At 66.8% G+C, this 41,653-nt stretch carries 35 protein-coding genes and 1 pseudogene; 27 read left to right on the forward strand and 9 right to left on the reverse strand.

Features of this window, described 5'->3' with window-relative positions:
- Positions 1-166: 166 nt before the first annotated feature.
- Together ubiM and HLH29_RS16950 are read right to left on the reverse strand one after the other, a co-directional pair.
- Positions 167-1,345 (reverse strand): 5-demethoxyubiquinol-8 5-hydroxylase UbiM, encoded by a 1,179-nt coding sequence (gene ubiM, locus HLH29_RS16945; RefSeq protein ID WP_182968563.1) that lies wholly within the window; start codon positions 1,343-1,345, stop codon positions 167-169.
- Between the two features lie 22 nt (positions 1,346-1,367).
- Positions 1,368-1,955, reverse strand: a complete 588-nt coding sequence (locus tag HLH29_RS16950; RefSeq protein WP_182968564.1) for a nitroreductase family protein — start codon at positions 1,953-1,955, stop codon at positions 1,368-1,370.
- Between the two features lie 185 nt (positions 1,956-2,140).
- Here HLH29_RS16950 and hisB point away from each other — a divergent pair, with 185 nt between their 5' ends.
- The 8 genes from hisB to HLH29_RS16990 all read left to right on the forward strand — a co-directional run bounded on the left by hisB (position 2,141) and on the right by HLH29_RS16990 (position 7,507).
- Positions 2,141-2,737, forward strand: coding sequence for an imidazoleglycerol-phosphate dehydratase HisB (gene hisB / locus HLH29_RS16955; RefSeq protein WP_182968565.1), 597 nt, complete (start codon positions 2,141-2,143; stop codon positions 2,735-2,737).
- Positions 2,734-3,120 carry a hypothetical protein gene (locus HLH29_RS16960; protein WP_182968566.1) on the forward strand — a complete coding sequence of 129 codons (387 nt, stop codon included), beginning with the start codon at positions 2,734-2,736 and terminating at the stop codon, positions 3,118-3,120. Before hisB ends, HLH29_RS16960 begins: the two co-directional genes overlap by 4 nt.
- Before the next feature lie 2 nt (positions 3,121-3,122).
- A complete protein-coding gene (hisH, locus tag HLH29_RS16965; protein WP_182968567.1) occupies positions 3,123-3,794 on the forward strand; it encodes an imidazole glycerol phosphate synthase subunit HisH in 672 nt (223 codons plus the stop codon).
- Complete coding sequence (gene hisA / locus HLH29_RS16970) at positions 3,791-5,146, forward strand: 1-(5-phosphoribosyl)-5-[(5-phosphoribosylamino)methylideneamino]imidazole-4-carboxamide isomerase (RefSeq protein ID WP_182968568.1); 1,356 nt, start codon at positions 3,791-3,793, stop codon at positions 5,144-5,146. Before hisH ends, hisA begins: the two co-directional genes overlap by 4 nt.
- Positions 5,146-5,919, forward strand: a complete 774-nt coding sequence (hisF, locus tag HLH29_RS16975; protein WP_182968569.1) for an imidazole glycerol phosphate synthase subunit HisF — start codon at positions 5,146-5,148, stop codon at positions 5,917-5,919. Before hisA ends, hisF begins: the two co-directional genes overlap by 1 nt.
- Before the next feature lie 28 nt (positions 5,920-5,947).
- Positions 5,948-6,430, forward strand: coding sequence for a phosphoribosyl-ATP diphosphatase (locus HLH29_RS16980; protein WP_182968570.1), 483 nt, complete (start codon positions 5,948-5,950; stop codon positions 6,428-6,430).
- Between the two features lie 17 nt (positions 6,431-6,447).
- Complete coding sequence (locus HLH29_RS16985; protein ID WP_182968571.1) at positions 6,448-6,828, forward strand: histidine triad nucleotide-binding protein; 381 nt, start codon at positions 6,448-6,450, stop codon at positions 6,826-6,828.
- Positions 6,829-7,021: 193 nt separating this feature from the next.
- Positions 7,022-7,507 (forward strand): hypothetical protein, encoded by a 486-nt coding sequence (locus HLH29_RS16990; RefSeq protein ID WP_182968572.1) that lies wholly within the window; start codon positions 7,022-7,024, stop codon positions 7,505-7,507.
- Positions 7,508-7,617: 110 nt separating this feature from the next.
- Here HLH29_RS16990 and HLH29_RS16995 read toward each other — a convergent pair whose 3' ends face one another.
- Positions 7,618-8,472, reverse strand: coding sequence for an oxidoreductase (locus tag HLH29_RS16995; protein ID WP_246374371.1), 855 nt, complete (start codon positions 8,470-8,472; stop codon positions 7,618-7,620).
- 68 nt (positions 8,473-8,540) lie between these two features.
- Here HLH29_RS16995 and HLH29_RS17000 point away from each other — a divergent pair, with 68 nt between their 5' ends.
- Together HLH29_RS17000 and HLH29_RS17005 are read left to right on the forward strand one after the other, a co-directional pair.
- Positions 8,541-9,446 carry an AraC family transcriptional regulator gene (locus HLH29_RS17000; protein WP_182968573.1) on the forward strand — a complete coding sequence of 302 codons (906 nt, stop codon included), beginning with the start codon at positions 8,541-8,543 and terminating at the stop codon, positions 9,444-9,446.
- Between the two features lie 147 nt (positions 9,447-9,593).
- Positions 9,594-9,881, forward strand: a complete 288-nt coding sequence (locus HLH29_RS17005) for a hypothetical protein (protein ID WP_246374372.1) — start codon at positions 9,594-9,596, stop codon at positions 9,879-9,881.
- 88 nt (positions 9,882-9,969) lie between these two features.
- Here HLH29_RS17005 and HLH29_RS17010 read toward each other — a convergent pair whose 3' ends face one another.
- Together HLH29_RS17010 and HLH29_RS17015 are read right to left on the reverse strand one after the other, a co-directional pair.
- Complete coding sequence (locus HLH29_RS17010; RefSeq protein ID WP_182968574.1) at positions 9,970-10,947, reverse strand: alpha/beta hydrolase; 978 nt, start codon at positions 10,945-10,947, stop codon at positions 9,970-9,972.
- Positions 10,948-11,158: 211 nt separating this feature from the next.
- The gene (locus HLH29_RS17015) at positions 11,159-12,991 is read right to left on the reverse strand and encodes an ABC transporter ATP-binding protein (protein ID WP_182968575.1); all 1,833 of its coding nucleotides are present in this window, start codon (positions 12,989-12,991) and stop codon (positions 11,159-11,161) included.
- 261 nt (positions 12,992-13,252) lie between these two features.
- On the opposite strand from HLH29_RS17015, the gene nth reads away from it, so the two are divergent.
- Entirely contained in the window at positions 13,253-13,939 is a 687-nt protein-coding gene (gene nth, locus HLH29_RS17020; protein WP_246374373.1) for an endonuclease III, read from the forward strand.
- A gap of 126 nt (positions 13,940-14,065) precedes the next feature.
- Here the strand turns inward: nth and HLH29_RS17025 are convergent, their stop codons facing one another.
- Entirely contained in the window at positions 14,066-16,108 is a 2,043-nt protein-coding gene (locus HLH29_RS17025; RefSeq protein WP_246374374.1) for a ComEC/Rec2 family competence protein, read from the reverse strand.
- Between the two features lie 211 nt (positions 16,109-16,319).
- Here HLH29_RS17025 and gltX point away from each other — a divergent pair, with 211 nt between their 5' ends.
- The 10 genes from gltX to HLH29_RS17075 all read left to right on the forward strand — a co-directional run bounded on the left by gltX (position 16,320) and on the right by HLH29_RS17075 (position 30,169).
- Positions 16,320-17,720, forward strand: coding sequence for a glutamate--tRNA ligase (gltX, locus tag HLH29_RS17030; protein ID WP_182968576.1), 1,401 nt, complete (start codon positions 16,320-16,322; stop codon positions 17,718-17,720).
- Positions 17,717-18,682, forward strand: coding sequence for an aspartate carbamoyltransferase catalytic subunit (locus HLH29_RS17035; RefSeq protein WP_182968577.1), 966 nt, complete (start codon positions 17,717-17,719; stop codon positions 18,680-18,682). Before gltX ends, HLH29_RS17035 begins: the two co-directional genes overlap by 4 nt.
- Positions 18,679-19,992, forward strand: coding sequence for a dihydroorotase (gene pyrC, locus HLH29_RS17040; protein ID WP_338030281.1), 1,314 nt, complete (start codon positions 18,679-18,681; stop codon positions 19,990-19,992). Before HLH29_RS17035 ends, pyrC begins: the two co-directional genes overlap by 4 nt.
- Positions 19,992-20,630: a glycerol-3-phosphate 1-O-acyltransferase PlsY gene (plsY, locus tag HLH29_RS17045; protein WP_182968595.1), complete on the forward strand. Its 639-nt coding sequence runs from the start codon at positions 19,992-19,994 to the stop codon at positions 20,628-20,630. The genes pyrC and plsY overlap by 1 nt, the downstream gene beginning before the upstream one ends.
- Positions 20,627-21,802, forward strand: a complete 1,176-nt coding sequence (gene dprA / locus HLH29_RS17050) for a DNA-processing protein DprA (protein ID WP_182968578.1) — start codon at positions 20,627-20,629, stop codon at positions 21,800-21,802. Before plsY ends, dprA begins: the two co-directional genes overlap by 4 nt.
- Positions 21,803-21,838: 36 nt before the next feature.
- On the forward strand, positions 21,839-24,568 hold the full coding sequence (gene topA, locus HLH29_RS17055) for a type I DNA topoisomerase (RefSeq protein WP_182968579.1): 2,730 nt from the start codon (positions 21,839-21,841) through the stop codon (positions 24,566-24,568).
- 2 nt (positions 24,569-24,570) lie between these two features.
- Positions 24,571-26,838: a ribonuclease R gene (gene rnr, locus HLH29_RS17060; protein ID WP_182968580.1), complete on the forward strand. Its 2,268-nt coding sequence runs from the start codon at positions 24,571-24,573 to the stop codon at positions 26,836-26,838.
- The gene (locus tag HLH29_RS17065) at positions 26,838-28,439 is read left to right on the forward strand and encodes a S41 family peptidase (RefSeq protein ID WP_182968581.1); all 1,602 of its coding nucleotides are present in this window, start codon (positions 26,838-26,840) and stop codon (positions 28,437-28,439) included. Before rnr ends, HLH29_RS17065 begins: the two co-directional genes overlap by 1 nt.
- A gap of 36 nt (positions 28,440-28,475) precedes the next feature.
- Positions 28,476-28,814, forward strand: a complete 339-nt coding sequence (locus tag HLH29_RS17070) for a DUF1491 family protein (protein ID WP_182968582.1) — start codon at positions 28,476-28,478, stop codon at positions 28,812-28,814.
- Between the two features lie 212 nt (positions 28,815-29,026).
- Complete coding sequence (locus HLH29_RS17075) at positions 29,027-30,169, forward strand: OmpA family protein (protein ID WP_182968583.1); 1,143 nt, start codon at positions 29,027-29,029, stop codon at positions 30,167-30,169.
- Between the two features lie 238 nt (positions 30,170-30,407).
- On the opposite strand, the gene cysK is transcribed toward HLH29_RS17075, so the two are convergent.
- A complete protein-coding gene (gene cysK, locus HLH29_RS17080) occupies positions 30,408-31,397 on the reverse strand; it encodes a cysteine synthase A (RefSeq protein ID WP_182968584.1) in 990 nt (329 codons plus the stop codon).
- A 167-nt stretch (positions 31,398-31,564) separates the two neighbouring features.
- On the opposite strand from cysK, the gene HLH29_RS17085 reads away from it, so the two are divergent.
- A complete protein-coding gene (locus tag HLH29_RS17085) occupies positions 31,565-32,014 on the forward strand; it encodes an RrF2 family transcriptional regulator (RefSeq protein ID WP_182968585.1) in 450 nt (149 codons plus the stop codon).
- A 54-nt stretch (positions 32,015-32,068) separates the two neighbouring features.
- Here HLH29_RS17085 and HLH29_RS17090 read toward each other — a convergent pair whose 3' ends face one another.
- Positions 32,069-32,608, reverse strand: a complete 540-nt coding sequence (locus HLH29_RS17090) for a hypothetical protein (RefSeq protein WP_408871989.1) — start codon at positions 32,606-32,608, stop codon at positions 32,069-32,071.
- A 317-nt stretch (positions 32,609-32,925) separates the two neighbouring features.
- Between HLH29_RS17090 and HLH29_RS17095 the strand changes: the two genes are divergently transcribed.
- The 5 genes from HLH29_RS17095 (at position 32,926) to HLH29_RS17115 (ending at position 41,208) form a co-directional block, all read left to right on the forward strand.
- Positions 32,926-33,468 carry a hypothetical protein gene (locus HLH29_RS17095; protein ID WP_182968587.1) on the forward strand — a complete coding sequence of 181 codons (543 nt, stop codon included), beginning with the start codon at positions 32,926-32,928 and terminating at the stop codon, positions 33,466-33,468.
- An 82-nt stretch (positions 33,469-33,550) separates the two neighbouring features.
- Positions 33,551-35,581: a DNA topoisomerase IV subunit B gene (gene parE, locus HLH29_RS17100; RefSeq protein WP_182968588.1), complete on the forward strand. Its 2,031-nt coding sequence runs from the start codon at positions 33,551-33,553 to the stop codon at positions 35,579-35,581.
- A 56-nt stretch (positions 35,582-35,637) separates the two neighbouring features.
- A complete protein-coding gene (locus tag HLH29_RS17105; protein WP_182968589.1) occupies positions 35,638-36,558 on the forward strand; it encodes an EamA family transporter in 921 nt (306 codons plus the stop codon).
- An 81-nt stretch (positions 36,559-36,639) separates the two neighbouring features.
- Complete coding sequence (locus HLH29_RS17110; protein WP_182968590.1) at positions 36,640-37,575, forward strand: 2-hydroxyacid dehydrogenase; 936 nt, start codon at positions 36,640-36,642, stop codon at positions 37,573-37,575.
- A 537-nt stretch (positions 37,576-38,112) separates the two neighbouring features.
- The gene (locus HLH29_RS17115) at positions 38,113-41,208 is read left to right on the forward strand and encodes a TonB-dependent receptor plug domain-containing protein (RefSeq protein WP_246374379.1); all 3,096 of its coding nucleotides are present in this window, start codon (positions 38,113-38,115) and stop codon (positions 41,206-41,208) included.
- Between the two features lie 335 nt (positions 41,209-41,543).
- Here HLH29_RS17115 and HLH29_RS17120 read toward each other — a convergent pair.
- A pseudogene (locus HLH29_RS17120) lies at positions 41,544-41,653 on the reverse strand (IS5/IS1182 family transposase); the annotation flags it as partial.

Genomic DNA, 41,653 nt, shown 5'->3' on the forward strand with positions numbered 1-41,653 from the left:
CTCAAACACCCCAGAAGGGCCAAAGAAACTAGCAGGTCATCCCCACCAGGTCAAGAACCTCAGCCCCGGCGGTGAAGAGCGATCTACACCCCACCCCTAACACCGTCAACAGCGAAAAATGCGCCGCGTCGCTTTTTTCTGACCCGCCAATCAGAAAATGGCGGTTTCAGGGCGTTTTTCCGCGATCGATCAGCATGTTGGTCACGGCTACCTTGAACGGAGCGAGAGAATCGGCAGCCCGCAGACCGGCACGGCGCAGGTACCGGAAGGGTGATTCGTCGCGCGTATAGAGGGTGGCGATGCCATTGGTGGCGGCAAACAGTGGCGCCGTGGCCAGGCGATGACGGGTGGAGAACCGCCGCAGCACCGCAGCCGACCCAGGATCGCCATCGCGGGCCATCCCGGCCGTGATCTCCTGGGCCAGGATATCCTGGCCCTTGAGGCCCAGATTGAAGCCGTGTGCGGTGATCGGATGCATGCCCACCGCCGCATCGCCGATCAATGCGAAGCGCCGCGCCGTGAAGCGATGCGCATAGACCGCCCGTAGCGGATAGACATGGCGCGTGCTGACCAGCCGCATCGCGCCCAGCCGATTGCCGACCCTGGCCATGATCTCCTCGTTGAAGCGGTCGCGCTCCATCGTCCGCAGCGCCTCGATCTGCTCCGGCGGCAGGGTCAGGACCAGCGAGGACGCCCCGCCATTGACGGGCAGCAGCGCGATCGTCTGCCCGTCATCGAACCATTGGGTCGCCACATGATGATGGGGCGATTCATGCGCCATGCGGCAGACCAGCATGGATCGATGGAAATCATGAATGATCGCGCCGATGCCCTGCAGGCGCCGGATGTCGGAAAACCGGCCATCGGCCGCGATCGCCAGGCGCGACGTCACGTCGCCCCCCTCGGCCAGCACGGTCACGCCGTCACCATCGTCCCGCACACGCCGCGTCGCGACGCCCGCGCGCACCACGATACCGGGGCGCGTCACGGCCTCTTCATACAAGGCCTGCCGGATCATGTGATTGGAGACCAGATACCCGAGGGCTTCGACACCCTGGCCGTTCGTATCGAAGGTCAGCGGATGGTTGTGCCGCCCGGTTTCCACCCTTGCCTCGCGCAAGGGGGAAATGCCCACCGGGGGGATGCGCGCCCATGCTCCGGCATTCCGCAGCAGCGTGACCGAATGATGGGTCAGGGCGATCTCCCGCCCGTCGAACGCGGGTTCGGCCAGCGCGGCCTGTGGCGCGCGTTCCAGCACGGTGACGGACAGGCCGGCGCTTTCCAGCGACAGGGCCGTGGCTAGGCCGGCGGGACCACCGCCGATGATCGTGACGTCGCTGCGCATCTCGCTCTTCCGCATTCGCTCTCTACTTGTCCGCCCCGAACGTGACCGGCGCGCCGTGCCATTCCGCCACGTAATCTTCCACCGGCCGACGCGGCGGCACGGCCCGGTTCGGGTCCGGCGTGCCGACGAACAGGAAGCCCGCCAGCCCGTGCGGCGCATCGAACCCCAGCGCCGAAGCCAGCGCGGGGTCAACCGCCATGTCGCCCGTCACCCACACCCCGCCGAAGCCGGTGGCATGCAGGGCATTGAGAATGTTCATCGCCGCCGCCGCGACCGCCATTTCCTGCTCGATCAGCGGGATCTTGTCCTCGGGGCGCAGATGCATGCCCAGTGCAATGGTCAGCGGCATGGTGGAAAAGCGGGTGCGGCGCTTCTCGATCTTCGCGGCCGGCACGTCCGGATCGCGCGCCAGCATGCCGGCTACCACCAGTTCGGCCAGTTTGGGCCGGGCCTCGCCACGGATCAGCACATAGCGCCACGGCCGCAGGCGGCCATGGTCGGGCGCGCGCATCGCGGTGGAGAGGATATCCTCCAGCACCGATCCGTCGGGCGCAGGTTCGGACAGGGCGTCGGTCGATGAGCGGGACAGCAGGCTGTCGAGCGCGGCCATAGGGAGCTCCTTGGTCTGGGGCCCCGGCAGCGGTCGCGCGGCCCTGGCCGGCACCATGCAGCAGAAGGAAGGTGAAGCCAATATCCGCCGCCTGCGGCCCAGAGGCGCGAACAGGGCTGGCAACGATGTGCGCGACCCATACAGGAGAGTGGCCTAACGCGGCCCACTCCTGTAGGAGAACGGGCATGGATACCGCCCGCACAGCCACGATTCATCGCGTCACCAGCGAGACCGACATCACGCTCCGGCTGAACCTGGACGGCACCGGCCAGTCGCGGATCGCGACCGGAATCGGCTTCTTCGATCATATGCTGACGGCGCTGGCCCGCCATGGCCTGTTCGATCTGGAAATCGAGGCCAAGGGCGACCTGCATATCGACTTCCATCATACTACCGAGGATACCGGCATCGCGCTCGGCCAGGCCTTTGTCCGGGCAATCGGCGACAAGCGCGGCATCCGCCGGTTCGGCCACGCGCTGGTGCCGCTGGACGAGGCGCTGAGCGAAGTGGTGGTGGATATCTCGGGCCGTCCCTTCCTCGCCTGGTCGGTGGAGTTCACGCGCGACAAGATCGGCGAGATGGACACGGAACTGTTCGAGGAATTCTTCCGCGCCTTCGCCATGAGCGCTCTGCTGACGCTGCACGTCACGCAGAAGGCCGGGCGGAACTGCCACCATATCGCCGAGGCCTCGTTCAAGGCGGCAGCACGGGCCCTGCGCATGGCCGCCGAGCCCGACCCGCGCGCGGCCGGCAGCATCCCCTCGACCAAAGGCGTGCTGTGACGAGTTATTCCACATGGTTCCGGACTGACGACCGGCGTCCGCCTATCCTGGTCGCGGAGCGTCTGTCCTGGCGGGTGCTGCTGCTGGGCTGGCTGGGGCTGGTGATTCAGGGAAGCTGGATCGCCGGACTGCTGGCCGGCACCGCCAGCCTGTTGCTGCTGGACGCGGTGCGGGCGGCGCATCTGCCGCTGCTGCCGTTCTGGGCCGGGCTGCATCTGCTGCTGGGCCTGTGCGCCGCCGATATAAAAGAGTGGGAATTGCGGCTGAACGGCCTGGCCGCCGGCCCGGTGATCGTGGCGCAGGGGCGTGAGGCCGCGCTGCTGCGCCTGCTGGAGCGTAACCCCACGCTCGCGCGCACCCGTGGCAACCCGGCGGAGGTATGAATATGACATCCGCGACGCAATCCATCGTCGTCATCGATTATAATGGCGGCAACCTGGCCTCGGCCGCGCGGGCACTGGCACGGGCGGCGGCGGATAGCGCCATCGACGCCGAGGTGACGATTTCGGCCGATCCGCACACGGTACGCGGGGCGGACCGGATCGTGCTGCCCGGACAGGGCGCCTTTGCCGACTGCGCCGCCGGGCTGGACGCCGTGCCGGGGCTGCGCGCGGCCATCGTCGACGCGACGGATGCGGGGACGCCCTTCCTGGGCATCTGTGTCGGCATGCAGTTGATGGCCGAGCGTGGGCTGGAACATGCCATCACCCCCGGTTTCGGCTGGATCGCGGGCGAGATCGCGCCGATGGACGCGCCGGGTCTGCGCCTGCCGCAGATGGGGTGGAACCGGCTGGATTTCACACCGGGCGCGCATCCGCTGACCGATGGGCTGGACGAGGACGCCCACGGCTATTTCGTCCATTCCTATGCGCTGCGCCACGGCACAACGGGCGAACTGGTGGCGACCACCGACTATGGCGGGGCGGTGCCGGCGATCGTGGCCCGTGGCAATCGCGCCGGCACGCAGTTCCATGTCGAGAAAAGCCAGACGGTCGGCCTGCGAATCCTGTCGAATTTCCTGCGCTGGACCCCAGCCCGCGAAGGAGAGCGCGCATGAGCGGTAGCGGCAGATCCACCCGCGACCAGCCACGTGCCGAGCGCGTCCAGTCGCTGACGGAAGACGATCTTCAGGCGCTGTGCGAGGCGACCGACGCCGCGATCCTGGATGGCGGCGGGTTCGGCTGGCTGAACGTGCCGGGCCGCCAGGCAATGGAGCGCTATTTCCGGGGCCTGCTGATGGTGCCGGAGCGCATGCTGTTCGTCGCGCGGCTGGATGGCATCATCGTCGGCGCCGCCCAACTGGTCCGCCCGCCGCGCAATAACGAAGCGCAGGCGATGAGCGCCACGCTGATGCATCTGTATGTCGCGCCCTATGCCAGGGGGCACGGCCTGGGCCGGCTGCTGCTGCTGGAGGCCGAACAATGCGCGCGGGCCATGGGCTACCAGATCCTGAACCTGGATGTGCGCGAGACCCAGGAGGCCGCGATCCGGCTGTTCCGCACGTTCGGCTTCTATCAATGGGGCACCCATCCCAGCTATGCCCGCGCCGACGGGCGGACGATGCGTGGCCTGTTCTTCACCAAGCGCCTGCAGGACAATGAACGGGTCGTGCCCGCCCACCCGCAGGCATCTTCCGTTCCCATTCCCGCCACAGGACCTGCCAGCGTGACCGGCCACAGCCTGACCCTTTATCCCGCCATCGACCTCAAGGACGGCGCCTGCGTGCGCCTGCGCCGGGGCGAGATGGATGATGCCACGGTCTATTCCGACGATCCCGGCGCGCAGGCCCGGGCCTGGATCGCGGCGGGCTGCGGCTGGCTGCATGTGGTCGACCTGAACGGCGCCTTTGCCGGCAAGTCGGCCAACAGCGCGGCGATCGAAGCCATCATCGCCAACGCCACCGTGCCGGTGCAACTGGGCGGTGGCTTGCGCGACCTGGACAGCATCGAACGCTGGCTGGCCGCCGGGATTACCCGCGTGATCCTGGGCAGCGTCGCGGTGAAGAATCCCGAACTGGTCCGCGCCGCCTGCCGTGCCTTCCCCGGCCGGATCGTCGCCGGTATCGACGCGCGGTCGGGACAGGTGGCGACCGAAGGCTGGGCCGAGACCTCGGACATGAAGGCCATCGAACTGGGCCGCCGGATGGAGGATGTGGGCGTCGCCGCGATCATCTTCACCGAGATCAGCCGCGACGGCATGCTGACGGGCATCGACATCCCCCAGACCGCCGAACTGGCGAACAGCCTGTCGATCCCGGTCATCGCCAGCGGCGGTGTGGGCAATGTCGAGCATCTGCGCGCATTGCGGGCCGCCACGGTCACCGCGCCGGGGATCGAGGGCGTGATCGTCGGCCGTGCGCTGTATGACGGCCGGGTGGACCCCACCGACGCGTTGCGGATCCTGTCCTGATGCTGAAGCTGCGGGTCATCCCCTGCCTGGACGTGAAGAACGGACGGGTGGTGAAAGGGGTCAATTTCGTCTCGCTGCGCGACGCGGGCGACCCGGTGGAGCAGGCGGCGCTCTATGACGCCGCAGGCGCCGACGAACTGACCTTTCTGGACATCACCGCCAGCCACGAAAACCGCGACACGATCCTGGACGTGGTCAACCGCACGGCGGAGAAGATCTTCCTGCCGCTGACCGTGGGCGGGGGCGTGCGCACGACCGACGACATGCGCCGCCTGCTGCTGGCCGGCGCCGACAAATGCGCGATGAATTCCGCCGCCGTCAGCCGTCCCGAACTGATCAACGAGGCCGCGCGGAAATTCGGCAGCCAGTGCGTGGTGGTGGGCGTCGATGCCCGGTCGGACGGGCACGGATCATGGGAAGTCTATACCCATGGCGGCCGCACCCCCACCGGCCGCAACGCCATCGACTGGTGCCGCGAGGTGACCGAACGCGGCGCTGGCGAGATCCTGCTGACCAGCATGGACCGCGACGGCACCCGCAGCGGATTCGACCTGGACCTGCTGCGCGCGGCCTGCGGCGCGGTGCGGGTGCCGGTCGTGGCCTCGGGCGGCGTCGGCACGCTGGACCATTTCGTCGAGGGCGCGCGGGCCGGTGCCACCGGCCTGCTGGCCGCCAGCGTGTTCCATTTCGGCCAGTTCACCATCCCGCAGGTCAAGCAGGCCCTGGCCGATGCCGGCCTGCCGGTTCGGCGCACGCCGGCTGCCAGATCCTGAACGGCGCGAATACCCAAGCGAGGGCCTGATGCCAAAAATCCCGAAGACCATGCGCAAGAACGACGACACCAAGGCCGCCGGCAAGAAGGGCGTCACCAAGAAGACGGCCCGGAAAAAGGCCGCCCCCGCTGCCGCCATCGTGAAGGCGGTTCCTGCCCTGCCCACCGAACCGGCGGCGACGGCGGAAATCCTGGACCGGCTGTTCAATGTCGTCGTTTCACGCAAGGGCACCGACCCCGCCGTCAGCCATTCCGCCCGGCTGCTGTCACGCGGCCGGCGCAAGATCGCGCAGAAATTCGGCGAGGAAGCGGTCGAGTGCCTGATCGAGGCCGTGGCCGGCAATACCGAGGAACTGGTCGGCGAGAGTGCCGACGTGCTGTACCACCTGATCGTCATGTGGGTTGATGCCGGCATCCATCCGTCGGATGTATGGGCCGAACTGACGCGCCGCGAGGGCACCAGCGGCATCGCCGAAAAGGCCGCCCGCCCCCGCGACCCGTTGGCGGTCTGAAGCAAGGAGGCATGTCCATGGCCGTTTCCGGACGGGGTCCGTACGACCCGCAGAACGTCTTCGCCAAGATCCTGCGCGGGGAAATCCCCTGCCGCAAAATCTATGAAAACGAATACGCGCTGGCGTTCCACGACATCGCGCCGCAGGCACCGGTCCATGTGCTGGTGATCCCCAAAGGGCCCTACGTCTCCTTCGCCGATTTCAGCCAGACGGCCGACGAGGCCGAAATCGCGGGCTTTACCCGCGCGGTCGGCCATGTGGCGGCGTCGCTGGGGCTGGAAGAAGACGGGTACCGCCTGCTGGCGAATATGGGCGTCGCCGCCGGGCAGGAAGTGCCGCACTTCCATGTGCATCTGTTTGGCGGGGCCGCGCTGGGGCCGATGCTGCATCGGGGCTGAACAGGCGCTGTTCGTCGGGGCTCTGCCCCGACACCCCGGCAGGAGGCAGGCCTCCTGCACCTCGATTCCTGATCCTGACCTGTCGTTCGATCGTGATGCTTGCGGCGCCTCGGTCTTTTTTGCGCGACGTTGATCCGGCGCGGGATCGTGGGTAGGTTATTTCAAAAGATTGCCAGTCAGGAGCACACGCGGAATGGTCATGCCGAAAAACGCGCCCCTGCGCGCCCTTGCCGTCCTTGCCATGCTGGGCAGCCTGCCGTCGTGTGAAACGACCGCCCAACGGATCGCGCAGAAGGAAGACCACCTTGCCGCGGCGGGCTTTGCGTTGAAACCCGCCAGCTCACCGCAGCAGCAGGCGATGCTGAACCGTCTGCCGCCCCATCATTTCGTCCGCCGGACACATGGTGGCAGCGTGTTCTACGTGTATGCCGACCCGACCGTGTGCAACTGCCTGTATGTCGGCGACCAGGCCGCCTACGACAATTACCAGAGCTACCGCCAGCAGAAGATGCTGGCCGACGAGCAGCAGATGACGGCCGGCGAATACCAGGACACCATGTGGAACTGGAACGCATGGGGCCCGATGGGTGGCCCCGGCTGGGGCGGCTGGAACCCGTCGTGGAACCCCGCATGGGGGAACTGGGACCCGGGGATGGGGCAGTATAACGCTGGCTGGTAAGCCGGGTTATCAGTGCCAGAACGGCTGTTCTTTTCGTCGAGTTGAAAGGCGGTAATTACCAGCCGTTTGCAAAATATCTCGATATAGTGCGCTGTCGCTCCTTGGAAGGATCAGCCGTCCGTTGATCGGGTCAATTCCTCCCAATCCGCAATTTCTCTTTCCAGGCGAGAGATACGTTCACGAACCAGTCGCAGAGCATCACTACCCAGGAGCAGTTGCGGTGGGGGGGCGTCGGACGCAACAAGCTGAAGCACTGCGGCGGCGAGTTTCGCCGGATCACCCAATTGCTTGCCGTCCTTCTCGTGTCGAACAGCCCGGATCGGATCGAACAGAGTGTCGTAGTCCCCGATCGAGCGCTCCGTCCTGACCATCGAGCGCCCGGCCCAGTCTGTGCGGAATGATCCGGGGCACAGCGCGGTGACATGAACTCCAAAAGGCGCCATTTCTGCGCGCATGACCTCCGAAATGCCCTGCAAAGCGAACTTGCTACCACAGTAGTACGCTATGCCCGGCATCGTGATCAGACCACCCATTGATGTCACGTTCACGATAAACCCGCTGCGACGTTCGCGAAAACGCGGCAAGAAGGCTTTGGCGACCGCAACAGCTCCGAAGACATTGACATCGAACTGGTGGTGCATTTCATCGAGAGGAGATTCCTCCAGAATACCTTCATGTCCATAGCCGGCGTTGTTGATGAGCACGTCGACCGGGCCGTGGTCTGCCTCTGCCTGTGCGACGATGGCGGGAATGCGGTCGAACTCGGTGACGTCGCACAGGACCACGCAGACATCTGGCAGTCGTTCCAGCAATGACGCTCTTGCGGTTTGCGACCGAACTGCACCGATCACCCGATGGCGCGCTGCAAGGGCGGCCTGGGCGATGGCAAACCCGAACCCGGAGTTGGCACCCGTGATAAAAAAAGTCTGCTCTGACATGGCTCTGCCCTGCTTGAGTGCGTTCATGAATTGATCAATAATATGATGCTGGCAGGCACTCTATCGCATTTCCTCTGATTTTCTTGCTCGATCCTATGAATTCTCCACCCACACCCTGTTCGTTTCTAGCGCTGACCGCCGAACTCGCACCGCAGCAAGGCTACAACCTCACGCCCTTGCCTGGCATCCGCATCCTGCGTTCGGAGACTATTCTCGAGGACGTGCCTGTTCTTTACCGACCTGGTGCGGTGTTCGTATTGCAAGGGTCCAAGCAGGGATTCCTCAATGGCGAGGTCTACCGCTACGATGCTGGCCATTACCTTGCCGTTTCGGTCCCCGTACCTTTTCGCATGGCCTCGCAGGCCAGTCCCGACCTGCCCCTGTTCGCCATTTATTGCGAATTTGACCTACAGCTTGCTGCTGAAATCGTGACCATACTGGATGGACAGGTCAGTCATAATGAAAGAGCACCAGCGAGAAGCCTTGTTTCAAGTCCGATGATGCCCCCCATTTCCGATGTGCTCGGGCGTCTGCTTCATACCCTCCGCAACCCGCAGGAACTTGCCATTCTCGGCTCCGGACTGCTGCGCGAGTTGCACTACCGCGTACTGGCAGGACCTCAGGGGGGGTCACTGATGGCGGCACTTCGTCGCAACAGCACGACAGACGGGATCGTGCGAAGCCTGACCCTGATCCGTGAACGCTACAATGAAGGGTTGTCGATACCGGAACTCGCTGCGACGGTCGGTATGAGCGTTCCTTCCTATCACGCGGGCTTTAAGTCCCTTACCGGAACCACTCCGCTTCAGTACATCAAGGCCTTGCGGTTGCACGAGGCCAGGCTGATGATCGCACGGCGCAAGGGCCCGATTGCCGTTATTGCTGCCGAAGTCGGCTATGCCAGCCCGGCCCAATTCAGCCGAGATTTCAAGCGCCATTTCCATCGTTGCGCCACCGATGAGGTCAAATGGATGCGGAAAAATCTCGGAGAGCCGATATAGGCTCGAAGCGAAAATCTAGCGTCTACAGTCCCCTGTTTGACGAAGCGGGACAGGCAGGCGGGAATCGTCCTCGTTGTAGACATTTGAAGAAGAATACCTAGGTGCTAAAATCGGACGTTATCTTGCCCTAAATCGCTATTCACTGTGATGCTGAACCGCCTCCCGCCCCATCATTTCGTCCGCAGGACACATGGGAACGCCGTCTTCTACGTCTATGCCGACCCGACCGTCTGCGATTGCCTGTATGTCGGCGACCAAGCCGCCTACGATAATTACCAGAGCTACCGCCAGCAGAAGATGCTGGCCGACGAACAGCAGATGACGGCCGGGGAATACCGGGACGCCACATGGAACTGGAACGCCTGGGGCCCCGATGACCGACCCCGGCTGGGGCGGATGGAACCCGTCATGGGCCAGTATAATGCCGGCTGGTAAGCCGGGCTGGTCAACGATGAAGAGGGCCGCTCCCAGATTTTATCAACCCGTTTTTACATGATAGCCTACAAAAGATACTTTCTCCGATTCAGCCCGCACTCTTCATTAACGAACCATACTTCGATTTCCGATCCCAAACAGAAATATCGTCATCTTTAGGGTAATTGGGCTCAAGAACATGGATCAGTCCATGCGTGATCGTCAGGGGAAACACTGTCAGATGGTCCTCGCCCTGAAATATGCGCATCTGAATTTTCAAATGTGTGTAATGATGTTTTCGAAGACATCCAATGAACGTCTGTAGATCTCTTACCATATCGTATTGATTATTCGGATGATCCGGCGTCTCGGTCGATCCGACTCCGGCATAGATATCTGCCTGGAGATCCCCGTGTGTTCTGGCATAGGCGTCTTCCAGCTTGAACATAACGTGATTGTCAAACCACAGTGACGGACTTCCGAATATATAATGCTGAAACATCTCTGGCTTGGTCAGAAGGCAATACACCCCGAAAAGACCACCATATGAGTGTCCGAGATAAATCTTGTTCTTCATGTCAACGTGGTAATGGGCAGCGACGTAGGGAAATATGTCTCGCTCGATGTAATCCTGATATTCTTTCGCTTCGCCGTATATCGGAGGCCGGCCCTGAATATCGGGCTTTACGCCTCCATCTCCATTAGGTGTCGGCGTATAGTCCCGACGACGACTGAAAGCCGGGCTGTCTCCGATGGCGTAAGACAAGCCAACAATCACAGCATCTTCCATGCCGGCCCCATGATCATTCATACGATTTGCAATACTGCGCACGACCGGGAAGCCGTAGTCGGCATCAGTCAGGAAGATAACTGGAAACTTGTCGTGGGGCCGGGATTTGTACGTTGCTGGCAGACTAACAAGAATCTGGTAATCTCGATGCAGGCGAGATGCCGGAATGGTCGTGACCTCAGTGTCCTCCAGAACGTATCGGTTGCCCATCTCTGGATTGTCAGCCGCATAAACGGAAAGTGGTATGACGGCTGAGATGAGAACCGAGAAAAGTCCGCTGAAAACCAGAACGCGCATTGTTTTTTGTTTCCGCCATGTTGGCGCCATAACGCCATTCTTCACTGTTGGAGTACCGCGTATCCGTTGACTGCCTTTTCGCGGACCTACCCCCGAAAGGGACAGTCGCTTTTTCCTTATTCATCCGCCGAGACCAATCTTCCGCCCCCCCACGAACAGGGGTGAAGGGGACGACCGTCCCCTTCCGGGTGCAGGGCAGAGCCCTGCGACCTCACCCGTCCAGCGACTGCAATTCGAACAACCGCCGATACAACCCGCCCTCATGCGTCACCAGTTCCGCGTGCGATCCATCCTCCAGCAATTCGCCGCGCGCGAACACCAGGATACGATCCAGCCCGACGACGGTGGACAGGCGGTGGGCGATGACCAGCACGGTACGACCGACCATCAGCCGTTCCATGGCCTCCTGCACCAGGATTTCCGATTCCGAATCCAGGCTGGACGTGGCCTCGTCAAAGATCAGGATCGGGGCATTCGCGAGGAAAGCACGAGCAATGGCCACGCGCTGGCGTTCGCCGCCCGACAGCTTGACGCCACGTTCGCCGACCATGGTGGCATAGCCCTTGGGCAGGCGGTCGATGAAGCCGGCCGCATTGGCCTGCCGCGCCGCCTCCTCGATTTCGGCCATCGACGCGCCGGGCCGGCCATAGGCGATGTTTTCGGCCAGCGAGCGATGGAACAGCACCGGCTCCTGCTGCACGATCGCGATCTGCGCGCGCAGGCTCTCCTGCGTCACGCTGGCGACGTCGATACCGTCGATCAGGACCCGGCCCGAGGTGACGTCATACAACCGCTGCAACAGCTTGATCAGCGTGGTCTTGCCCGACCCTGACGGCCCCACCAGTGCGACGCGACTGCCGGCGGGAATGTCGATCGACAGATCCTGGAACAGCGGCCGGGTCTGCGCCCGATAGCCGAAGCCCACATGATCGAAGCGGATGGCGCCATGCGTCACGCGCAGCGTGCCGGCCTCCGGCCGATCCGCGACGCCCAGCGGCAGGCGATAGATGGCGACCAGTTCCTCCATCTCGTTCACCGAACGCTGCACCATCGAGATCTGCTGCCCGATATCCCGCAGATAGCCCTGCACCAGGAACACCATGGTCAGCACATAGGCCACGTCGCCGGGCCCGGCCTGGCCGCGCCACCACAGCGCCAGCACCGCGCCGATCAGCAGCACCCGCATGAGCAGGGCCGCCACATTCTGCAGATTTCCCGAATTGGTACCCCGGATCCAGGACCGTTCCGTGCGCGTCTGCCAGCGTGCCAGGATGCGCGACAGATGCGCGTCCTCGCGCGCTTCGGCGCCGAACGCCTTGACGACGGAATTGCAGGTGACGGCATCGGCCAGCGCCGCCCCCATGCGGGTATCCCATCTGTTGGCCAGCCGGGCGGAGGGCGCGACATAGCGCAGGGTCAGCCAGGTGGACATCGCCACCAGCAGGATCGAACTCACCCCCAGCAGCAGGCCCATCGACGGCCAATGCGCCGCCAGTACGACGGTCGTCGCGGCCAGCACCAGCACGCTGGGCAGCAGCATCAGCATCAGCGTATCGGCCAGCGTGTCGGTGGCCCACATGCCGCGCGTCAGCCGGCGCACGGTCGAGCCCGCGAACGTGTTGCCGTGCCAGTCGGTCGAGAAACGCTGGACGCGGGCAAAGGCGCTCTCGGCAATGCCGCGCATGGTGCGCGCGGTCAGATGCGTGATGCCCAGATAGGACATGCGGCGCCCGGCCACGCCCAGCAGACCCAGCAGCACCAGCCCGCCGACCATCCACAGCGCGCCCCGCCGGGCGGCCTCCATCGCCGGAGTGGCGATCGCGCCTCCCGCTGCCCCGCCGGCGGCGCGGGAGACGTCATCCACCATCCAGCCGGCCAGCAGCGGCGTGACCACGTCGGCCACCGTCGCCACCGAGACGCCTGCCAGCGTCCAGGCCAGCGCGCCGGGATGGCGCAGCCAGCGGCGGATCACAAAACCCAGAACTTCGGCGAATTCATTGCGCGCGGGGCGCTCCTGGCCCGACGCGGCTTGTTGGTCTGTCATGATGCTCCGGCCGGTCATACCGGCCATCCTTGTGCGTCAGCCCCAACCGCGGCGACGGCGCAGGCCGTCGCGTGCCGTGCGGCGCGCGCCCGCGCCGCACGATGGGCATTCTGATCTTGTCCCGGTTTTCGGGCAAATTATCGCCGTGCCGCCCCCGGAACGCAAGACGGCGCGGCCGTCCCGCGCGCCCGACGATTTACAGATCACGCCGTCCGGCCGAAAACGGATCATCCCTTCCTTCCTCCTTCCCGCAGAGACGGCATGACCCGCACACCCACCGCCCGCCCGCCCGCCGCCCGCCGCCGCATGACGCTGAAGGAAGTCGAACGCTTCATCACCCTGCTGGCCGACGCGCACCCCAATGCTGAAAGCGAGCTGGATTTCGTCGACGATTACACGCTGCTGGTCGCCGTCGCCCTGTCCGCGCAGGCCACCGATATCTCGGTCAACCGCGTGACCAAGGGCCTGTTCCGCGACGCCCCCAACCCCGCCGCGATGGTGGCGCTGGGCGAAGAGGCGGTCGGCGACCATATCCGCACCATCGGCCTGTGGCGCACCAAGGCGCGCAATGTCGTCGCCCTGTCGCAGGCCCTGCTGGACCAGCATGGCGGCCAGGTCCCGCACGACCGCGCGGCGCTGGAAGCCCTGCCCGGCGTGGGCCGCAAGACCGCGAACGTGGTGATGAACGTGGCCTTCGGCGACAGCACCATGGCCGTCGATACCCATATCTTCCGCATCGGCAACCGCACCGGCCTGGCCCCCGGCAAGACCCCCCGCGCGGTGGAGGACCAATTGGTCGCCCGCATCCCGGCCCCGATGCTGCGCCCCGCGCATCACTGGCTGATCCTGCACGGACGCTATGTCTGCAAGGCTCGCCGCCCGGAATGCTGGCGGTGCCCGGCGATCGAGCCTTGCCAGTATACGGGGAAGGTGTTGGCGCCGCCTTGAGGCTGTTCTTTTTTGAAAAAAAGAACCAAAAAACTTCTGATCTGTTCAGGAGTTTTTTGCTGGGACAGTCGATGTCCCTAAACGGATAAAAGTCTTTTTGCTTCTTTTTCTTCAGAAAAAGAAGACCTACTCCCGCTGCGCCAACGGCAGAACGGGCATCCCATGCTGTCCCGGCGCCAGCACCCAAGGGCGCGCCCCACGCCAGTCACGGTCCGAGACCACAAGCGGACCACCGGAGCGCAGGAAGACGGCCTGCGCGCCGCTTTTCCACGTCGTCAGCGTGTCGAGCATGCGTACGCCCGGACAACCCGCATCATCGGGCGCCAGCGTGATCAGCAGAACCATTCCCGCGCAACCGGCCGCTGGCGCATCCCGCAGGCACACACCATCGCGGCAGGTCGTGATGCCACCGGGGGCAATCGGCAGCGCCAGGGCCTGCCGCCAATCGTCCTCGACCAGCCGTTCGCTGCCCGGACGCGGGCCGACGCGCAGCACCGCACCATCACGCACCGCCACCGTGCGCCCGTCGGGAGAAAGCAGCAGATCCGGCCGCACGACCAGGAGAGGCACGGCCAGAGCCAGCACCATCGGCCCCACGCCCCACCAGCGCCATCGCCCGGCCCACAGGCAGAGCCAGCAGAGGCCCAGCAGCCATATGGCCAGCCCCCAGCCCGGCATGGCGGGCACCGCCAGCCGCGCCGCCGGCCAGCCGGAGACCATGCGCGCCAGATCGAGGATCAGCCCGATGCCCCAGCCCATCGGCACCAGCGCCATGGCCTCCGCCCCCCATGGCATCAGCAGCAGGGACAGCAGGCCCAGCGGCAGGACCCACATCGCCATCAGCGGCACCGCCAGCAGATTGGCCAGCACGAACCAGGGCTGAAGCGTGCCGAAATGCGCCATCACCACCGGCACCGTCGCCCCGCCGGCCAGCAGACTGGCCTGCGCCAGATGCGCGATGTGGTGCAGGGCACGCCGCCACCAGCCGGGCTGCTCGATCAGGCGGGCGAAGAGCGGACGCGTGACCTCGGCCCCCGCCGCCAGCGCCATGACGGCAGCCAGCGACATCTGCAACGGGGCCTCCAGCAGATCGGCCGGCCCGGTCAGCAGCAGCAGGATCGCCCCGACCGCCAGCCCGCGCAGCGAGAGCGCCCGCCGGCCGGTGATAATCGCCAGTACCACCAGCGCCGCCATGATCAGGCTGCGCAAAGCCGGCAGATGCGCGCCCGTCAGCGCCACATACAGGATGCCGGCCGCCAGCCCGGCAATGGCTGCGATCGACCGGCATGGCCAGTACAGCGTCGCCCATTCCGAACAGGCCAGCAGCAGCCGCACCACCGCCACCGACACGCCCATGACGATGCCCAGGTGCAGCCCCGCCACCGCCAGCAGATGGGCCAGCCCCGCATCGGCGAACGCGTCGCGATCCGCCTGTTTCATTCCCACGGCGGAACCGGTCAGCACCGCCGTCGCCACCCCGCCCGCGGCACCCGGCAGCACATGCAGGATATGCGCCGATACACGCTCGCGCAGTCCCTCCAGCGACGACGCCCCCGGCACGGGCCCCAGCGCCTGCGCCCGGCCCAGGGCCATGCCACCGCCGGCCGTTCCGTCAAAATAGGCACGACGCTGCCGGTCGGGACCGCCGGGCAAGGACGGAGGCGCCGGTGGCCGCAACAAGGCACGCACCCGCACGACCATGCCCGGAACAGGCACCAGCGGATCGTCGGCGCGCAGGCGCACGCGCAGGATGCGGCGCAGGGGTGGCATGCCGGAATCGAGCGGGTCGTCCAGTACCGCATCGGCCAGATCCAGCCGCCGGACGGAGGGACCATCGGCCGGCAGAAGGGCCACGGCCACGATGCGCCCGGTGACGATGGTCGCGCGCGCCGGCAGGTCGGGCAAAGGCGGCTGACGGTGCGTGGCCCAGAACGCGGCCAGAAACCCCAAGGCCAGCGTCGCGGCACCTCCGCCGAACATACGAGGCGCCAGCGCGTAAGGCCGCCATGCGATCCAGCCGAGCCCCGGAACAGCGACGCCGGCCCAGGCGAGAACCCCCAGCGTTCCGGGTTCGTGGCGCAGCCGGAAATACCACGCGATGCCCAGCCCCAGCCCGACCGGCAGCCATAGCGCCAGACGCCGGTGTTCCGCCAGCAACAGGCCGGCCAACGCGTCCCGTTCTTTTTTGAAAAAAAGAACCAAAAAACTTTTAGCCTTTTAAGGGGAAAACCGCCGGACAAGGCGGAATGCCGACAACAGATTAAAAGTCTTTTTGCTTCTTTTTCTCCAGAAAAAGAAGAGACAAACGCCCAAGCCCCGCAACGCTCCCATACCGGCGCCCCCTGTCGGCAAACAGCGTCTCATGGTAAGGAGCCGGCTCATGACCGTTCGTACGCGCTTCGCACCGAGCCCGACCGGGTTGCTGCATATCGGCAACGCCCGCGCCGCCCTGTTCAACTTCCTCTATGCCCGCCACCATGGGGGAAAATTCCTGCTTCGTATCGAGGATACGGACCGCGAGCGGTCGACCCAGCATGCGGTCGACGTGCTGTTCGACGGGCTGGCCTGGATGGGCATCACCCCGGACGAGGAACCGGTGTTCCAGTCCACGCGCCAGGCCCGGCATGCCGAAATCGCGCATCATCTGCTGGCGCAGAACCTGGCCTATCGCTGCTACTGCACGCAGGCAGAACTGCAGCAGATGCGCGAGCAGGCGATGGCCGAGGGCAAGCCGCCCCGCTACAACGGCTACTGGCGCGATCGTGATCCGTCCGAAGCCCCGCCCGGCGCGCCCTTTACCGTGCGCATCCGCGCCCCGCGCGAGGGCGAGACGGTGATCCAGGATCTGGTGCAGGGCGATGTCCGCGTCGCCAATGCCGAAATGGACGACATGATCATCCTGCGCGCCGACGGCACGCCGGTCTATCAGCTGGCGGTGGTGGTGGACGACCATGACATGGACATCACCCATGTCATCAGGGGCGACGACCACCTGACCAACACGTTCCGGCAGGCGATGATCTATCGCGCCATGGGCTGGGACCTGCCGAAATTCGCACATCTGCCGCTGATCCACGGGCCGGACGGCGCCAAGCTGTCCAAGCGCCACGGCGCGCAGTCGGTCGTGGAATTCCGCGACATGGGCTACCTGCCCGAGGCCTTGAACAACTATCTGCTGCGTCTCGGCTGGGGCCACGGCGATGCCGAGATCCTGTCGCGCGACGAGCAGATCCAGCTGTTCGACCTGGACGGCGTCGGCCGGTCGCCCTCGCGCATGGATTACGCCAAGCTGTCGCACCTGAACGGCGTCTGGCTGCGCCAGGCCGACGATGCGCGCCTGACCGACGACGTGCTGGAACGCCTGGCCGGGCGCGAGGGCGTGACCGTGGACGACACGCTGCGCGCGCGCGTGCTCACCCTGATGCTCGGCCTGAAGGAGCGTGCGAAGACGCTGGTCGAACTGGCCGACAGCGCCGCCTTCCTGGGCCGGCATGTGCCGCTGGCCTTCGACCCCAAGGCCGAGAAGCTGCTGACCGACGAGGCCCGCGCCATGCTGGGCCTGCTGGCCCGCGAACTGGCTGTGCTGGCCGTGTTCGATGCGCCCTCGATCGACGCCGCCCTACGCCATTTCGCCGAGAATCACGGCCACAAGCTGGGCCAGGTGGCCCAGCCCCTGCGCGCCGCGATGACCGGCGGCGCGACTTCGCCGGGCATCGACGCCACGCTGGCGGCCCTGGGAAGGGACGAGGTGATGGCGCGGCTGGGAGCCGTCGCCCGATGAACGACAGCCCGCGCGCGGCGCCGCCCCGGTTCTTCCCGCAGCACGGGCGGCACCTGCTGGGTCTCCAGGGCATGCATCCGACCCGGATCGTGCCCTTCCTGGACCTGGCCGAGAGCTATGCGCTGATGAACCGCTCGCGCCAGACGCCGCGCGACCGGCTGCGCGGGCGCACGGTCATCAATCTGTTCTTCGAGGACAGCACGCGCACCCGCACCTCGTTCGAGCTGGCGGCGAAGCGGCTGGGGGCGGACGTGGTCAACATGACGGTGGCCACCTCGTCGGTGAACAAGGGCGAGACGCTGCTGGATACCGCCGCGACGCTGAACGCGATGCGCACCGACCTGCTGGTGGTGCGCCATTCGCAATCCGGCGCGCCGGCGCTGCTGGCCCGCAAGGTCGAGGCCAGCGTGGTCAATGCCGGCGACGGCACCCACGAACACCCGACCCAGGCGCTGCTGGACGCGCTGACCATCCGCCGGCATTTCGGTACGCTGCACGGGCTGACGGTAGCGATCTGCGGCGATGTCAGCCACAGCCGGGTGGCGCGGTCGAACATCCACCTGCTGACGGCCATGGGCGCGCGCGTGCGGGTGGTCGGGCCGCCGACGCTGATCCCCGGCGCCATCGGCGCGCTGGGCGTGGATGTCCATTACACGATGGAAGACGGGCTGCGCGACGCCGACGTGGTGATGATGCTGCGCATGCAGCGCGAGCGGATGAATGGCGGCCAGGTGCCCAGCCCGCGCGAATATTTCCGTTTCTACGGGTTGGACCTCAAGCGGCTGGCCCTGGCCCGGCCCGAGGCGCTGGTGATGCATCCCGGCCCGATGAATCGCGGGGTCGAGATCGAAAGCCGCGTCGCCGATTCAGACCAGAGCGTGATCCGCGAACAGGTCGAGATGGGAGTGGCCGTGCGCATGGCCGTCCTGGACCTGCTGTCGCGCGCCGGAGACCAGACGTGACCGCCTCTCCCCCCTCGGCCCCGCCGATCCTGTTCGAGAATGTCCGCCTGATCGACCCCGCGCGGGGGCTGGACCGGCCCGGACGCCTGCTGGTCCGGGGCGGCGCGATCGCCGGCACCGACCTGCCTGGCGCCGAAGGCGTGCCCGAGGGCGCCCGGCAGGTCGATGGCGGCGGCGCGGTACTGTGCCCCGGCCTGGTGGACATGCGGGTGGCGATCGGCGAGCCCGGATTCGAATATCGCGAAACGGTGGCCTCGGCCGCGCGGGCGGCGGCGGCGGGCGGCATCACCACCATGGCGGTGCTGCCCAACAGCCAGCCGGCGATCGACGATCCGGCGCTGGTGCGGCACCTGCGCGCGCGCGGCGAGGAAACGGGCATGGTCTCGATCCTGCCCTATGGCGCGCTGACGCGCGGGTGCGCGGGCACCGAGATGGCCGAGATCGGCCTGCTGGACGAGGCCGGGGCGGTCGCCTTCACCGACGGCACGCAGGCACTGGCCGATGCGCGGATGATGCGGCTGGCCCTGACCTATGCCAGGGGCTTCGATGCGCTGGTGGTCCAGCACCCCGAAGACCCGTCGCTGGCGCGCGGCGGCTGCGCGACGGATGGCGAACTGGCGACGCGCCTGGGCCTGCCGGGCATTCCGACGGCCGCCGAGGCGATCATGATCGCCCGCGACCTGCGCCTGGCCGAACTGACGCGCGGCCGGCTGCATTTCGCCCATGTCTCGACGGCGGAAGGGCTGGAGCTGATCCGGGCCGCCAAGGCGCGCGGCCTGCGCGTGACCTGCGACACCGCGCCGCCCTATTTCGACCTGAACGAGACCGCGATCGGCGATTTCCGCACCTACGCCAAACTGTCGCCGCCGCTGCGGGGCGAGTCCGACCGGCTGGCCGTCTGCGCGGCGCTGGCGGATGGCACGATCGACGCCATCGCCTCGGACCATGCGCCCTGCGACGCCGACGACAAGCGCCAGCCCTTCGCCGTGGCCTCGGCCGGCGGCACCGGGCTGGCCACGCTGCTGGCCGTCACGCTGGCGCGCGTGCATGGCGGCACCCTGCCCCTGATCGACGCGCTGGGCCTGCTGACCCACCGGCCCGCCGCCCTGCTGGGCAGCGATGCCGGCACGCTGGCCGATGGGACCGAGGCCGATCTCTGCCTGTTCGACCTGGATCGCGCGTGGAAGATCGAGGCCGACGCCCTGCCGGGCCGGGCCCGCAACACGCCCTTCGACGGGCGGGCGGTGGAAGGCCGGGTGCTGGGCACATGGAAGGCCGGGCGCCAGGTCTACGGGCAGGACGCGGCATGATGACCGAGACGCTCCCCGGCTACGTCCTGCAATTGCTGGGGGCCATCGCCGTGCTGGCCTACGGCATCGGCAGCATCCCCTTCGGCCTGCTGCTGACGCAGCTTGGCGGCGCGGGCGATATCCGCGCCATCGGATCGGGCAATATCGGCGCGACCAACGTGCTGCGCACCGGCCGGCGCGGCCTGGCGGCGGCGACACTGCTGCTGGATGGCGGCAAGGGTGCGTTCGCGGTGCTGTGCGGCTTCATCCTCTCGCCGTTCCATACCGCGCCGGCGATGGCGGTCGCGGCCCTGTTCGCCGTCATCGGCCATTGCTTCCCCATCTGGCTGAAATTCAAGGGCGGCAAGGGCGTGGCCACCGGGCTGGGGGCGGCGCTGGCGCTGTCGCCGCTGACCGGCCTTGCCTGCTGCGCCCTCTGGCTGGGGGTGGCAAAGCTGACGAAGATCTCGTCGGCCGGCGCGCTGGCCGCGTTCGTGGCCATGCCCGTGCTGCTGACCCTGTTGAGCGGCGATGGCCTGCGCAGCCCGATTCCGTTGGCGGGGCTGCTGATCGCGCTGCTGGTGATCGCCCGGCATCACGGCAATATAAGTCGCCTGCTCAACGGAACCGAACCGCGAATCGGACGGAAGACTCCGTGACACCGGCCGGGCCGCTGGCCGCGCGCCTCCGCCTGGCGCGCAGCGAAGGCGTCGGCCCGGTCGGCTATCGCAAGCTGCTGCTCGATTACGGCGACGCTGAAAGCGCGCTGTCCGCCTTGCCCGCACGGGCCAGGGCCGCCGGCAGGGCGCGGACGCTGCGCATCCCGCCCGAGGACGAGATCGCGGCCGAAATCGCGGGCACGGCAGCGCTGGGCGGCCGCATCCTGATGCTGGGCGACCCCGACTATCCGCCCCTTCTGGCCGCCATCCATGATGCACCGCCGGCACTCTCGATCCTGGGCGACCCGGCCCGGCTGAACGGGTGCTGTATCGCGATCGTCGGGGCCCGCAATGCCTCGTCCAACGGTGCGCGCATGGCCGAAAGCCTGGCCGCCACCCTGGCGGCGCAGGGCATTACCGTAGTCTCGGGCATGGCGCGGGGCATCGATGCCGCCGCCCATGCCGGCGCGCTGCGCGCCGGCACCACCATCGCCGCCGTCGCGGGCGGCCTGGATCGACCCTATCCGGCAGAACACGCACAATTGCAGGACAGGATTGCGCAATACGGGGCGGTGATCACCGAAACCCCGCTGGGCGTCGCGCCGCAGAGCCGGCATTTCCCCCGCCGCAATCGCCTGATCGCCGGCCTGTCGCTGGGCTGCGTGGTCGTCGAAGCCGCGCTGCGCTCGGGCAGCCTGATCACCGCCGACCTGGCGGCGGGCTATGGCCGCACGGTCTTCGCCGTGCCCGGATCGCCGCTCGACCCGCGCAGCCGGGGCGCAAATTCCCTGCTGCGGCGCGGCGCGATCCTGACCGAAAGCGAGAACGACATCCTGGCCGAACTGCCCGACGCAGCGGCCGGGGACCTCTTTTCCACCAGCACCAGCACGCGTCCCGGCAGCCTGGCGCAAAGCACCGCCCCCTGGCCCGAACCGCCGGTCCAGGCCGGTCCCGTACCCCCCTCCGACCCCGGCGGGACTGTGTCCGATATCCGTCAGGCGATCCTGACTCTGCTGTCATTCACGCCAACGCCGGTTGACGATCTTGTACGGCGCTGCCAGTTCTCGACATCGGCGATCCTGACCGTACTGTCGGAACTGGAACTGGCAGGCGACATTGAAACCCTTCCCGGCGGCAGTGTCGTCCTTCCATCCCTGCCCGACGGACCCTGACGGGCGCCGGAACGAGACGCGTGATCCGGAGACAGAATGACTGACGTGGTCGTGGTCGAATCGCCCGCCAAGGCGAAGACGATCAACAAGTATCTGGGAGACGGCTTTACCGTTCTGGCGTCGTTCGGCCATGTCCGCGACCTGCCGCCCAAGGATGGCAGTGTCCGCCCGGACGAGAATTTCGCCATGGACTGGGAAGCCGATGAGCGCGGCAACCGGCAGATCGCCGCCATCGCCAAGGCGCTGCGCGGGGCCAAGAACCTGTATCTGGCCACTGACCCGGATCGCGAGGGCGAGGCGATTTCCTGGCATGTCCGCGCCATGCTGGAGGAGCGGAAGCTGCTGAAGGGCGTGGATGTCCAGCGCGTCACCTTCAACGAGATCACCAAATCCGCCATCCGCACCGCGATGGCCCACCCCCGCGACCTCGACCAGCCGCTGATCGAAGCCTATCTGGCCCGCCGCGCGCTGGATTATCTGGTGGGCTTCACCCTGTCGCCGGTCCTGTGGCGCAAGCTGCCGGGGTCGCGCAGCGCCGGGCGCGTGCAGTCGGTCTCCCTGCGCCTGATCTGCGAGCGCGAAGCCGAGATCGAAGCGTTCAAGAGCCGCGAATACTGGACGGTCGCCGCCCAGTTCACCACGCCCGAAGGCGCGCCCTTCACCGCGCGCCTGACGCATCTGGGCGGCCACAAGCTGGACCAGTTCGACCTGCATGACGAGGCCGGGGCCATGGCGGCCAAGGCGACGGTCGAGGGCGGAAAGTTCGCGGTCCGCTCGGTCGAGCGGCGCAAGGTCCGCCGCAACCCGCCGCCGCCCTTCACCACCTCCACCATGCAGCAGGAGGCCTCGCGCAAGCTGGGCATGGGCGCACAGGCGGCGATGCGCGTCGCGCAGCAACTGTACGAAGGCATCGATCTGGGCGGCGAGACGGTCGGCCTGATCACTTATATGCGAACCGACGGCGTGCAGATGGCCGGCGAGGCCATCACCGCCATCCGCGAGCATATCGGTAGCAGCTTCGGCGCCCCCTATGTGCCGGAAAAGGCGCGGATCTATTCCACCCGCGCCAAGAACGCGCAGGAAGCGCATGAAGCGATCCGCCCCACCGATGTCGCCCGCACCCCCGCCGAAGTCGCCCGCTATCTGAGCGACGAGCAGAGGCGGCTGTACGAACTGGTCTGGAAGCGCTCGGTCGCCAGCCAGATGCAGTCGGCGGAGTTGGACCAGGTGATCGTGGAGATCGTGGAGATCGCGGATGCCGCCGGTGCCGCCGGCCTGCGCGCCAACGGCTCGATGATCGCTTTCGACGGCTTCCTGAAACTGTACAGCGAAGGCCGCGACGACGCCGCGACGAAGGACGAGCAGGACGACGAAAGCCGCATGCTGCCGCCGATGCGCGAGCGCGACCCGCTGAAGACCGGCGCCGTCGAGGCCGACCAGCATTTCACGCAGCCGCCGCCGCGCTATTCGGAAGCGTCTCTGGTCAAGAAGATGGAAGAGATCGGCATCGGCCGGCCCTCCACCTATGCCTCGATCCTGTCGGTGCTGCGCGACCGCAATTACGTGCGGCTCGAGGCGCGGCGCTTCGTGCCCGAGGACCGGGGCCGGCTGGTGACGGCATTCCTGACCTCGTTCTTCGAACGCTATGTCGATACCGGCTTCACGGCCGGGCTGGAGGAACAGCTCGACGACATCTCGGGCGGCCGTGCCGACTGGCGCGACGTGATGTCGGCCTTCTGGCGCGATTTCTCCCACGCGGTCGACCAGACGAAGGAGCTGAAGATCTCCGACGTCATCAACGCGCTGGACGCCGACCTGGCCCCCCATTTCTTCCCCTCCCGCCCCGACGGCACCGACCCGCGCGTCTGCACCGCCTGCGGCACCGGCCGGCTTGGGCTGAAACTGGGGCGCTACGGGGCCTTCATCGGCTGCTCGAACTATCCGACCTGCCAGTTCACCCGCCGCCTGGTGGTGGATTCGAAGGAGGAAGGCGAGGCCGACACGCTGAAGGACGGCATGCGCGTGCTGGGCCAGGCCCCGAGCGGCGAGGACGTGACCGTCAAACGCGGCCCGTGGGGGCTGTACGTCCAGCAGGGCGAACCCAATCCCGAGGACAAGAAGGCCAAGCCGAAGCGCGCCACCATTCCGCGCGGCATCGAAGGCGACAAGATCACGCTGGAACAGGCGCTGGGCCTGCTCTCGCTGCCGCGCATCGTCGGCACCCACCCCGAGACCGGCGAGCCGATCGAGGCCGGGCTGGGCCGCTTCGGCCCGTATGTGAAGATGGGCGCCATCTACGGGTCGCTGGACAAGGATGACGACATCCTGACCGTCGGCCTCAACCGCGCGGTCGACGTGCTGGCGCGCAAGCTGGCCTCGGTCCGCACCATCGCGCCGCATCCCAAGGATGGCGAGCCGGTGATGGTGCGCAAGGGCCGGTTCGGGCCGTACATCCAGCACGGCCAGATGGTGGTCAACGTGCCCCGTGGCGAGGCGATGGAAGACGTGACGCTGGAGCAGGCGGTGGCGCTGCTGGCCGAGAAGGGCAAGCCGCTGAAGCCCAAGGGCAAGGCCGCCGCCAAGAAGACCACCGCCAAGGCCACCACCCGCAAGACGGCGGCAAAAACCGCGAAGACGGAGGCCACCGCCGAGGGGGCGGATGCCCCGGCCCCCAAGACCACCCGTGCCAGAAAGGCGGCCCCGGCCAAAGCCGCCGCCGAAGGCACGGCGAAGCGAAGCCGGCGCACGACCGCCAAGGCCGGGTGACGATGGAGGGGAGGAAGCCTTCCGACCCTCAGCCGCCGCCCGATACGCTGCCCGATCCCTCCAGCCCGCCCCGGGCCGGGGGGCTTCCGGATCGCGAAACCCTGCGCCGGTTCGTGACCGAGGCCACCGGCCGCGTCGGGAAGCGCGAGATCGCGCGCGCCTTCAGCCTGGGCCCGGAACACAAGGCGGCGCTGCGCGACATGCTGCGCGAACTGGCGCTGGACGGCGCGCTGGTCCCGGCCGGCGCGCGCCGCTTCCGCGCGTCCGCCGCCATGCCCGAGGCAACGGTGGTGCAGATCACCGGCACCGACCCGGACGGCGACCCGATCGCCCGCCCCGTGATGTGGGAGGGCGACGGGCCGGCACCGGTCATCTTCATGCACCCCGAGCAGAAGGGCCGCCCTGCCCTGACGCCGGGCGAACGGGTGGTGGCGCGCCTCAAGCGCGTCGGCCCGGGCCGTTACGAGGGCCGCACCCTGCGCCGGCTGACCGACGCGCCGGGGCGCGTCGTCGGCCTGTTCCGCGCCACCCCGGCCGATCCGGCCGCCGCACCGCGCCGGGCGCAGGAGGCCGGACGCATCGTCCCCGCCGACCGCCGGTCCAAGGCGGAATGGATCGTCCCGGCGGGCGAGACGCTGGGCGCGGAGCCTGACGAGATCGTGGTCGCCGAGCCGCTGCCTATGGCGGGGCACGGGCTGAAACCCGCGCGGATCGTCGAACGGCTGGGCCCGATGGGCGACGCCCGCTCGGTCAGCCTGCTGGCGATCCACACCCACGCCATCCCCAACCAGTTCCCGGCCGATGCGCTGGCCGAGGCCGAGCGCGCGCGCGGCGTCTCGGCTGAAGGTCGCGAGGATCTGCGCGACGTGCCGCTGATCACGATCGACGGCGCCGACGCCCGAGACTTCGATGACGCGGTCTATGCCGAACCCTGGTCCGGGCCGGAGGGCATCGGCTTCCGCCTGATCGTGGCCATCGCCGACGTGGCGCATTACGTGCGCCCCGGCTCGACGCTGGACAGCGAGGCAAGGCGGCGCGGCAATTCGGTCTATTTTCCCGACCGGGTGGTGCCGATGCTGCCCGAGGCGCTGTCGAACGGCTGGTGCTCGCTGCGCCCCGGCGAGGATCGGGGCTGCCTGTTCGTGGAAATCCATATCGATGCGGAGGGCCGGAAACTGCGCCACCGCTTCGGCCGCGGCCTCATGCGCAGTGCCGCGCGCCTGACCTATGACGAGGTGCAGGCGATCGCGGATGGCGCGCAGGACAGCGCCCTGCCCGAGGGCATGATGGCCACGCTGTTCGATGCCTGGCGTGCCCTGTCGACGGCGCGGGCACAACGTGGCACGCTGGAACTCGACGTGCCGGAACGGGTGGTGCGACTCGACGAGACCGGGCGGATTACCGCCATCGAGCCCCGCATCCGCCACGACAGCCATCGCCTGATCGAGGATTTCATGGTGCTGGCCAACGTCGCCGCCGCCGAGGAACTGGAACGCCGCCGTCTTCCGTGCCTGTACCGCATCCACGCCCCGCCCTCGCCGGAACGGGCTGAGGCGATGCGTGACAATCTGTCCGCCATGGGCTTCGCCGTGCCGCCGGTCGGCACGCTGCATGCGCGCGACCTGGCCGGGGTGCTGGCCCGCGCCGCCGAGGGCGATGCGCCCACGCTGGTCAGCGAGACCATCCTGCGCGCGCAGAGCCAGGCCGAATACAGTCCCGACAATATCGGCCATTTCGGTCTGGCGCTGTCGTCCTATGCGCATTTTACCAGCCCCATCCGGCGCTATGCCGACCTGATGGTCCATCGGGCGCTGATCGGCATGGGCACGCACCCGCCCGATGCCATGCCCGCCGCCGACGCGGCGAAGCTGGAGGAGATCGGCCAGCAGGTCAGCACGGCCGAACGGCGCGCCATCCTGGCCGAGCGCGAGACGACCGAGCGCTATGTCGCCGCCTGGCTGACCGATCAGGTTGGTACGGAATTTACCGGCCATGTGTCGGGCGTGACCCGGTTCGGCGTGTTCGTGACATTGACGCAGACCGGGGCCAGCGGTCTGGTGCCGGTATCGACCCTGCCCGACGATGTCTGGACCCATGACGACAAGACCCACACCCTGCGCGGCCGCGACAGCGGACTGGTCCTGCGTCTGGGCCAGCCGGTCACCGTGCGCCTGGCCGAGGCGACGCCGGTGACCGGCGGCCTGCTCTTCACCCTGACGGACCCGCCACCCGTGCCCGCGCGCCGCGCCCGCGGCCAGCGCCCGCGCTGATGCGCCCCCGGGCCGCCTCGTCGGGGTGGATCGGCCGGCGGCGGCCCCTGCGGCTGCCGGCGCGGTCGGTCGCGATCATGCTGGTCGTCATCTATCTGATGACGCCAAGGCTGGCAGCCGCCGATGCGGCCCGCCCGGCGCTGGACACCAGCATGACGCAGGCCGTCCTCAACGCGGCCCTGACCTTCCTGCTGCCCCGCACGCTGGAGAGCCATACCTCGCGCGATTTCTGCCTGTGGGGCCTGAACGGACTGAGCGCGATCGACCCCGCCCTGACCGTGACGGACCGGGACGGCACCGTGCAGCTGGCCTTCGGGCAGGACGTATTGCTGCGCGTGCCCGACCCCGCCGAAACCGACCAGGCAGCCTGGACCGACGTGACGGTGCAGCTGATGCAGGCGGCATGGGGCCGGTCCTCCGCCGTGCGCGACGCGGGCGGCGGCGGATTGCTGCAGGGGTTCTTCGACGAACTGTTCAACCATATGGACCCGTATTCGCGCTACGTCGCGCCCGCACCGGCGACGACCGACCGCGACACCCGCACCGGCGGCGAGGCCGGAACGGGCCTGACCCTGGGGCGCGACGCGCGTTCGATCCTGATCACGGCGGTCAATGCCAATGGGCCGGCCTGGCCGGCGGGCCTGGTGGTCGGACAGCGGCTCTACGCGGTCGACGGCCGGTCCACCCGCGACCAGACGCCCCAGACGGTGACGCAATGGCTGCTGGGCGATCCCGGCAGCAGGGTGACGCTGCTGGTGGGGGACGAGCGCGCGCGTCGCACGATCACGCTGCACCGGGCCTCGGTCCCGCCCGAGACGGTCTTCGCCTATGCCGACGGGCATGTGGTGGTCATCCGCATCACCGCCTTTTCCGCCGATACCGCGCAGGAAATGAGCCAGTACCTGGACCAGGCGGGCGACGATCCGCATCTGCGCGGGCTGGTGATGGACCTGCGCGGCAACCGTGGCGGCGTGCTGCAACAGGCGGTCACGGCCAGCGCCCTGGTGCTGGATCGCGGCGTGGCGGTGGTCACCCATGGGCGCGACGCCCAGGCCAACCATGTCTGGGCCGTGCAGGGCGGCGACATGACCGGCGGCGTGCCGATCGTCGTACTGGTCGACGGGCGCACCGCCAGCGCCGCCGAGATCCTGGCCGCCGCCCTGGCCGACCACAGACGCGCCGTCGTGGTCGGCAGCGCCACGCTGGGCAAGGGGCTGGTGCAGACGATCGGCCAGATGCCCGACGGCGGCGAATTGTTCGTGACCTGGAGCCGCGTCCTGGCGCCGCTGGGCTGGCCGCTGCAAGGGCTGGGCGTGATGCCGCAGGTCTGCACCAGCCGGGGCGAGGCCGACCTGGAACGGCAGCTCCAGGACCTCGCGGCCGGCCAGGTGGACATGCGCGACACCGTGCAGGCGACGCGCGCCGTCCGCTTCCCCGTCGCCGTGTCGCACATCCTGGACCTGCGCAAGGCCTGCCCCGCCGCGATCGGCACCGATTCCGACCTGGACGCCGCCCGGTCGCTGCTCGACAATCCGGCGGAATATCGCGCCGCCCTGTCCGCCATCCCCGAGGAGGGCACCTATGCACCCCAAGCGGAGTAAGGCCCTGCCCGCCAGCCCGATCCGGAAGGCCGGATCGTGACCGAAGCCCGCCTGCGCGCCGGCCTGTGGGTCTCCGCCGTGGTCCGGCACGCGAACCAGAGCGGCCATCCGGCGATGGTCCTGCGGCGCGGCGACGCGGACGCGGGCGGCATCCTGGTCGTCCTTCTGGGGCGGGATGGCCGCCTGTCGGTCCTGGCGCAGACCCGCACGGCGGATGGCAGCCCGGCCTGGCTTCGCGGCACCGGACCCGACCCGGTCGACCAGGCCGCCGCCGACGCCTATGTCGCCCGGCAGGTGGGGCGTGACCCCGACCTGTGGGTGCTGGAATTCGACGCCCCGGACCTCACCCCACCGTTCGAGGCAACCCTGCTCTGATCCCCCGGGACGGGAACCTTGTGGGTGTGTCATACGCTCCACACCCGTCCCCCTCGCGACCGTCCGGCGCCGGTCTGGCCGCCGTACATGCCACCCTATGGATTGCCATCGGCGCGTCTTTCGGCAAAGAAGACAGAAATATAATGGACGACGCGCATTCATTCGACCGGGCCGCACAGTCAGCACACCCGGCTTAAGGGAGAAATCAGACCATGACAGTGCGGCACGGATTGCTTGGAGGAACGATTCTGGCGGCGGCGTTCGCCCTCGGTTCCACGCTCTCCGTCGCCCCGGCCTTCGCCCAACCCGTCCAGGGCCTGTATGTGGCCGGCGAGGGCGGGGCGACCTTCAATCAGGACCAGCGCGTGCGCTCCTCGCCCAATTTTCCCGACGGGCGCGACAAGTACCATACCGGGGCGGTCGGAATCGGCAGCGTCGGCTGGGGCCTGGGCAACGGCTTCCGCGTGGAGGTCGAGGGCAATTACCGCAATAACGGCCTGAAGAACTTCAATTCCGGTGCTCTGCCCTCCAGCCATGTGGGCGGACGGCAGCAGACCTACGGGGTCATGGCCAATGCGCTGTTCGACATGGATATCGGCAAGAGCTGGCTCTACCCCTATTTCGGCGCGGGCGTGGGTTATGCCTGGCAGTCGATGAATGCCTCCGTCATGGGGCCGGGCTTCAACCAGCAGATCGGCGGCACGTTCGGCAATTTCGCCTATCAGGGCATCTTCGGCCTCGCCTTCCCGGTGCCATGGGTCGTCGGCCTGTCGGCAACGGCGGAATACCGGTTCTGGAGCATGCTCGGCCCGCAATCCCATGGCGCGACGTCCATCGGCACCATCGGCGGCTACAACGCCAGCCGGCTCTATGGCGCCGCGACGGGCAACCGCGACACCATGACCGACTTCAACCATTCGCTGATGCTCGGCCTGCGCTACGAGTTCAACCCGGCTCCGCCCCCGGCCCCGCCGTCGGTGGAGCCCGCGGCCCCGGCCCCCACGCAGACCCGGACCTACCTGGTGTTCTTCGACTGGGATAAATCCGGCCTGTCGGACCGTGCGCGGGCCATCGTGGCAACAGCCGCCCAGGCCTCGACCCACACCCAGACCACGCGGATCGAGGTCAACGGCTATACCGACAATTCCGCCGCCCATCCCGGTCCACGCGGCGCGCGCTACAACATGGCGCTGTCACTCCGCCGCGCCCAGGCCGTGCAGGCCGAACTGATCCGCGACGGCGTACCCGGCACCGCAATCGACATCCACGGCTTCGGCGAAGACCACCCGCTGGTCCCCACCGGCCCCAACACCCGCGAACCCCAGAACCGCCGCGTCGAGATCATCCTGAAATAGGGTCAAGCTCGGGCTCTGCCCGAACCCGCAAGGGGCCAGTCGGCCCCTTGACCCCCTTTCGTTTTAATCCACACCGTTTTGGCCCGGAAACGTGGGCTGGTGAGCGAGAGCGGCCCAAAGGGCCGCGCCCGTCGTGTGTTTCCGAGCACCGGAGCGGAGCGGCCTTGATGGCCGTGAGCACCGGAGCGCAGGAAACGCGCGTCGGATCGCCGCCAGCGCGCGTTTACGGGCCAAAACGTCAGGTGAGGCCGGTAAAGAGGGACGTGGAAAGATAGCGTTCGGCGAAGGAAGGGGCGATGACGACGATCGTCTTGCCCGCATGCTCCGGCTGCTCCGCCAGCTTCAGCGCCGCATGCAGCGCCGCCCCCGACGAGATCCCGATCGGCACGCCATCCAGCCGCGCACACCGCCTTGCGGCCGCGATCGCCTCACGCTCAGACACCGTCAGCACGCCGTCCAGCGCCGGCAGGTCCAGCGTGCGGGGACAGAAGCCGGGGCCGATCCCCTGGATACCGTGCGGACCGGCCTCGTCCCCGTTCAGGATTGCGCTTTCCACCGGCTCCACGCCATAGACCGCCAGCCCCGGCTTGCGCGGCTTCAGCGCATGGGCAATGCCGCTGGCCGTGCCGCCGGTGCCCACGCCGGCCACCACGATATCGACCGCACCTTCCGTGTCGGTCCAGATCTCCTCGGCAGTGGTCAGGGCATGAATGGTCGGGTTGTCGGCATTTTCGAACTGGCGCGGCATCCACGCATGCGGCGTCTTCTTCACGATGTCCTCGGCCCGGGCGATGGCACCGGCCATGCCCAGCCGGGACGGGGTCAATTGCAGTTCCGCATCCAGCAGGCGCAGCATCTTGCGCCGCTCCATCGACGCGCCCTCGGGCATGGTCACGATCAGCCGATAGCCGCGCGCAACAGCGACGAACGCCAGTGAAATGCCGGTATTGCCCGATGTCGGCTCCACCAGCACGGTACGCCCCGGCGTGATGTCGCCCCGCTGCTCGGCGGCCAGCACCATGGCGGCGCCGATCCGGTCCTTGACCGACCCCAGCGGATTGAAAAATTCCAGCTTCATCAGGATTCGGCTGGCCACCTCGTCCTCGCGCATCAGGCGCGGCAGGGCGACCAGCGGGGTGCCGCCGACCGTATCCACGATCGAGTCGTACACCCGCCCACGCGGCCCGGCCAGGCCCAGATGGCCGTCCGCCGCCACTGAATGATCCATGGGTCGCTCCTTCCTTCAACGCACTGACGCGGATTTAATCGTAATAGCTGACATAATCCATCATCACACCAAACAGAAGCGTGGATCATCGCCGTCGATCCTGCTAGCCTCACGCCCGGCGCGTGTCCGGTCGTCGGACACACCATGGATTGCAGGAGAAATCGGGAATGCTGCTTCGGCGTGACAGGGCCATGATCGCGGTGCTCATCATGCTCGACGTCGCGTTCCATGCCGGACGCACCGGAACCGTCAGCGCCGCCGACATCGCCGAGCGCGCCGGGCTGGCACGACGGGGCATCGAACCGCTGCTCCAGACATTGTCGCGTTCCAGCCTGCTGGAAAGCGTGCGCGGGCCGCGCGGCGGCTACCGGCTGGGCCGCCCGCGGCGCGACATCACCGTGGCCGATATCGTCGAGGTCGCGACGGCCGACGATTCGTCGTCCGATGACGGTCCGATGGGCCAGCTTTTCACCCGCGTCATCGATCCGTGCTGGCAGAAGCTGGACGATACCGTGTCGGCCCAGTGCCGCAAGCTGACCCTGGACGATCTGGTCCACCGGGCGGAATCGAGCGGCATGCGCCGTCCGCTGGCCGAGCCGATCAGCTTTTCGATCTGATTTTTCCCCGCCGCATGCGGGGATGGGCGGGGGAATGCCCCCCGCCGCCTCCCATCACGGATGAGTGGTCTTGGCGCGACGCCTGGTCGCCGCCCTGCTCGTGCTCTTGGCCGGCGCGGGTGCCGGGGTCGGGGCCATCACCATGGGGGTCGGCACCACCACGCCGGTCGCATCGACCGTCGCCGTGACATCCAGCGTATCGCGCGGCTGACCGGGGCCACGGATCAGCGTCACGCTGAAATGGTCCTGCCCGGCATAGGCCGTGTTGGGCGTGTACATCACATACGTGTGATTGTTGTAATTATACAGGAACGCCTTGCCGTGCTCCGGCGCCGGCGCAACGCCGAACGAGGCATAGGACCGTTCCCCGTCCTGCTGGACCAGAACGCCGCAATTGCCGTCATCGCTGCGCACGGACATCGTCGCCGTCTTCTGGGCCGGCCCGGCCGACTTGACGGGGCTGACCTGGCAGACCGCCGAACGCTTCATATAGCCGAACGGGTCGGGGGGACCCGCGATCTGGAGCCCAGGCTTGTTTTGACATCCGGCCAGCACGGCAGACGCCGCCACCAGAATTGCAGAAGACAATCGCACGCGCACTCGTCAACTCCGCTCGCTCAAGAACCGGCCCGCACCAGGCTGCCGCGAATCGTCCGGCAACGCTCTAGAACAGTACCGGGATGCACATAAAGACCCAATCCGATCCTCACGGATCGGCAATCACGGATGGCAGGGGCCGGCAAAACGCGCCATGGTGCGACGAGCAGTCGTGACCCCAAAATTTGATTGCCAACACTCTGGTCAGGGTTATGCTGCCATTATAGAACGCTAGCAAGTCCAGTTCACATGCCGGTTCATGTCATCGACAACGACCCGGCACAGCTTTCCGGTCGGTCGGGAGAAACCTTATCATGACGTTTCCCATTTGGCGCGCCGCCGTGGCCGGCCTGGTCCTTGCCGGGCTTGTGAACGGACAGGCCGCATTCGCAGCCGGCGCCTGCACCTCCTCGCCCGCGCATGAGGCCTTCGACGTGCAGGGTCTCAAGAGCGAGCTGATGGTGACGGCCCTGTCGTGCAGCATGCAGGACCGCTACAACGCCTTCGTCGAACGCTTCCGCCCCAGGCTACTGGACGAGGAAGGGGCGCTGAACGCCTATTTTCGCACCACCTACGGCCGGGGCGCCCAGCGCGAGCATGACGACTACATCACCCAGCTCGCCAACGTGCAGTCCGAACGCGGGCTGAAGGCCGGCACCGCCTTCTGCAACCAGCGCGCGGCGATGTTCGACGAGGTCGCGGTGCTGGAAAGCGCGCAGGACCTGTCGCGCTACGCCCAGGCCAAGGACATCATCCAGCCCGCATCGTACGAAACCTGCGCCGCGCCCGAGCGCGTGCTGCACTCGGAAGTCCGCAGCCGCTCGCGCGCCCGGGCCGCCCACACCACCCGGAGCTGATACGCGCCTCCGGGACATGGCACGTGGCTCCGGCCACGCGCCTGCTTGACAGGGAACGGGGCTGCGGAACAAAGAACAGTCCATGAACGACGATCTCTTTTCCGCGCCGCGCCCGAAGCGGGAGTCGCGCCCCCGCGCGACCGGGGCCACCGCACCGGCTCCAGCCAGCGCGGCCGAGACGTACGATGCCAGCGCCATCGAGGTGCTGGAGGGGCTGGAGCCCGTCCGGCGGCGCCCCGGCATGTATATCGGCGGCACGGATGAAGGCGCGTATCATCACCTGGCCGCTGAGATCCTGGACAATGCGATGGACGAGGCTGTGGCCGGCCACGCCACCACCATCGACGTCACGCTGGATGAAGGCGACTGGCTGACCATCCGCGACAATGGCCGGGGCATTCCGGTCGATCCGCATCCCAAATTCAAGGATCGCTCGGCGCTGGAGGTCATCCTGACCACGCTGCACGCGGGCGGGAAATTCTCGGGCAAGGCCTATGCCACCTCGGGCGGCCTGCACGGCGTGGGCTCGTCGGTGGTCAATGCGCTGGCGGCGCGGATGGAGGTCGAGGTCGCGCGCGACCGCACCCTGTGGCGCCAGGCCTATGAACGCGGCCATCCGGTGACGAAGCTGGAGAAGGTGGGGCCGACCCAGAACCGGCGCGGCACCCAGATCCGCTTCACCCCCGATCCGCAGATCTTCGGGCGCCTCCATTTCTCGCCCGCGCGCCTGTACAAACTGTGCCGCTCCAAGGCCTATCTGTATCGCGGCGTGACCATCCGCTGGGCCTGCGACCCGGCGCTGATCCGTGACAGCGACATTCCCGCCGAGGCGGTGCTGCATTTCCCCGGCGGCGTGGCCGACAGCCTGCGCGACGAGCTGGGCACGGCCGCGCTGCTGGCCGAGATGTGGTCCGGCGACGCCGACCTGCCGGTCGGGCCGGATGGCGCCGAGACCGGCCGCATGGAATGGGCGGTGGCGTTCCTGGAATCCGGGTCGTCCAGCCTGGCCTCCTACTGCAACACCATCCCCACCCCGCAGGGCGGCACGCACGAGGCCGGATTCCGCACGGCATTGCTGAAGGGCTTCCGCGCCTGGGGCGAGCAGCGGTCGAACCGCCGCGCCTCGGCCATCGCGGCCGACGACATTCTCGGGATCATCGCCGCCAAATTGTCGGTCTTCATCCGCGATCCGCAATTCCAGGGCCAGACCAAGGAAAAACTGACCTCGTCCGAAGCCGGCCGCCTGGTCGAGACCGCGCTGCGCGACCGGTTCGAGCAATGGCTGGCCGGCCATCCGGCGCAGGCGGACAACCTCCTGGCCTTCATCATCGAGCGCGCCGAGGAACGGCTGCGCCGCAAGGATCTGAAGGACACGCCGCGCAAGAGCGCCACACGGCGCCTGCGCCTGCCGGGCAAGCTGACCGACTGCACGCGCGAGAACGCGGCCGAGACCGAGATCTTCCTGGTCGAGGGCGATTCCGCCGGCGGTTCCGCCAAACAGGCCCGCAACCGCGAGACGCAGGCGGTGCTGCCGCTGCGCGGCAAGATCCTGAACGTCGCCAGCGCCTCGACCGAGAAGCTGCGCGCCAACCAGGAACTGCGCGACCTGGTCGAAGCCCTGGGCTGCGGCATCGGCGAACGGTTCGACGCCACGCGCCTGCGCTACGGTCGCGTCATCATCATGACCGACGCCGACGTGGACGGGGCGCATATCGCGTCGCTGCTGATGACCTTCTTCTACCGCGAACTGCCCGAACTGATCCGCCGGGGGCATATCTATCTGGCCCAGCCGCCGCTCTACCGCCTGACCCAGGGCGGCCGGACGGTCTATGCGATGAATGACGCCGACCGTGAGCGGAAGCTGAAATCGGATTTCAAGCCCAACGCCAAAATCGAGATCTCACGCTTCAAGGGCCTGGGCGAAATGCCGCCGGGCGACCTGAAGCAGACGACGATGGACCCCAGGAAACGCACGCTGCTGCAGGTCGTCACCCGACCCGAGGATCGCGCGCTGACCAGCGACCGCGTCGAGCAGCTGATGGGCCGCAAGGCGGAATCGCGCTTCCAGTTCATCCAGGAACATGCCCGCCTGGTCGAGGAACTGGACGTCTGATCGCCCATGTCTCCTGACCATTCTCCTGACCATCCCCGCGCATCCCTGGCCGAACGATGACCACGGCCGCGCATTCCGCGGCCGGAGACGAACAGACGCAGGGTCCGCTGGCCGGCATCCTGCTGGTCGTGGGGGGCATGGTCTCGTTCCAGGTCGGCGGTTCGTTCGCCAAGCTGCTGTTTCCCGTCTTCGGGCCCCTGGGCACGGTCAGCCTGCGCCTGTGGATCGCCGCCATCGTGCTGGGCATCCTGACGCGTCCCTGGCGCGCGGCGCCGAACCGGGCGACCCTGAAGCTGGTCCTGTGGTACGGCGCCTCGATCGGCGTGATGAACATGGCGTTCTACCTGTCGCTGGAGCGCCTGCCGCTGGGCGTGGCGGTGGCGGTCGAGTTCCTGGGGCCGCTGATCCTGTCCCTGTCGGGCGCGCGGCGCGCGCGCGAACTGCTGCTGTTTCCCGTCATCGTCGGGGGGCTGTACCTGCTGCTGCAACCCGGCGCGGCGCTGGCCGGCCACCCGCTCGACCTGCTGGGCGTAGCCTATGGGCTGATGGCCGCGGCGGCCTGGGCTGCCTATATCGTGACCGGCGGCCGGGTCAGCCGGCGGATCGACGCGGCACGTGCCACGGCACTCGGCCAGGCGGTCGGCGCCGTGCTGGTCACGCCGCTGATCGCGGCGACCCTGCCCGTCGCCGCCAGGCATCCGCATGCCGCCCTGCTGGCCTGCTTCGTCGCCATTCTCTCGTCCGCCCTGCCCTACACGCTGGAAATGCTGGCCATGAAGCGGCTGCATCCCCGCCAGTTCGGCATCCTGACCAGCCTCGACCCGGCAGTGGCCGCCATCATCGGGCTGGCCTTGCTGGGCGAACATCTGGCCCCCGCGCAATGGGCGGGAATCCTGTGCATCGTGCTGAGTTCGATCACCGGCGTCCTGCTCCAGCGCCCCGGCCAGGAAACCGCGCCGGTACTGCCCGAGATGTAGCGGGCCCATCCGGCGCCCTGCCCTCCCCACCGACCGAGGACCGCGATAGATTCGCAACGATCGGACAGCGAGGAGAGAGACATGACCGACCGGATGGTCTTCTACAGCCAGATGGACAATCCCGAACCCTGGCGGGCCGCGCTGCATGCGGCCCTGCCCGACCTGGGGTTCGAACTGGCCGACGCGGTCACCGACACCGCCGGGATACGCTATGCGCTGGTCTGGAACCCGCCGCAGGGATTCTTCGCCCGTTTTCCCGACCTGTGCATGATCGTCAGCCTGGGCGCCGGCGTGGATGCGCTGGTGGCGCGCGACGACCTGCCGCCCGGCGTGGCGATCACCCGGCTGCAGGACCCGATGATGTCGCGGATGATGGCCAGCTACGTCCTGTTCGCAACGCTGCGCCTGGCCCGCGACATTCCAGCCTTCGCGGCCGCGCAGCGCAAGGGACGGTGGCACTTCATCGAACCCCGCCCCCTCTCGCACACGCGTGTCGGCATCATGGGATTGGGCGAGCTGGGCCTGTTCGCGGCACGGGAATGCGCGCAACTGGGCTTTACGGTCAGCGGCTGGTCGCGCAGCCCGAAAGCCGAGCCCGGCATCACCTGCCATGCGGGAATGGACAGCCTCCCTGCCTTCCTCGGCGAATGCGATATCCTGGTCTGCATGCTGCCCAAGACGCCGCAGACCACCGGCCTGCTGAATGCCGAACGGCTGGCGATGCTGCCGCAGGGCGCGGGCTTCATCAATGTCGCGCGCGGCGCCATCGTCGATGAGGACGCGCTGGTCGCCGCCCTGCGCTCCGGCCGGATCGGACAGGCCACGCTGGACGTCTTCAGCCAGGAACCGCTGCCCGGCGATCATCCGCTGTGGCACCTCGACAATGTGCTGATCACGCCGCACGTGGCCTCGGTCGCCCTGCCGGACTCGGCGGCACCACAGGTGGCCGAGAATATCCGCCGCCTGCGCGCCGGCCTGCCAGTGCGCGATGCCGTGGATGTCGCGCGCGGTTACTGACGGGGCCGGAATGACGCAATCGGGCGGCTACAATACGCATGAATCCGCCCTTGGTGCGGGCGGCCTGTGGTTTCCACGGCACAGGTCGATCCGGCTTTTGAACAAAAAGCCATCAGTTTTTTGATAAAAATTCGTCCATGAATTTCTGCTGACAATTTAATTGAATTTCCTGATTCTTAATACTCGTCCTCCCCTACGGTCTTCGCAATCGCGCAGCGTTCATGTTGCATAACGGCAACATGATGCAAGAAATCCGTAACAGACGGCACACGAGCGGTCGACACGCCCGTTATGATCATGTGTAGTTTTTGTTAACGCGCTGTAACAGGCCAATGACACATGCTCAGGGAGCTCCACGGCACATCGCATTCACCGGACATCCGGAACGAGATGGGACGCGGCCGCCCGTTAAATCCTGTCGGAATCGCTCGGATTCCGCCGGATTTTCCGGTCGGAACGCCTGGCATCGCATACAGCGCACCATTCTGATCAAGACACTGGCTTACCAATCTTCACGTTGATATCTTTGGAGCAATCATGGGCGATCGCCAGATCAAGCAGACGACCGCACGAACTCTTCGCCGAAAGAACGTTCTTCTTCTCGCCTTCACGGCCATGAGCGGGGTGATGTATTCCTCCGCTTACGCCCAGAGCGCGCAGACGGCGACACAGACCCCGCGCAAGCCCCATGTCCGGACGACCAAGGCCGCCAAGGCCATGAAGTCGACCCCGGCAACACCGGCCGTGGCCGCACCGGTCGTGGCCCCGGCCACCCGCAACGCTTCGGTCCTCTCGGCCGCGGCCGAAGCCCCCGCACCGGAGACCGCCTCGAAGGCCGAGACGATCATGGTGACGGGTTCGCTGTTCCGCGATCCGAACACGAGCAGCGCATCACCGATCACGCGCATCACGGCGAAAGACCTGCAGCAGCGCGGTATCAAGACAGTAACCGACGCCCTGCAGCTTCTATCGTCGAATGGCGGCGGCAACCTGACCAATGCATGGTCGGCCGGTGGCGGCTTCGCGGCTGGCGCCTCGGCACCGTCGCTGCGCGGGCTCAGCACCGATTCGACCCTGGTGCTGATGGACGGGCAACGCCTGTCCTACTACCCGCTGGCCGACGACGGGGAGCGTAACTTCGTCGACACCAACTGGATGCCGCAATCCATCATGCAGTCGGTCGACGTGCTGCAGGATGGCGGGTCGGCCACCTACGGCGCCGACGCGGTCGCGGGCGTGGTCAACATGATCACCCGCAAGGAAATCCAGGGCTTCGAAGGCAATGCCGAAGGCGGCCTGACCCAGCGCGGCGATGCCGGCCACCAGCGGCTCTACGCCACCTATGGCCATGGCGACCTTGCGCGCGATGGCTACAATTTTTACGTCAACTCGGAATACCAGCAGGACGATCCGCTCTATTATCGTCAGCTCGGCTATCCTTACAATAACGGCGACCTGACCGGCATCGGCGGCACAAACGGCAACGACAATGTCGTTTCCAACGGCACGATCACCAACTTTGCGGCGACGCCGGGTGCAATCGTCCATCCGGTCGACGGATCCGGTAAGGCAACCGGCCCGTGGCAGCTTCTGAACCCGTCAGGCTGCAACAGCCTGGGAGGCATCGTTGCAACCGGAACGGTCACCGGCACGCCGGGCATCAGCCAGGCCTGCACGATGAACACGCAGAAATATGAACAGGTTGCCCCTGATCTGCGTCGTGTCAGTGCCAGCGCGCATTTCACCGCGAACGTGACCGACCGCTCGCAACTGGTCGCGATGTTCAACTGGTCGCAGGCCCGTTCAACCGTTACCGGCACGCCATACGGCACCTACGGCAGTTCGTCCTATTCCCAGGCCCGGCTGGCCACGGCGCAGAATACCTATCTGCCCATATACCTGCCTGACGGGTCGCTGAACCCGAACAATCCGTTCGCGGCTCAAGGTGAGGAAGCGCAGGTGTCCGCCCGCTTCGGCGACCTGATCCCCACCACCACCGAAACCAGCTCGAACTTCCGCGGATCGGTTCGCTATTCCGGCTGGGCGCCGTCCAACTGGGGTTCGGACTGGAATTACGACGCCAATTTCGTCGGCATGAACACACTGCTGAACCAGACAATCACCGGCGTTCCGACGATCAATGGCATCAACAATGCGATCCTCAACGGCACCTACAATTTCGTCGATCCGTCGCAGAACTCGCGCTCCGTCCTGAATTCGATCGCGCCGCGGAACGTGACCAATGCCCGCACGCAGGAATATTCGGGCGAACTGTCGGCCAGCAAGGGCCTTTTCCACCTGCCGGGTGGCATGGCCAAGCTGGCGATCGGCGGCAATGTCCGATGGGAAGCACTGAACGCCCCGAACGCCAATCCGCTGAATCCGAACGATCCCGGCGCGCAATATACCAGCTATATCAATCCGGTGAATGCACGCGGCAGCCGCTGGGTCGAATCCGGCTTTTTCGAAGCTGATCTTCCGTTCGTAAAGATGCTGGATGCCACGGTGTCCGGCCGTTACGACAATTATTCCGAAGGCTTCAGCCACTTCTCGCCGAAAGTCGGAGTGAATTTCAAACCGATCGACAAGCTGACATTGCGAGGCACTTTCTCGAAGGGATTCCGCGTTCCCAGCTTCGCTGAAACCGGCGGATCGAACGTCGGGTACATCAATTATACCCCGACCAATGCCGCCTTCATCAGTCAGCATCTGAACGCTGACGGCTCGCCGGACAACTACGCCCAGACCTACCGGATTGGCCAGAACAGCGCGGGCAACCCGGATCTGCGGCCCGAAACCTCGACCAACTTCTCTGGTGGCCCGGTCTACCGTCCGACCCGATGGCTGACGCTGAGCGCCAACTACTATTATATCCGCAAGAATCACTATATCGCGCCGAACCCGATCCCGCTTTCGAGCGTTGCGGACAATTGGCTGACCTCCGGAAATGCAAACCTGCCTTCGTCCGTAACGGTTACGCCGGACATCGCCGATCCGCAGCACCCCGAGGGTCAGCGTCGCCCCGGAATCGTCAACCTGGGTTATGTCAACACCAATAAGCTGGTGACCGACGGTTTCGACCTGTCGATGGAAATCAACACCCAGCTGCCGGGCTTCCTGCATGAAGTGCATTGGTACAGCAAAGGCAGCGCCACGTTCGTCGACAAGATGAACCTGACGAATCCTGATGGATCGGTGTACCGCTTCGCCGGAACGCTCGGACCTTACGGTGCGGTTTCGGCTTCCGGCACGCCGAAATGGCGCGCCAACTGGTCGAACACCTTCACCTGGAAGAAACTGGCCGTCACGCCGACCGTCTATTATACCAGTGGCTACAAGACGACGGCCGAAGATCAGAGCGGCTCTGGAACCGCCAACAACTGCGCCGACGCTCAGGCCGGCAATAACTTTGTTCCGTCTCAGTGCAGGGTCAAAGGTTGGTGGGATGTCGACCTGACGCTCAACTACCAGTTCAGCCCGCGCTGGTCCGCCTATGCCAACGTCTACAATCTACTGGGCTTCCGGGCACCGTACGATTTCGGCACCTATGGCGGCTATCTCTACAACTCTTCATGGTCGCAGCAGGGCGTCGTCATGCGCTCGTTCCAGTTCGGCGTGAACGTCAAACTCTGACGAAACCCAGCGCAATAAGGGAGGGGGTGGTCCAAGGACCACCCCCTTTTTTTTGCATACCGACTTGCGCCCGAGGACGACCCTTGTCCGGTTCGCTTCCTGGCCCGATGATCCGTTAACCATCCCGCAGTCATGACCTGCCTCTATCCGGCTTATTTTCCTGGCAGACCGGGCAAATAAACAATGACGGCCGGCCGACCCTATTCCATGGTCTGCCGCCCCCACGCTTCAGCATGTATCCCGGACCAGCCTTCGCCGCTCGGTACTCCGCGCCAAATGTCGTCAGCCGGAAAAAGAGCACCACAGTGCGCGCGAATCACGCCTCAGAGCCTGCATCAGAAAGCGGTCTGATTAATTTTCCGCAGAACTCTGCGGATATGGGCGATCATCAACCAGGCGTGGGATGACGAGATTGTTGCCTCGACATCCTTCGTGAGGCGGCGGC

This window comes from Gluconacetobacter tumulicola, from assembly GCF_014174215.1.
GTDB lineage: Bacteria > Pseudomonadota > Alphaproteobacteria > Acetobacterales > Acetobacteraceae > Gluconacetobacter > Gluconacetobacter tumulicola.

Coding starts and splice junctions, on each gene's coding strand:
- ubiM (WP_182968563.1), bottom strand. CDS start 1,345: ATGCGCAGCGACGTCACGATCATCGGCGGTGGTCCCGCCGGCCTAGCC.
- HLH29_RS16950 (WP_182968564.1), bottom strand. CDS start 1,955: ATGGCCGCGCTCGACAGCCTGCTGTCCCGCTCATCGACCGACGCCCTG.
- hisB (WP_182968565.1), top strand. CDS start 2,141: ATGGATACCGCCCGCACAGCCACGATTCATCGCGTCACCAGCGAGACC.
- hisH (WP_182968567.1), top strand. CDS start 3,123: ATGACATCCGCGACGCAATCCATCGTCGTCATCGATTATAATGGCGGC.
- hisA (WP_182968568.1), top strand. CDS start 3,791: ATGAGCGGTAGCGGCAGATCCACCCGCGACCAGCCACGTGCCGAGCGC.
- hisF (WP_182968569.1), top strand. CDS start 5,146: ATGCTGAAGCTGCGGGTCATCCCCTGCCTGGACGTGAAGAACGGACGG.
- HLH29_RS16980 (WP_182968570.1), top strand. CDS start 5,948: ATGCCAAAAATCCCGAAGACCATGCGCAAGAACGACGACACCAAGGCC.
- HLH29_RS16985 (WP_182968571.1), top strand. CDS start 6,448: ATGGCCGTTTCCGGACGGGGTCCGTACGACCCGCAGAACGTCTTCGCC.
- HLH29_RS16990 (WP_182968572.1), top strand. CDS start 7,022: ATGGTCATGCCGAAAAACGCGCCCCTGCGCGCCCTTGCCGTCCTTGCC.
- HLH29_RS16995 (WP_246374371.1), bottom strand. CDS start 8,472: ATGAACGCACTCAAGCAGGGCAGAGCCATGTCAGAGCAGACTTTTTTT.
- HLH29_RS17000 (WP_182968573.1), top strand. CDS start 8,541: ATGAATTCTCCACCCACACCCTGTTCGTTTCTAGCGCTGACCGCCGAA.
- HLH29_RS17005 (WP_246374372.1), top strand. CDS start 9,594: ATGCTGAACCGCCTCCCGCCCCATCATTTCGTCCGCAGGACACATGGG.
- HLH29_RS17010 (WP_182968574.1), bottom strand. CDS start 10,947: ATGCGCGTTCTGGTTTTCAGCGGACTTTTCTCGGTTCTCATCTCAGCC.
- HLH29_RS17015 (WP_182968575.1), bottom strand. CDS start 12,991: ATGACAGACCAACAAGCCGCGTCGGGCCAGGAGCGCCCCGCGCGCAAT.
- nth (WP_246374373.1), top strand. CDS start 13,253: ATGACCCGCACACCCACCGCCCGCCCGCCCGCCGCCCGCCGCCGCATG.
- gltX (WP_182968576.1), top strand. CDS start 16,320: ATGACCGTTCGTACGCGCTTCGCACCGAGCCCGACCGGGTTGCTGCAT.
- HLH29_RS17035 (WP_182968577.1), top strand. CDS start 17,717: ATGAACGACAGCCCGCGCGCGGCGCCGCCCCGGTTCTTCCCGCAGCAC.
- plsY (WP_182968595.1), top strand. CDS start 19,992: ATGACCGAGACGCTCCCCGGCTACGTCCTGCAATTGCTGGGGGCCATC.
- topA (WP_182968579.1), top strand. CDS start 21,839: ATGACTGACGTGGTCGTGGTCGAATCGCCCGCCAAGGCGAAGACGATC.
- rnr (WP_182968580.1), top strand. CDS start 24,571: ATGGAGGGGAGGAAGCCTTCCGACCCTCAGCCGCCGCCCGATACGCTG.
- HLH29_RS17065 (WP_182968581.1), top strand. CDS start 26,838: ATGCGCCCCCGGGCCGCCTCGTCGGGGTGGATCGGCCGGCGGCGGCCC.
- HLH29_RS17075 (WP_182968583.1), top strand. CDS start 29,027: ATGACAGTGCGGCACGGATTGCTTGGAGGAACGATTCTGGCGGCGGCG.
- cysK (WP_182968584.1), bottom strand. CDS start 31,397: ATGGATCATTCAGTGGCGGCGGACGGCCATCTGGGCCTGGCCGGGCCG.
- HLH29_RS17085 (WP_182968585.1), top strand. CDS start 31,565: ATGCTGCTTCGGCGTGACAGGGCCATGATCGCGGTGCTCATCATGCTC.
- HLH29_RS17095 (WP_182968587.1), top strand. CDS start 32,926: ATGACGTTTCCCATTTGGCGCGCCGCCGTGGCCGGCCTGGTCCTTGCC.
- parE (WP_182968588.1), top strand. CDS start 33,551: ATGAACGACGATCTCTTTTCCGCGCCGCGCCCGAAGCGGGAGTCGCGC.
- HLH29_RS17105 (WP_182968589.1), top strand. CDS start 35,638: ATGACCACGGCCGCGCATTCCGCGGCCGGAGACGAACAGACGCAGGGT.
- HLH29_RS17110 (WP_182968590.1), top strand. CDS start 36,640: ATGACCGACCGGATGGTCTTCTACAGCCAGATGGACAATCCCGAACCC.
- HLH29_RS17115 (WP_246374379.1), top strand. CDS start 38,113: ATGGGCGATCGCCAGATCAAGCAGACGACCGCACGAACTCTTCGCCGA.